Raw genomic sequence first — 57,671 nt, 5'->3', positions numbered from 1 at the left:
CCCCGAAACGGTCGGCGATGTCCTCCAAGCTATGCGCCGACTGGCAGGCCGGGGCATGACGATGGTCGTTGTCACCCACGAAATGAACTTCGCCCGCGAAGTCGCGGACAAGATCGTCTTCATGGACGGCGGAGTCGTCGTCGAAATGGGCCCACCGAATGACGTCATCGGCAATCCGCAGCACAAGCGCACGCAGAGCTTCCTGAAACGTGTGCTCGACCCTGACCACATGGAACACGAAATTGAATAGGAACCGAGTCAACGTAGTATCGAGGCATGCGCCTTGATCTGAGAATTGACAATGCCCACCTGCTGACAATGGAGTCCGCAGGCGAAGCCGACCCCTACGGCACCCGCGCGAAGCTGGGCTCCATCGGCATCATCGGCGATCGGATTGTGACCGTGGGCGATGAAGCCCGCGAAACCGCAGCCGATCGTGTTCTCGACGCCGACGGACGCTTTCTCACCCCCGGCTTCAACGACGTCCACTGCCACACCGCCTGGTACGGCATGACGCTGCTGGACGTCAGCGTTGAAAAGCTCGGCAGCATGGACGCCGTGTACGCAGCACTCGAAGCTGCCGTGAAGGAAAAAGCCCCCGGAGAATGGGTGACCGCCACCGGGTTCAGCCAAAACGACTACGACGGCCAGTACCCCGACATCCGGGTGCTCGACCGGATTGCCGACGGCCGTCCCTTGTTCATTCGCCAAGTGTCCGGCCACGCGGCGATCGCCAACACGGAAGCACTCGAACGCGCCGGGGTTTTCCGCAACGACTTCGAAACACCCGAGGGCGGCAAGATCGTTCGCGACGAAAACGGTCAGCCCACCGGGCTCATTGAAGAAACAGCCCAGGCGCTCGTACAGGACCTCATCCGCCCCTATTCGCGGTCGCTGCTGGTCGACGCTATTGATGCCGCCACCTCGTCCTACGCCCAGCAGGGCCTGACCAGCTTCGGCGATGCGGGCATTGCCGCCGGGTGGATCGGACATTCGCCCACGGAACTCGGCGCCTACCAGGAGGCCCGCCAGAACGGACGCCTGCACGCGCGCGGCCAGCTCATGCCGATGGCCGATGCTCTGCGACCAGTCCACGCCCACGACGACGACCACAACGGACTGGGACTCGACCTCGGCGTCGTCAGCGGATTCGGCGATGCCATGCTGCGCCTGGGACCAATCAAGATCTTCATGGACGGCGCGATGAGCTCCGAAACCGCCGCCATGTACGACAACTACGAAGGCTCGGATTCCCCCGGCTACTTCCAGGACGACCTCGAAGTGCTGCGCAGGCAGATTCTCGACACCTACCGGGCCGGGTGGTCTCTGGCGGTGCACGCTATCGGCGACAAGGCCGTGGCAAAGGCCATCGAGTTCATCTGCGAAGCCCAGGACACGTACGGTTTCCCCGCCCAGCGCCAGCCGGGACACACCATCCCCAACCGCATTGAACACGCCGCCATGGTCAGCGACCCCCAGCTTAGAACCCTGCGCGAATACGGCATTGCGGTCACCCCGCAGGCAGCCTTTGCCGATGCAATCGGCGATGCCCAGAACGCTTCTCTGGGCGAGGCTCGACGCCCCCTGCTCTATCGGGCCAGGGCATTTTTCGACAGCGGAGTTCTCCTGCCTGGCTCATCCGACCGTCCGTGTGCCGACGGCACACCCCTGCGCGGTATCCAGGCTTTTGTCGACCGGCGCACCCGCTCCGGCGACATCATGGGCTCTGCCGATGAATGCCTCACTCCCCAGCAGGCGCTTGCCGCATACACCTCGATCGCGGCGGAGGCCTCCGGCGATCTTGCCGACAAGGGAACCCTCAGCCGCGGCAAGCTGGCCGACATCGTCTTCCTCGATGACAACCCGACCGCGGTTGATCCCACCACAATCAAGGACATCAACGTCGCGGCCACCATGCTGGGCGGCCGCTTCACGCACGGAAGTCTCAACTGACCATCCCGCCCACAGCAGAAAGGAGCTGACGGTGTCCGCAGACGCCCAGGCCCAAGAATTTCTCAACGACTTTGCCACCATGAGCGGCTTCGGGCAGACCGCCCGCGGCGGTGTGGACCGGGAAGCAATGACCCAAGCGGATGTCGACCAGCGCAACTGGTTCGGCGACTGGCTCAAAGAGCGCGGCTTCAGCGTCGAAGTCGACAGGGTCGGCAACCAGTTCGGACTGTACCGCTTCCACCCCGATGCCCCGTTCGTTTTGTTCGGTTCGCACATGGACTCACAGCCGACCGCCGGCCGCTTCGACGGCGCCTACGGTGTGCTCGCCGCAGCACACGCCGCCCACCGTGTGATCGAAGCCCACCGGGAAGCGGGAACCACCCCGAAGCACAACATCGGCGTGGTCAACTGGTTCAACGAAGAGGGCTCTCGCTTCGAACCTTCGATGATGGGTTCGGGTGTGTACACCGGCAAACTCGACGCCGACACCGTGCTCAAAACCGAAGACCTCGACGGCACGTCCGTTGAAGACGCCCTGCGCGCCGGAGGATACCTCGGAACCGGCGACGGACCAGAGGCCGCGGCCTACGGTGAAATCCACGTGGAACAGGGCCGCCTCATGGAAGACGCGGGCAAGCAGATCGGGCTTGTCGAAGCCACCTGGGCTGCGCACAAATACCACCTGATCGTCCACGGCGAACAGGCCCACACGGGATCCACCGTCATCGCCGATCGCCACGACGCTCTGCTCGGCGCATCCCACCTGGTCATTGCGGCACGCGAAATCGCCGACCAATTCGGCATCCACTCCTCGGTCGGGCAGATGGTCGTCCTGCCCAACTCCCCCGTCGTTGTGCCAAGCGAAGTCCGCATGCACATGGACTTCCGCTCCCCCAGCCAGGAAAAGGTCGAACAGGCCGATGCGAAGCTGAAGGAGCGCATCAAGCAGATCGAAAGCATCGCCTCGGTCCGCATCGAAGAGGGCACCGCCCACGCGTGGGACAAACAGGCCTACCACGACGCCGGGGTAGAACTCAGCCGACAGGCGGCCGAAGATCTGGGGCTGTCGCATATGAACATCATGACCGTCGCCGGACACGATTCGACGAACATGAAGGACGTTGTGCCGACCGTCATGCTGTTTGTGCCGTCAGTTGAGGGTGTGAGCCACAACGAAGAAGAGTTCACCACCGATGACGACATGCTTGCCGGTGTCACGCACCTGACCGAAGTCGTCCGCCGCATGGCCGACGGAGCACTCGACTGAACGTGAGGCTCGAAGACTCTGCCGAGCAGCTGCGAGCGGCTCTCGCACAATTCCCCGTGGAGAGCTTCCGCAGCGTGGCCGGTGTCGGTTCGGCGACCCTGGAGATCAAAAAATCCGAGTTCATCGGCCTTGTTGCGCCTGCATCGACTGAAGAAGAAGCGCGGCGGATCATCGACGAGCAGAAACAGCTGCACCCCAAAGCCCGTCACTGGTGCACCGCCTACATTCTGGGTCCAGACGCACGCACACAGCGGTCCAATGACGACGGCGAGCCAGCAGGAACAGCAGGCGCTCCGATCCTCGATGTTCTGAACGGCAGCGGACTGACAGACACTGTTGCGGTTGTGACCCGCTACTTCGGCGGAGTTCTGCTGGGTGCCGGTGGGCTTGTCCGCGCCTACGGTTCGGCTGCTTCCGAAGCTCTTGCGCGGACGAAGATCATCACCCGCAGCCTCATCGTCCCCGTCAGTGCGCGTCTGGACTATTCGACGGCGGACACTGTTCGAGCACGCGCCGAACAGCGCGGCTGGAAGATCATCGATGCCGAGTACGCGGCGGATGTCACCGTGCACACGGGAGTTCCCGCTGACGATGTCGATGACTACGTGCGCATGCTGGCCGACCTCAGCGCCGGTGCTGCACAGCCGCTGATCGGCACACCCCGCTACGTATAGCTGTTCGCTGCGCGCAGGGGCCGTCAAGCTGCGGTCAGTCGAGGGTCGCTATTCGGCCGACTTTGGCCTGGGTGAGTGACACGATGTCCTCGGGCTGCATTTCCACCTGCAGGCCGCGCTTGCCGGCTGACACAAACACCGTCGGATAGTCTGCAATTGTCTTGTCAGCTATGACGGGGTGCTGACGCCGCTGCCCGAAGGGGCTCACTCCCCCTGTGATGAATCCGGTGCGGCGCTCGGTTTCGGCCACGCCCGCCAGCTGGGCTTTGCGGCCGCCGACGGCAGTCGCAGCGGCTTTGAGGTCCAGCTGCCCCGATACGGGCACCAGCGCGATCGTCGGCTGTCCGTCGACGAGGATCATCAGGGTTTTGAACACCCTCCCGTATTCGACTCCCAGTTTGTCAGCCGCTTCCGTTCCATAGCGGCGAGCCGCCGGATCGTGCACGTATTCGTGCAGAGAGTAGGAAACTCCCTTGACGTTGAGCACTTTGAGTGCGGTTGTCGATGCGGTCTGGGTCTTCACGAGGCTTCCTCCTGCACGGCTGCGCGTGCGGGCACAATTCCGTTTGGTCTGCCGTTAACCATATGAAAACCCGTTCGATGGCACCAAATACGGGCGAGTCTCGGTGTTTCGCCTTCAGGTAGATAAACCCTTGCGTGAACGCGAAAGCACCCCGCCGACAAGCGACGGGGTGCTTCCTTTAAGGCAGTACCGCTATATTGCGATGCTCATCTGGCCTATCATCCCTGGCCGGTGAGGATGGCGATGAGCTTCTGGATCAGGTTCATCCGCTCGTTGCCGTCTTCGGAGCCCTTTTCATTGGATTCTTCAGTGTTCTCAGTCGGCTTTTCAGGCTGAGTGGTCTCCGGTGCCTTCGTGCTGTCGGACTTCTTCGGGTCCTTCGACTTGTTCGAGTCGTTGGTGTTCTTGGAGTCCTTGGACTTCTCCGACTTCTTGTCGGACTTGGACTTGTCCTCAGGCTTTGTGCTCGGTTCAGTGGTGCTCTTGTCCGACTTCTTTTCGGTCTTGCGCTTTTCACCCGCAGGGGTGAACGTCGCGTCGTCGAAGGTGATCTTGTCACCTTCAGCCTTCGGGTAGAGCGACTTGTTCGCCTTCGTCGTCCACAGGTTCACCCGAAGCTGCTGGGTTCCGTTGTCCCTCGGGACACGCTTGGTCTGAGTGTCATCCGAAAGGACAGTGCCATCTGCAAGCGATGTGATAACCCGCAGGTAGTTCTTATCCCAGACGGCTTTTGTCTTGATTGTCTGAACGCCCTTGGGGATATCAAAGCGCTTGTGGGGAACCCGGTCGCCGAAGCCCTTAAGGTCATCAGGGTAAACAGTTACCATACCGAAGGTTTTGGGACGGTCCGCGCTGCCCCAACGGGAAATCTCAATGAAGTCGATTTCCGAGCTGCCCTTCATATTGGTGTGCTTTTCCATTCCGGGCGTACGGTCAATGGCAACTTCTGCAGTGTCGTACGTAAAGATTCCAAGAACGTTGCTCGGATCCATTCCGTCGAAATCTCCGGTGTAGCTGAATTCGTATGTGCCATAACCGGTTGATTCCGTAGCAATCAGCTCAACGCCGCCGTCAATGCCCTTATTCTGAACAACAAGCTCGTCTTTGCCGTTCACATGGGCACCCTGCACCCACTTACCTTCGCCATCGCTGGGGTGCGGAGCCTGCGGACCACCCCAGCCCATGACATCATTAGTGGAGCGAATAGCCCAGTCCTGACCTGAGAATTCGATCGTCTTGAACTTGTAGTCGGTTTCAAACCGACCGCTCTCATAGGAGATCTTCGGAGGAGCGGCCTTTGCCTCTACCGCAATAGAAGCAGGAAGGACGAGCCCCATCGCCAACGGAACAATTGCATACTTTGCAAGATTCTTTTTGGTGAACACCTGCGGTCTACCCCTTCGGCTTAAATGTTTATTCAGCATCAAAGTAACATCTGGATAACATCTTTGAGCGAGTCCAAAGCGTAGCACAGCGAATTCGGCGTCCGCGATGGCAAAACCGGCTGGAAAATCGCCGAAAACAGGCATTTAGACCTATTGATTTTGGGCCCCTGGCCCCACCCTTTTTGACAGCTGCTTGAACGGCTTCCGCGTGTACTCTGGCAAAGCTCAACTCAGGAGACTTTCCGAGGCTTTTCGAAAATCACTCAAACTTTGGGTACAACGCAGGCTCGACTCGATACGGCCTAGGACTCAGCGTCAACCGAGCTCAAACGAAGCTAGGCCCAGCCCAGTTCATGCAGGCGTTGGTCATCGATCCCGAAGTGATGCGCGATTTCGTGGATGACGGTGATGTAGATCTGATCGCGCAGATCGTCGTCATCTATGGCGAAGGCGACCAGGTTGTTCTTATACAGACTGATGGTGTCCGGCGGAACGAAGCCATATGAGGAGTCGCGCTCAGTAAGCGCCACACCCTCATAGAGTCCCAGAAGATCAGGCTCTTCCAGCGGAGCGTCGTCCTCGATGAGGATGGCGACATTGTTCATGGCCTCGCGCAGCTCGACCGGAAGGTCGCTCAGTGCAAGCTCAACGACCGCAGTGAACTCGTCGTCCGAAATGCCCTTCTCCACACATCCTCCACTCTCCGTCTGACTTGGCAGTTTAGGCCGGCTCAGCGCATCAGCCGAGCCCGAATCCCCTCCGCCCAAAGTGCCGCCGCAGCCCGCGTGGCCAAGGTCACGCCGGGGCACCGCCCTCGATTTTGCATTCTCTCAAAGCGGCCTATATAGTTATCTCTGTTGCTCACCGCGGAAGCGGTCAGAAACACCAGGCCCCCATCGTCTAGCGGCCTAGGATTCCGCCCTTTCACGGCGGCGACACGGGTTCGAATCCCGTTGGGGGTACTCGAAACTTCGGTTTCAATTTAAAAGAATAAGGCCCTGTGGCGCAGTTGGTCAGCGCGCCGCCCTGTCACGGCGGAGGTCGCGGGTTCAAGTCCCGTCAGGGTCGCGGAGCACAGGGCTCTTCTGCTTCAGAAGAGCCTTCGTTCTATCGACTGAACAGCCAGTCGATGGCTCTGTAGCTCAGTTGGTAGAGCGTTCGACTGAAAATCGAAAGGTCACCGGATCGACGCCGGTCGGAGCCACCAAGCAAAACCCCTGCTTCGGCGGGGGTTTTCGCGTATTCGGACATCGTTCTCACTCCCCCTTGAATACATAGTTTGAGAGGGCCCGCTGCAGCTCCCACCCACGCGCCGCACAGCACAGCAGACCGGACAGCGCGCACAGGCTGCGCTTCCGATCTGCACAGCATGCAGGCTTTGTTAAGACCCGTTAAGATTCCTGAGAACACTCTGTGTCGCCAATCACTGCTCTGACTCCTGTTGCAGATCGCAAAGCCGCGGCAAAGCGGAGCCGGAAGGAACCACATGTCTGAATTCACTCCCTGGACTCTTCTCACTGACGCGGGAATGATCGGGGCCCTGTTGGCTGTCGGCGTGCTTCTGCGCGCGATCATGAAAACGCTCCAGTCACTGCTCATCCCGGCATCGTTCATCGCAGGCTTCCTCGGCCTGGCGCTGGGACCCAACGGCTTCGGCCTGCTGCCGTTCTCCGACGAGCTCGGCACCTACGCTTCCGTTCTGATCGTGGTTGTGTTCGCGTGTCTGGCCATGTCAGATGACTTCGACTTCCGCAAAATCAAGGGCCCCATCGTGAGCTTTTCCGCATACGGGGTGCTCATCTACACCGCCCAGATTGCGATCGGCATTCTCGCCGTCATGCTGCTTTTGGGCCCCGTGTTCGGCGCGGACCTCACAATCGGCACACTGCTGTTCGCGGGCTGGGCCGGCGGTTTCGGCACTGCAGCGGCTATCGGAGATGTCTACGCCGGTGCAGGGCACGAAGATCTGCGCTCCCTCGCTTTCACATCAGCAACCGTCGGCTTGCTCGCAGGCATTGTGGGCGGCATCATCCAGGCGAAGATCGGCGCTATGCGGGGCCACGTCAAAGAGTTCGCCGGCATGGAGTCCATTCCGAAGGACATGCGCACAGGCGTGCTCACCGGAGAAGACCGTCGCACACCCATCGGGCAGCACCGTTTCTCCGGTTCCAGCATTGAGTCCCTGGGCTTCCAGGTGGGCATAGTTCTTGCTATCGCAGGTGCTGCCTACGGCGTGACTACGCTGTTGGGCAGCTGGTTCCCCGCTGTCAGCTTCCCCACCTTCTCGGCTGCCTTCCTCGTCGGCCTGGTGGTCCGCGGTCTGTTCAAAGCAACCCGCACCACTAAATTCGTCGACCGTGACAGCCTCACCTCGATTTCCGGTTCCGCAACCGACATTCTCGTGGTCTGCGGTATTGCGTCCATTCAGATGCAGGCTGTCGCCGACAACCTCCTGGTGATGTCAATCCTGTTCGTCGTCGGTCTTGTGTTCTGCCTGGTTCTCGGTCTGCTGGTGGCGCCCCGCACCCTGCAGGACGGCTGGTTCGAAAAGCAGATCTTCACGTGGGGTTGGGCAACAGGTGCTGTCAACACCGCGATCGCCCTGCTGCGCATTGTCGACCCCAAGCTGAAATCCGGAACACTGGAAGACTTCGCCATCGCCTACATTCCGGTTGTGCCGGCCGAAGTCACCGCGGTGACGTTCGTTCCGGCGCTCGCCATGGCAGGCTTGGCCTGGCCGATCCTTGGCATTTGGGGCGGTATCGCCGCTGCTGCCGCGGTCATCTTGGCGATCGTCGCGGTCCGCAACCGCTCCGCCGTACCGACCGCCGCGTAGCCGCCCGCATCCCGCATAGATCCTGAAACGCGCCCGTCACCGATGGTGGCGGGCGCGTTCTATGACAACAGCTGCCGAGGTGCGGCTTCCGTGCACCTCTCTCCTACCCCATGACGAGGCGGAGGACGGCTGCCCGAGCTTCTTCGGCTGTTCCTGCCACTGCGGTGCGGAACTGTGCACCGGCGGCAATCAGCGCCGCTGTTGCTGCTCGCGGGTCATTGCCCAGATCGAGCACCGCTTTGGCTTCGCCGCAGGCATCGGCCTGTTCGGCGGTCTCAACGAGAACTGCTTCAACCGCTGTGCCCTGCGGGGCTCCCACGGCGAAGATGCGCGGCCGGGCAACATCCGCCTCGAGCACGGCAATGTTCTCCCACACCCTGCGACCAAGCTGGTCAGCACCGCTGACCGGTGAATCGACCTCGCCTAACGCTGGCTGACGCTCATCAATCTGCACCCACACGGTCCCGTCAGCGGCCATAAGTCGCAGGACCTCGGAATAGGCGTTGGTGAGCACATCGACCCACGCCTGCCCCGCGGCATCATCGGCCAGTCCCCCGGCAAAAGCCCGAAGAACAGATGCTGGACCGGCGAGAACCGGCCGGATTTCGACCCCTTCCTCATCGAATGCTTCGGCCCGCAGATCGAAAAGCCGTCCCGGACGCACTGGCCCGGCACTCGGGGCCGCAGCACCGGTCAGACCCGCGGGTGGTTCAAGATCGAGCTCAGCACGCAGACTCACGTGAGAGCTCGAACCGCCGATGAGCCCCAGCACAATCGCGGTCGAAACCAGCAGCGAACCGTGCGCAAAGTCGGCCGGAATCGCATGCGGTTCATACAGCCCATCATCAGCCAGCTGGCGGTACGCTGACAGTCGGGCGGCACGCATATCGGATTCATATTCGGCCTCGTCAATTTCGCCCGCGAGAAGCCGCGCAATTCCTGCATCCCGAACGTCGGCAAGGAGCTCCCGCGGAACCGACAGAGTCGTCGCGGCGGGAAAAGCACGGGAAAAGTCCACTTACATCCAGCCCTTTTTCTTGAACACCACGTACAGAACCACGGCGAGCGCGACCATCGCACCAATCGCCATCGGGTAGCCGAAGGACCAGCTGAGCTCCGGCATGTCCGTGAAGTTCATACCGTAGATCGCGCCGATGAGCGTTGGGGCAAAGAGAATGGCCGCCCAGCCGGAGATCTTCTTCATGTCGTCGTTCTGGCGCTGCGAAACGAGGGTCGAATTGACCTGCAGAATCTGATTGAGCGCATCCCGCAGCTCAGAGATGTCAGGAATAACGGTCGCCAGGTTGTCAGACACATCTTCCAGATATGTCTGCAGCTCTTCGTCTTTTCCATAGCCGTGCCGGGTGATGCCGAGCAGCAGACGGCGAATCACGCCCATCATCGACGACGAGGCCTGCTGCAGTTCGATGACCTCACGCGACAGGCGGTAAATGCGCTCGGCAACCGCGGGATCACCCGAAAACACCTGTCGTTCAATCTGCTCTTTGTCGAGTTCAAGCCCCCGCAGAACCGGAGGATAGTCATCGACGAGGGAATCCAACAGACCGTGAATGACGGCCTCCGGGCCGTGTTCCAAGAGGCTGTCGTGTTCAGACCAACGTTGAATGAAATCGGCCGAACGGCTGTGCCACGCTTCTGCGGCCGCAGCGTTCTGACACAGAATAGCCACTTGGTTGTCGCGCATGAGCACGTGAATTTCGCCGACGTCGATATCTTCTTTTGAGTCCCGGTAGACAACCGAGTTGACCACCACGAAAAGAACATCGCCATAGCGTTCGACCTTGGCGCGCTGCTCTTTGGCCTCAAGGTCCTCCACCAGCAGCGGGTGAAGATCCCACACGTCCTCAAGTTCACTCAGCTGTGCTGCAGTCGGCCGGTCAACAGCAAATGCGACCACACGGTCCTCGTGCTTGCGCGCAAGCGTGTCAATTGCCGTGATCTCGTGTTCCATGTCGATCGAACGCAGACCGAACTTGTCAAAGGACACACCCCGAATGTTGTGCCGCACGGGGGCCGGCGCAGCCGTCTTCTCACGACTTCGGCTGGCAACGCGAGGAAAGCGGAGCCGACGACTGGAACTGGAGTTGTGAGCACGAACCATGCCCTCATTCTCACACGTCCCAGCCGTCAATCCGCGTCCACTCAGAAGGCTGAGAGCAGCGGACCCTCAGACATGAGCGGCCGCAGCGACGCCAGCTCCCTGCCTAATGCCCAGCAAAGCGGCACGAGCGTGCACCAGATTGCGCAGCGACGCCTCGGTCTCCCGGTAGCCGCGCGTCTTCAGACCGCAGTCCGGGTTGACCCACAGGCGGTCTGGGCCGATCGACTTCAATGCCGCTCCCAGCAGATCCTCCAATTCGGCCGTTGACGGCACGCGCGGCGAATGGATGTCCCACACACCCGGGCCGATCTCAGCGTGGAAGCCGTCATCGAGAGCATCCAGCAGCTCCATACGCGAACGCGCCGCCTCGATCGAGGTGACATCGGCATCGAGTGCTTGAATTGCCGTGATGACCTGACCGAACTCGGAGTAGCACAAGTGGGTGTGGATCTGCGTGTCCACACGAGCTCCCACAGCGCACAGTCGGAAAGCGCGCACAGCCCACTGAAGGTATTCAGCACGGCGTTCTTCGCGCAGAGGCAGCAGTTCGCGCAGAGCAGGTTCGTCGATCTGGATAATCGGGATACCTGCGTCTTCAAGGTCGCTGACCTCGTCTGCCAGGGCGAGCGCAATCTGGTCGGCGGGCACGCTGAGCGGTTCGTCGTCGCGCACGAACGACCACGCAAGAATCGTCACCGGTCCGGTGAGCATGCCCTTGACAGGTTTGTCGGTGAGGCTGGCCGCATAGGACGACCACGGGACGGTAATCGGCTCGGCACGGCTGACATCGCCGAACAGGATCGGCGGGCGCGTACAGCGGCTGCCGTAGGACTGGACCCAGCCGTTGGCTGTCGTAACGAAGCCGTCGAGGTTCTCTGCGAAGTACTGGACCATGTCGTTGCGTTCGGGTTCACCGTGGACGATGACGTCTAGCCCGATGTCCTCCTGCAGGTCGACAACGCGTTTGATTTCGGCCCGCATGGTGTCGGTGTATTCGGCCTCGTCGATCCTGCCGGCGCGGAAAGCCGCACGAGCCTTGCGGACGTCATCGGTCTGCGGGAAGGAGCCGATTGTGGTTGTGGGCAGATCAGGCAGACCCAGGCGGGCTTTCTGCGCGGCACGGCGCTCATTGACATCGCCGCGGCTGACTTCGGCTGGCAGGGCTGCCGTGCGCTGTCGCACCGCATCATTGTGGGTGCGGGCGGATTCGGTGCGGGTGCGCTGTGCTCGTGCGGCACGCGCGAAGGCAACCTCACGGCTCTGCGTGGTTCCGGTGGCGAGTGCTTCTGCGAGTGCTTCGATTTCCGTGACCTTCTCTTCTGCAAAGGAGAGCCATCCGGCGACGTCAACGGGGAGGTTCACTTCGCCTTCAAGGGTGTAGGGCACGTGCAGCAGCGATGTCGAGGTACTCACGGATACCGGCCGGTCGAAACCGCGCAGTGTTTCCAGTTGGGTTTCGAGGTCTGCCGCCCAGATGTTGCGGCCGTCGATGATGCCGGCCACCAGGTGCGTCAGCTGGGGTACGGCCGCCGTGATCCGTTGTATGTAGTCCGGGTCGGCTTGCAGAGTAGGTTTGGAGATGTCGACTGTGAGAGCTTCGGGAGCGACTGAGGCAAGCGCATCGAGGCCTGCCCGCAGTGAACCGTAGGAGGCGGTGACTGCGATCTGCGGGCGCTCATCGCCGACCGCGGCACTCAGCAGAGTGCTGTAGGCCGATTGTGCAAGACCGGCCAGTTGGTCATCATCAGCGGCGTCGAAGTCGGCGACAAGGGCCGGTTCGTCCAGCTGCACCCATTCGACTCCCGCTTCTGCCAGGGCAGCAAGAACCACCGCGTAGTTCTTCACCAGATCGTCAAGCCGGTCCAGGGGCCGGAAGTTCGGGTAGTCTTCCGCAGCCTTTGACAGTGCCAGTAGAGTCACCGGCCCCACCAGTACGGGACGGACAGTGTGGCCTGCCGAAGCGGCTTCTTCCACGAGCGCCGTCACTCGCTGTGGGCGGGGAGTGAAAACGGTGTCGGGACCGATTTCAGGAACGAGGTAGTGGTAGTTCGTGTCAAACCACTTGGTCATTTCAAGGGCCGGGCGGTCATCGGTGCCGCGAGCAAGGGCAAAGTACTCTTCCCAATCGAGGTCTCCAGCCGCACCGCCGAGAACTCCGACGGCCGCGGCGGTTTCAAGAACCTGGTCGTAGGCGGCGAAGTCGGCAGGCACAGCGTATGGCTGATTCAGGCCCAGTTCTGTCAGTCGGCCGTAGGTTTCCAGCCGCACGGAGCGTGCCGCTGTTTCAAATTCAGCAGGCGAGATCTTGCCTGACCACAGAGCTTCGAGGGCTCTCTTGAGTTCGCGGTTCGGTCCGATCCGCGGGTAGCCGGTGACGGTCGCAGTGGGGTAAGCGGCCCAGGTGCGTTCAGTGTGAGACATGTGCGTCCTCTCATAGCTGTACCGGAAGCCGCAGTCTGACTTCCTTCGCTTGCGACACTAAAGACGATGGGCCGGTGGGCTCCCCTCTGCTGTCATCTGGCGGTCACGGAAGATCACAGTCCGTCACACGGGTTCACACAGCTTCACGACCGACCGCACCGACAGTCCTCGCGGCGATGCCCAGTCGGTTGAGCACTTCGAGCGTTGTCCGCGGGTCATTGAAGGTGTAGAAGTGCAGGCCGGGAGCTCCCGCGTCGAGAACCCGCTGGGCGAGTTCCACGGTGGCGGCCAAGCCGATGTCGCGGGCGTGTGCGGGGCTGCGGGCTCCTTCCAGCTGCTCGGTCAGCCGCTGGGGCGGCACCAGACCGGACAGGTGGGCCATTCTGTTCAGCCGGGCGGACGAGGTGATCGGTAAGATCCCGGGAATGATCGGCATGGTGACGCCGGCCAGGTGGGCTGAGCGCAGCAGGCGACTGTACGCCGAGGTGTCGAAGAACAGCTGAGTGATGGCGAAGTCCGCACCAGCCCGCTGTTTCGCGGCGAGGACGTCGAGGTCTTCGTCCGGACCGCTCGATTCGGGGTGGCCCGACGGATACGCGGCAACCCCCAGGGACAGCCTGCCACCGCAGAAGCGGGCAGCGCTGCGTTTTTCCAGCTGCCGCACACGAGTGACGAGAGCATCCGCGTGCGGCAGGTGGTTCTCCGGTGGACGGGTCTGTCCGGCGGCCAGGTCCCCGCGAACTGCGAGGAAACCGCGCACCCCGGCGTCAATGAACTGCTCCACCCATTCCAGCAGCTCGACCGTGGGAGCGGCCGTACACGCCAGGTGCGCCAAAGGCCGAAGCCGGGTGGTTGCGGAAAGCTCGCGAACAAAATCTGCCGTCCCCTGTACCCAACCGGATTTCGCTGAAGATGTGATCGCCACGTAGTCGGGCCCGTACGCTTCTAGAGCGCTGATCAGCTCCGGCAGAACCTCACGCGCCTGAGGTGTGCGCGCAGGCATGACCTCGAAAGACAGTGCGGGGCGCACGGGCCTCGGGAACCGCAGCTCGGCTGCAAAGTCTTCGGCCAGTGCGGGCGCAGATGCGGATTGTCTGCTTTGGTGTGCGTGTTCCATACGGTCACACTAGAAATCCGGCCGCGACGGCGTTCATCAATCGTCACGAAGCCGCCGCGAACAGTCAGAAAGCGTCACACGTCCCAGCCGACACGCCTCAGCGAACGTGCGGTCCTTCAGCTGGAACGGGAAAACAGGCCCAGCTTCTCCCAGCTTTCCGTGTACAGGTTGAAGGCTGCGACAGCGCTGTCAAAGTCATCGGAGTCAAGCGCATCCACCCACGAGTCAACGTAGTCCTGCGCCTGCTCAGGATCGAGCACACCCGTCATGCCGCCCAGGTCGAGCTCAAGAACCGCGTTCGGATCAAAAGTCTCCAGCCACTTGCCGAACTGCGCCGCGGATTCGACAACAGCGCGCAGCCGGGACTTCTCCCGAACCACAGACAGAGCCCAGCCCACACGAGCAGAGGCAGCCACAATGTCCGTCCTGATGAAGGTGCGCTGGGAGCCGTCCTCCGCCTCGTCAGTGCGGACCCTGTCAGCGTCGAGGTCAAAGGCGAGCCACCACACGGGTGAAACCTCCCAAGCGGCGGTGCGGGTGAACACACGGTCATCGGGGTCGTCCTGCAGCCACTCCACACGCCGGGCAGCGGCACGCCTGCGCGCGGACTTCGGCACAAGGGTGTCGAGTTCATCGCGTGAAACGTTCTCCGCCAAAGCGTCAACAGCGTGCCACGAGCGAATATCGTCCTGTACCGGGCAGACCCGCGTAATGCCATCGCCCCACTCTTCTGCCGTGAGGAAAATCGGAGTGCCGCGATAAGAATCGGCAATAGGGTCCGGTGGGAAGCTGATCAGCCGGGCGTCAGCATCGGCTGCAACAAGCTCCTCGATCATCGCGCGGTTGTCCGACACCGGATAGTCGCCGAGTTCCGGATGTGCGTCCAGCGGTTCGAAAACCCTCAGACAAACCTGATACCTGCGCTCATAAGCCATACCGTCCAGCCTAGCCGCACGGCTGAGCAAACGGCGTCTTATGGCCCGTCTCAAATGGCAAAGTGCATAGGGGTCCGATAGAATGACGCCGAACTGAAGCACACAAACGCAAACCGGGGCCTATCTTGGGTGCCCTGGATCGACGAAGAGGGGGTCGACGCCTGTGGGTCGCGGCCGCGCTAAGGCAAAGCAGATCAAGGTAGCCCGGAAACTCAAGTACTACAGCCCCGAAACCGACCTTTCCGCCCTTCAGCGGGAGCTTTCCGGCAAATCAGGATCGAACGACTACGATCAGTACGACGACGATCCCGACTACTCCGAGTACGCAGAAAAATACGCAGACTACGATTCCGACGAAGACTGACGGGCCTTAGTCTGCACGGACAGTGGGGGCAGCCAGCTTGGTCTGGCTGCCCCCACTGCTTGTTTTAGCTGGCCTGTTTTGGTCGGCGCACCGCCGGGCGCTGGTGAACTGCCGAGGTGCCGCCCCAGTCAGGCGGCACCGCTGCGGGACAGTCTCAGTCCAGCAGGATGGCCGCACCGCCGTCGACGCCCTTGGCGCCGGTGACGTAGAAGCTGTCGGATGAGTGTTTGCCGGTGTCTTCGGCAACCTCGCCTAGAATCCACGAACCGCGGAAAGAGCCCAGCACATCGTCCACGCGGTCGGCGTCGACGACGAGCACCATGCCCACACCCATGTTCCACGTGCGCTCACGGTCAGCCTGCGGAACACCTCCCAGGTCGCCCAGCACGCTGAACACCGGGGGAACCTCCCACGTGCTGCGGCGCATAATGCCGATCGAACCGGCCGGCAGGACGCGAGCCATATTTGCCGATAGGCCGCCGCCGGTCACGTGCGACATGGCGTGCACCGCTCCGGGCTGGTTTTCCAGAAGTTCGAGCAGCTGGCCGGTGTAGACCCGGGTAGGCACCAGGAGCTCTTCGCCCAGGGTGCGGCCGAATTCATCAACGCGCGCGTGCAGGTCCCAGTCGGCATCCGCGATGATGCGCCGCACCAGCGAATACCCGTTTGAATGCAGACCGGAAGCGGGAAGTCCGATGAGGACATCGCCCGTCTGCACTTTCTGCGCACCGAGCATATCGGCGGCCTCAACGACTCCCGTGGCAGCACCGGCAACATCGTATTCGTCTTCGCCCAGCAGGCCGGGGTGTTCCGCGGTTTCACCACCGACCAGCGCAACATCGGCTTCGCGGCACGCTTCGGCAATACCGCGGACGATGTCGGCGATCCGTTCGGGAACGAGCTTGCCGCAGGCAATGTAGTCGGTCATGAACATCGGCTTGGCCCCACCGACGATGATGTCGTCAACCACCATGCCCACGAGGTCCCAGCCGATAGTGTCGTGAATGTTCATCTGCTGGGCAATTGCAACCTTTGTGCCCACACCGTCAGTGGAGGACGCCAGAAGCGGGCGGTCGTAGTCCTTGAGGAAAGAAACGTCGAACATGCCGGCGAAACCGCCCACACCGCCGACGACGTTCGCGTTGTGGGTTGCCGCCACAGCGGACTTCATAAGTTCAACGGCACGGTCACCGGCTTCGACGTCGACACCCGCCGACGCATAGGTGGTTTCGGGCCTGTCGGTCAGACGGTGGCCGTCTTCATCCGCTTGGCCTGTAGAAGCAGCCGGTCCGTGCAGGGGGCCAGTCGCGGAATTCGGCGGAGTCATGTCAGCTGTCCTTTGTTCCAGATGTTCCAGAGAGTTCTGAGTCAGTCAGATCGGCTTGCGGTGGAATCGGAATCCTGTAGTCACCGGAGAAGCAGGCCGTGCACAGCTCACTGCTGTTCTGCGTTGTTGCCTCGATCATGCCGTCCAGGCTGATGTAGCCGAGCGAATCAGCCCCCAGAGAACGGCAGATCTCCTGGGTGTCGAGGCCGTTGGCAATGAGTTCGGCGCGGGTGGCGAAGTCAATGCCGAAGAAACACGGCCACTTGACCGGCGGTGCGGAGATCCGCACATGGATTTCCTTGGCGCCGGCTTCGCGGAGCATGCGGATGAGCGCGCGCTGCGTGTTGCCGCGGACAATCGAATCGTCCACAACCACCAGGCGCTTGCCCTCGATGTTCTCTTTCACCGGGTTGAGCTTGAGCCGAATGCCCAGCTGGCGGATGGTCTGCGAGGGCTGGATGAATGTGCGGCCGACGTAGGCGTTCTTCATCAGCCCCTGCCCAAACGGGATGCCGGATTCTTCTGCGTAGCCGACCGCGGCGGGCGTACCGGAGTCCGGGGTGGCGATCACGAGATCGGCATCGACTGGGTGCTCACGGGCCAGACGGCGGCCCATTTCGACCCGCGAACTGTGCACCGTTTTGCCGTTGATGACGCTGTCGGGCCGAGCCAGGTAGACGTATTCAAAAACGCAGCGGGCAGCCTGCTCCTGGGCAAAGCGGTGGCTGCGCAGACCGTCTTCGTCAATTGCTATGAGTTCGCCGGGCTGGATTTCGCGCACGAACGACGCTCCGACGATGTCAAGAGCGGCGGTTTCTGATGCCACAACCCAACCGCGGTCGATCTTGCCCAGCGCCAGCGGTCGCACACCGTGGCGGTCACGCGCGGCGTACAGGGTGTTCTCGTCCATGAACACGAGGCTGAAAGCTCCCTTGATCTGCGGCAGGAGGCCCAGTGCGGCGTCAGTCAGATTGTCGGCATCGGATGATGCGAGCAGCTCCGTGATGAGCGATGTGTCAGACGATGAGTCGCGGTGGGCGCGTGTGCGCCGCGGTTTCTGCTTGTGGGCGGCAACGATTTCGCGGTGCTTGTCCAGGCGCTCATCGGCCAGGCTTTGGAGTTCGTCGAAGTTCGTGAGGTTGCCGTTGTGGCACAGCGCAACAGATCCGTAGCCTGTTGGGCCCAGGGTGGGCTGGGCGTTTTCCCAGGCGTGCGCGCCGGTTGTGGAATAGCGGGTGTGGCCGATGGCCATGTGGCCCGGCAGGGTTTCGAGGTCGTTTTCGTCAAACACCTGGGAGACGAGCCCCATGTCGCGGAAAACGAGGATCTGCTCACCGGTCGAGGCGGCAATGCCAGCCGATTGAGTGCCGCGGTGCTGCAGGGCGTAGAGGCCGAAGTAGCTGAGCTTGGCGACTTCCTCACCCGGTGCCCACACACCGAAAACGCCACATTCGTCTTGGCCTTTGTCGGCGGAGTCAACAACAGCTGTCAGGTGTCCATCTGCACGTGCCACAGTCGCTATTGTTCCACACGCTCTGCCGGATTCAGCCCTCTCGGTCTGCGCGGGTCTGTTCGGCGGCTGTCTGGTCGCGCTGCTCTTCTGGGCTGGTTTCGAGCGAGGTGCCGTCGGCTTCCTCTTCTTCGGCTTGGGCTGCCCGGGAGCCTTCTGCTGCGTCAGCTTCTGGTCCGCCCTGCTCTTCGTAGTGGCCGGTGACTTCCACGGTGCGCGCCTTGCGCCGCAGAACCGCATCCAGAATCAGTGCGACCCCGGCACCCAGCACGGCTCCGGTCAGCGCGAGCAGAACAACTCCCATGCCGACGACCGCGCCGCGGCTGTACTCCTGGCTCAGCTCGCCCATGTCGAAGGGAAGAAAAGCCAGCACACCGGCGATGAGAACTCCAACAAGCGCCCCGACGGCAGCGAAGGACCCGTACTTCGGGGCTCGACGGACGGAGACGAGGGCGGTTTTCTTCATCGGGTTCTCCAGACGACTGGGCTTGAGGCAGTTTGCGGACCGGCAGACGATTCTAGAGCACGCCGCGAAGAGGCAGATGCTCGCTCAGGTCTGAGCGGGTGCCGGAGGCTTCCACCCGGCCAGCCTTCACCTCGTCAGCGAAGTCAGCCTGCCCCGTGACCAGCAGGAGCCAGGTCTCCGGCTGGACCTCGACGACATTCGGGGGTGTTCCGCGGGAGTGCTTGGGACCCTCGATGGCCTGGGCGGCGGCAAACGGCGGGATGCGGATTTCGACCGCACCACCGGGGTTGCGCTCAGCGAATTCCTCCACGGCGTAGCGCACGGCGGTGGCGAGGGTCGCTCGGTCGACGTCACCGCTTTGGTGGTTGCGCCACTCCTGCCAAACCTCGAGTGCTCGACGCCCTTCTTCGGGATCAATGCGACGGCGGATGCTCATGCTGCTCCTCAGTGCTGTTCGGTGCGGTTCAGTTCGGGTCTCAGACCGGGAGGTCTTCGCGGTCGGCGGCTGTGCCGGTCGGGGCGTCCGGCCTGGATGCGGCGAGTTTGGATTCCGCGGCCAGCAGGCCCGCGCCGGGCAGAACTTCACCAGCATCGAGCGCGCGTCCGTGTTCGTCTGCCCCGCCCGTAACGCGCGGGGCAATATCGGACAGAACCCCCAGCGCGGCCTCCATGTTCACCGCACCTGCGGATGCAAGCAGGCGCAGGGCGACAAGTGAGGCCGGGCGCGAAGAACCGTCGAGCACTTTGACCGCAGCCGCCCAGCCATCGGGTGTAGCCATGACACACACGCCCTCGGCGCCTTTTTTGGCGAGGATGCCCAGCCGTTCGATGACGACCGAGTTCTCTTTGCCGCGGCCTTCGATTGCCCACGGGCTGCCCAAAACGGCAGACATCAGCTGATGAGCGCTCTCGGTTCTTCCAGCGGCCGCGCCGGAGATTCCGCGGGCCAGACCGGGCAGGCTCAGCGCATACACGGGGGCTCCGCACCCGTCGATTCCAGCAGCGCTGACAGCTTCACCGCAGAAGTCCTCCACTGTCTGCCGGACCTGCTTCTGCACGATCGAATCGGGGCGCAGATAGTCTTCCGGCCGTGAACCTGCGATCTTCTGTGCCATGAGGAAGGCGGCGTGTTTGCCGGAGCAGTTGAAGAACAGCCGCGATTCAGCCCGGCCGCTCATGCGCATAGCCGCCCTGTTGTCAGCATCAGCCGGTGCGCAGGATGGGCACTGGAGGTCGTCTTCGCCGAGGTTGACCGACGACAGCATGCTCGTAACAACCGACACGTGTTCGGCTTCTGCACGGTGGCTGGCGCTTGCCAGAACCGCGGCCTCCCCGGAAAGCGGCACGCCCAGCTGCATGCACGCAATCGCCTGCAGCGGTTTGAGGCACGACCGGGCGAACACCGGCTCCGCAGGGGCCCCTATCGCTGCGACGACAGCACCGCTGGGGTCTACGAGAGCCGCCGAGCCGATGTGCCGCGATTCGACGAAGTCAGAGCGGGATACGACGGCGAGCTCTTCGGAGCTGTCTGCGGTGAAGGTCTGCATGCCGTACACCCTAAGCGCACGCCGCCACGAGGTCACGTCAGAGCCCGTGCGATGTTGACGGCTAAACTTTTCGGTGTGAAGGTCTTGGTTTTGGGTTCGGGCGCCCGCGAACACGCCCTTGTCACCGGTTTGGCCGCCGATCCCGGAGTTCACGCGCTCTTCGCAGCGCCCGGCAATCCGGGTATGGCACAGGAATGTGAGATCCGCGGCGTAGAACTGACCGACCCTCAGGCGGTTGTCGCACTTGCCCACGAGCTTGCGGCAGACCTCGTGGTGATCGGCCCCGAGGCTCCCCTGGTTGCCGGTGTCGGCGATGCGCTGCGGGAAGCGGGGATCGCAGTCTTCGGCCCGGATGCCGCTGCGGCAGAGCTTGAAGGCTCGAAGGCCTTTGCCAAGGAGATCATGGAAGCTGCGGGAGTTCCCACATCGCAGTCGGTTGCCGCGGCCTCACTTACCGAATGCGAAGAAGCATTTGACCGATTCGGTGCCCCTCACGTGGTCAAAGCCGACGGTCTGGCCGCCGGCAAGGGTGTTGTCGTCACATCTGACAGGGACGAAGCTCTGGCCCACGCCCGCGCGTGTCTTGCCGAAGCGGACCGCGTTGTCATCGAGGACTTCCTCGACGGGCCCGAGGTGTCGCTGTTCGTGCTGTGCGACGGCACCACCACGGCTCCGCTGGCCCCGGCGCAGGACTTCAAGCGGGCACTGGACGACGATGAGGGCCCCAACACCGGCGGCATGGGCGCCTACACTCCCCTGCCGTGGGCTCCCGCGGGGCTGGTCGACGACGTCATTGCGCAGGTCGCACAGCCGGTTGTCGATGAAATGGCCCGCCGCGGAATGCCCTTTGTGGGCCTGCTGTACTGCGGGCTGGCGCTGACGAAGAACGGCATTGAGGTCATCGAGTTCAACGCCCGGTTCGGCGATCCGGAAACCCAGGCTGTTCTGCAGCGGCTGACAAGCCCTCTGGGCACTGTGCTGCACGCCGCGGCAACCGGTCGGCTGGCACAGCTGCCGCCGCTTGAATGGGCCGACAAGGCGGCCGTCACGGTTGTCATGGCCGCGCAGAACTACCCGGCCAGCCCCGCCAAGGGCGATGTCATCACCGGCATCGACCAGGCCAACGCACTGGAAGACGTGCACGTGTTCCACGCTGGAACGTCAACGACTGAAAGCGGCGAGCTTGCAACCAGCGGCGGACGCGTTCTGTCGGTGACCGCACTCGGTGCCGATCTTGCCGACGCGCGCAGCCGCGCCTACGAGGCCGTTGACCTTATTGAGTGGCGCGGCGAGCACCATCGCACCGACATTGCCCAGGCCGCGGCAGAAAACCGCATCACGATCCCGCAGGGAGGAAGCCGATGACAGGCCACCAGGTTGAGGCAGTCGCCGTTCCGGGCTGGAAGCACGTCTACTCCGGCAAGGTCCGCGACCTCTACGTGCCCGAAAGCGCCGAGTCGATTGAGGTCGCCCCGTCACTGCTCATGGTCGCATCCGATCGCATCTCCGCCTACGACTTCGTACTGGAATCGGAGATCCCCCACAAGGGCGCCGTCCTCACCGGGCTGTCCGCCTGGTGGTTCGACCAGCTGGGGGACATCGTCGGCAACCACGTGGTGAGCGCCGATGTGCCCGCTGAGGTTGCCGGGCGCGGACTCATCTGCGAACCGCTCACCATGTTCCCCATCGAGTGCGTGGCACGGGGCTACCTGACCGGATCGGGGCTGGCCGACTACCAGCGAACCGGAGCTGTCTGCGGAGTGGCGCTGCCCGAAGGGCTCGGCGAATCCGATCGTCTTGCCGATCCGATCTACACGCCCGCGGCAAAAGCCGAGGTCGGCCAACACGACGAAAACATCACCTTCGAGAAGTCAGCCGACATGCTCGGCGAAGCTGATGCACAGGCTCTCCGGGAGCTCACGCTCAAGGTGTATGCGCGGGCTGAGGAAATCGCCCGCGAGCGCGGCATCATCCTGGCTGACACGAAGTTCGAGTTCGGCCGCAACGGTGCCGGTGACATTGTGCTGGGAGACGAGGTGCTCACCCCGGACTCCTCGCGCTTCTGGGACGCACACGACTATCAGCCGGGCAGATCGCAGGCGAGTTTCGACAAGCAATTCGTCCGCGACTGGCTGACCAGCCCCGCATCGGGCTGGGACAAGAACAGCGGACAGCAGCCCCCACAGCTGCCCCAGGACATCATCGAAAAGACCTCGGCACGCTACATCGAGGCCTTCGAAAGGATCACGGGCGACCCCTTCCCAGAGCGCTCGACCACCGTGTGACCGCACCGGCCGGAAAGTGGGCCTGACGGCCTACGGGGCCCGGGTCCAACACCTGGTGAGGCGGCTGCGCGGCTCATCGTAAGTGCCTTCGTACGTTGTTAAGATGATGGCGCCGTCATCACCGGAGCGAACGAAGGAGCGCAGGTGGCACGTTACATCGTCGAGGTCATGCCGAAACCCGAGATCCTCGATCCCCAGGGCAAAGCCATCGGGGCGGGACTCGATCGTCTGGGATTCTCCGGTTTCGCGGTTCGCCAGGGCAAGCGCTTTGAGCTTGAGCACGACGGCGAACCCACGGACGAAGTCCTCGAACAGGTGAAGAAGGCAGCCGAAACGCTGCTGGCCAACACCATCATCGAAGACGTTGTCGGCGTCTACCCCGCTGAGGACGGCAACAAGTGACCGCCACCCGCACCGCCTACACCGACGGCGGACCACTTATCGGAGCCCAGCGCTCAACCACGGTGCTCGAGGGGGCCCAGAACGTGCGCATCGGCATTGTCACGTTCCCCGGCACCCTCGACGACCGCGACGCCGCTCGGGCCGTCACGCTCTCGGGAGCACAGGCCGTGAGCCTGTGGCACGCGGATGCAGACCTCAAGAGCGTCGACGCTGTGATTCTGCCGGGCGGCTTCAGCTACGGCGATTACCTGCGCTGCGGCGCTATCGCCCGCTTTGCTCCCGTCATGGAGTCCGTGACCGCCGCAGCCGAGGACGGCATGCCCGTCCTGGGCATCTGCAACGGCTTCCAGGTTCTGTGCGAAGCCGGACTGCTGCCCGGAGCTCTCGTGCGCAACTCCGCCCAGCAGTTCATCTGCAAGGACCAGGAACTCGAAATCGTCAACGCCGACACCGCCTGGACCCGCGACTACGAAGCCGGCGAAAAGATCATCATCCCGCTGAAGAACGGCGAAGGCTCCTTCCAGGCTCCCGCTGAAACCCTCCGGGAGCTCGAAGCGGACGGCCAGGTGCTCGCCCGCTACGTGGGCGCCAACCCCAACGGATCAATCGACCTCATCGCGGGTGTGACCAACAAGCGCGGCAACGTCGCAGGACTCATGCCCCACCCCGAACACGCTGTCGAAGCCGGCTTCGGCCCCGATTCCGCTTCCGGCATGCGCCAGGGCGTCGACGGTCAGGGGTTCTTCACGTCCGTGCTGCGCACAGTTTTGGAGAAATGAGTTCATGAGCGAAATGGATACCCTGCTGCGACAGGCTGCTTTCGGATCGGTCGAAGCCCAAAGGACCTTTGAATCTCTTCTGGCCCAGACCAATGGCGAATGGGAAGTCGACCTGCAGCGCGGGCACATTGTGTTCGGCGATCAGCTGCACGCCGACGTCCATCTTCTGGGTTCCACCGACACTGTGTCCGGAACCTGGCGGTGGGCGTGGTCGGAGCTCAGCGACTTCTCCGGTCCCGTTGTCGAACTGGCCAACGCAGTGCGCGACTACGGTCAGAGCGAGGGGATCAACGACCTCACGCTCGATGAGTTCAAAGCAGGTGATGACGACGCCCTCGGCCTGGTGATCGCCGCCAAGCGGATCACGGGCCACTGGGTGCACTACCCGCTGAAAACCGGCACGATGACCGTCTGGACTCTGCTGGACGTGCACGGACTGGGCGAGCTCGGACCGACCATCCGCTCCGTCGTCAAAGCGCTGGCTGCCGGTGTGAAGTCAGGAAGCATCACCGGTCACAGGCAGGCGCTGCTTGACTATGCGGCGCTGCGCGGCTTTGCTGTCGCTCCCCTGGAGGGCACCAGCCTGCGGATCCTGCTGACCGACGGTTCAGCTGACATCGACTTCGACAAACACTCCCGCCTGACCAGCTGCCAAGTTCACGCACCGCTGGCTGGCGAAGCTGAGGCGCAGTTCACCGCCGCGCAGCCGGTTGCACCGCAGTCGGTGCCGATCGAAGTCGACTTCAGCGTGCTTGAACAAGTCGATGAAGAACCGCGTGCCGAAGAGGCCACCCCCGCCCCGGGCGAACACTACTCGGGCGTCGGCGAAGTCAGCGAACCAACACCTGCACCCACGGAACCCGAAGAGGCCGAGGCGCCGCAGGCTCCCGATTCAACCGAGGCTCCTGAAGCCGCAGAGGCTCCCGAAAAGCAGGAAGCGCCTTCGGAGTCGGCAGAGGAAGACACATCGGAACCCGAGCCCAAAACCGAGAGCCCGGCACCGGTCGAAGACCAGCCCAAGAAGAAAAAGGGATTCTTCGAAAGGCTGTTCGGCCGATGACGAGGACGGAAGCGGCCTTACCGGCTGCTGCTATTGCGGCTCTGCTGCGCTGACGGGTCGCACCCGCGAGCCCCCTTTGTGTCTGGGGTCACTTTGCGCCGGTAGGGTGTCGGCATGACCGAAGAAGCTCACTCCCCCGCATACATCCCCACCCTCACGTCACTTCTCGATGCGCCGCGCACCACTGGTCTGAGCTGTCGCCGTGACGGCGGTCCCCTGTTGGCCTCCGTACAATCGCTGGACGGCACGGGGCGCTCCTACGCCACGCATCTGGCTGAGCTCGCCGGTGATAAGAACACCGATTACGCGACCCCACGGCGTTTGACCCGCGGAGCAGCTTCGATCGGTGCGACAGATATCGCCGACGACGGCTCGGTGTTCTTCACCGCCAAGCGTGCCGGTGATGACGGCGAAGAACCCGGCGACGCCGCACTGTTTCTGCTTCCGGCCCGCGGTGAGGCGCGTCGCATTGCCACACGCCCCGGCGGTTTCGGCCAGGTCGTCTGTCGCCCCGGTGTGCTTGTGGCACAGCTGGCAGTGCACTCGCAGGCGAACAGCGAAGAAGAACACGCTGAGCTTGCCAAGAAGCGCTCAGACGCGAAAGTCTCCGGCATCCTGCACGCTGAGTTCCCCACCCGCCGCTGGGATTCCGACCTCGGGCCGAGTGTGAACCGACTGGCGGTGGCACAGCTGCCGCAGGATTTGGGGAAGCTGAGCTCCACCTCGGACGATTTTGCGCTCAAGCGCGACGGCGACGGCCTTCCGCCGCTTCTGGACTTCACATACCCGCAGATGCCGGACGGCACTCTCATCGCGTGGGAGGTTTCCGCCGACGGCGCGTGGGCGCTGGTGACAGTGCGGCGGACACTCATAGACCACATCGACCAGGTGAGCATCCACCGGGTCGACCTGACCGGCGAACACGCGCCCCAGCAGCTGCTGACGTCCCAGCCCACGGACGCGCGCTGGCTGGGTGCGCTCAGCCCGGATGATTCGCGCGTAGTCATTGAACACGTCGCCGAATGGATGCCCAATCAGGATTTGGACCCTCAGACCTACGTCCACTCCGTTGACAGGGCTGGCGGGTTGACCGGTGAGCAGCGCCTGTGGCCGGAGTTCGACCAGTGGTTTGACACTGTGTGGCTCGATGACAGCACGCTTGTGGCCGCATCCGATGACCACGGCCGCGGTTCCGTGTGGATCGGTGGTCTGAACGATTCGGCCCCGCGCAGGCTGGCTGGCGGTCCGGGGCAGAAGTACACCTACTCCGGGCTTGCCGTACACGACGGCCGCGTGGTGGCTCTGCGCTCTGCCATTGACTGCCCACCGCAGCCGGTGGCAATCGACCCGACCAGCGGTGAGGTCACCGAACTTGCCAATCCGACCGGAGCGGTCAAGGTGCCGGGTCGGCTTGACGAGGTCACTGCGACTGCTGAGGACAGCACCGAGATTCGCGCCTGGCTGTCGCTGCCGGAAGGCGACGGCCCACACCCGCTTGTTGTGTTTGCACACGGTGGTCCGTGGGGATCGTGGAATGCGTGGACCTACAGGTGGAACCCGGCACCGTTTGTGGCTGCCGGCTTTGCGGTGCTCCTGCCGGATCCCGCGATTTCCACCGGCTACGGCCAGAACATGATTGCCCGCGGTCAGCAGCAGCTGGGCGGCACACCTTTCACCGACATCATGGCTTTGACCGACGCGACCGAAAAGCGCGCTGACATCGACTCTGTGCGCACGGCTTTTGCCGGTGGGTCCTACGGCGGCTATATGACCAACTGGGTTGCTGGGCACACGGGTTCGCGCTTTAAGTGCGCTGTCACCCACGCGTCCCTGTGGAACACGGAATCCATGGGCCGGACAACCGACAATTCTTCGTGGAACGACGCGATGGCCGGTCAGTCGCGGGAGTACTCACCGCACCTGTACGCTGCCGACATCGAAATCCCCATGCTCGTCATCCACGGCGACAAGGACTACCGGGTGCCCATCGGCCAGGGTCAGGAACTGTGGTTTGACCTGCTGCGCAAGACGAAGACCCCAGCTGGGCCGGACGGGCTGACGCAGCATCGCTTCCTGTACTTCCCCGACGAGGGCCACTGGATTTTGGGCCGCGGCAATGCGGAGGTCTGGTACCGCACATTCATCGACTTCCTGCGCCACCACGTGCTGGGCGAAGAAACCCAGACGGCAGCGGAACTTGGCTAGGACAGACTCGCCGGGTCATGGCCGACTGCTGCGGCCGGGTGTGCTGTTCACGTACACCTGGCCGCCGCTGCTCGCGGCAATCGGCAGCGTCGTCTTAGGAGTAACCGACTCGCTGTTGATAGCGCACTATTCGACATCGGCACTGGCCGGTGTGGCTCTGGGTGCGGCACTGTATGAACTGCCCATCAACGCGCTGCTCGGCGCACTCATGGCCTACCGTATTTTGGCCCCTCGTCAGCCACAGGGTGACGATGGCGGCCTGGAAACAGGTGGTTTGGCAATCGCCCTGAAGCGAGTTCTGCCGTTTGCCGCCCTGCTCTCATGCGCTGGCGTGGCCGCGTCCGCCTGGGGCTTTTTCACGCTCAGCGACGCCACATGGTCGGCGGCTCTGTCATACAGTGCGGGCCGCGCACCGTCCCTCGTCACAGAAATCGCCGGGGCAACCATGGCGATTGCTCTTGTGGCTTGGGGTCGGACGAGCGTCCCACTGATCGCCTTTTTGATTTCCGGTCCTGCAAACCTTCTGCTGGACGCAGTGCTCATCTACGGTCTCGGCCCTGCACCGGAGCTCGGGGCCTTCGGAGCTGGTATTGGGAGCACCATCAGCACAATCCTGCCGCTGTTTTTCCTCGCGGGCCTCATCGCAAGACACCGCACACAGAACAAACCGAGCGCCGAAGTCCGCAGGAGCTATGCCGAGTGGCCAAAGCTCGCCTGGCCTGCAGTGGGCTCCGCGGTCGTGGACTACGGCGGAAATGTTGTCTTCACGCTGATTCTCGCCGCCTCGGGCACAGCCGCACTGGCGGGAATGCGCTTTGGCGTGCAGGCCCATCTGCTCGCATTCATCTTTGTATCCAGTGTGTCGTCCGCAGCCCTGTACATCCTCGGCAAGGTCTATGCGGAAGACCCGAACACCATCCGAGGCGGAGCGAGGGAAGTGCGCAGAACGTTCTTCTTGATCGGAGCTGCTGTCGGCTTTCTCGTGCTGCTGGGTGGATTTGCTGCCGCACCGTTTTCGTCACCTGATTCCGATGTCGTCTCCGCCGTCCGTCTCTCGACTGCTGTCGTCGCGCTGCTGTGCCCCATCGCGGGATTGACGTACGGCAATGTCACTCTGCTGCGGCTGTTCGGGATGACGAACCGCGAGTTCGTCAGCAATGCGCTGGGTGTGTGGTGCGCGCAGATTCCCCTGGCCCTGCTTTTCGTTCTGCTGGCAGACGGAGTGCTTCCCTTTTTCGGCCTTTTAGCCTACTGGGCCCTTCGCTGTGCGGTGAGCCACCGCCAGGTGACACGGCATGTACTCGCGCGCAGCCTGTAAGGCAGCCAACCCGCTTGTTACTGTGAAAACGATGACAACCGCTATCGAAGGAGCATCGTGAAAACTGCACGCCTACTCACCGCTCTCAGCGTTTCCGCTGTCATGCTGTTCACCGGCTGCAGCGGAGGAAGCGGGGGCACCACTGAAGCGAACAAGGATCGCGACTGGGGCGACTGCACGCCCGCGGAAAACTCCAAACCGCTCGACGGCGTTGAAAGCGCAGAAGACGAAGACAAATCCGTGACCGTCGCCGCGTTCAACGGTTGGGATGAAACGATCGCGACCGCGCACCTGGCCAAATATCTTCTGGAGAAGAACTACGACTACTCGGTCGAAGTCAAGATGTTCGATCTGGCCCCCGGCTTTGTCGCCACCGCCAACGGTGATGTCGACTGGATGTCATCGTCAATGCTGCCGGTCACCCACGCAAAGTACATCGAGGAATACCAGGACAAACTCGAAGACCAAGGATGCTGGTACGACCAGGCCCAGAACGTCGTGGCCGTCAACGAAGATGCCCCGATCACCAAACTCAGCGAGCTGAAGGACCACAAGGACGACTTCAGCGGCGAGATCGTCGGCATCGAAAAGGGCTCAGGCCTCATGGGCGCAATGGAAAAAGACGTCATCCCAGAATACGGCCTGGAAAACTTCAAGCTCATCTCATCGTCGACCCCGGCAATGCTCGCAGCTTTGAGCAAGGCTGAGAACAGCGGCGACAACATCGCCGTCACTCTGTGGCACCCGCACTGGGCGTACGACGAGTTCAACATCCGCGACCTCGAAGACGACCTCGGTGCCTTCGGCGACCCAGACTTCCTCTACTCGTTCTCACGTGTCGGCTTTACGGATGAACACCCGCAGGCAGCGCAGGCCCTGAAGAATCTGGCGCTGACCCCAGAACGTCTGGAGGGCCTGGAGAAGGTCATGGCCAAAGACTACGACGGCAAAGAACCGCAGAAAGCCGTCGATGAATGGGCTCAGGACAACCAGGACTTCTTCGACGAATGGCAGGGCGGCGGCCTCAGCGCAGACAGCTGATTTCCGCCGCATAACGTCATCTTCACTTCACGGCCCGTCATACACCCGTCATGTATGACGGGCCGTGAAACTGTGTGACCTCTTAAGCTCCCCACGAGGCAGGGCTCTGGAAGCCTCACAGCTATGACTGGACTGCACACACCCCTTTCGCCGCTGAGCTTCCTTGAGCGCAGCGCCCGCGTCTACCCCAACCGCACAGCCGTCATCGACGGCGAAACCGCACGCACATTCGCCGAGTTCGCCGCCGATGCCCAACACCGCGCACAGCTGCTGGCCGACCTCGGCATCCGCCCTGGCGACCGCGTGGCCTACATGGCGCCGAACACCCTCGAAATGGCAACCGCTCAGTTCGCGGTGCCGCTGGCCGGTGCTGTCCTCGTCCCGCTGAACATCCGCCTGACCAGCGCAGAAATCCACTTCATCCTCGAACACTCCGGCGCAAGGGTCTTCGTCATTGACGCCGAATACATCCCGGTTGTCCAACCGCTGATCGGCCAGCTCACAACCGTCGCGACCATCGCCGTCGACCGCACTGCCGACCCCGCCGCACACCTGCCTGAAGGCTTCGTCGACCTTGCGGACCTCCTAGCCCAGACCCAGCAGCCGGGAGCAGACCAGACCGGGCAGGCACCTCGTGAGTTTCAGTGGGCGCCCCACAGCGAACTCGACCCGCTGGGCATCAACTACACATCCGGCACAACAGGCAATCCCAAGGGCGTCATCGTCACCCACCGTCAGGCGTACACAAACGCCATCAACCAGGTGATCCACTCCCGCTTCGACACCGACAGCGTCTACCTGTGGACCCTGCCGATCTTCCACTGCAACGGCTGGTGCGGCGTGTGGGCGCTCATCGCAGCCGGCAGCACCCAGGTGTGCCTGCGGGCAGTGCGCGGACCGAAGATCTGGGAGCTCATCGACCGCCACCGGGTCACACATTTCAACGGCGCACCGACCGTCGTGCGCACTGTGCTGGCCACCGACGAAGCCCACCGGCTGAACTACACACTGCGCGTCACCTGCGGCGGAGCGCCTCTGGACCCGCGCACGCTGGCCGATGTCGAAGCCCTCGGATTCTCCGTCACCCACTCCTTCGGCATGACCGAAACAGCCGGTCCTTACACGATCGCCTACGAACAGGACGAGTGGAAGGACCTCCCTGCTGAGACCCGGGCGGCTCTGCTGGCCAGGCAGGGTGTGGGGCAGATCGGCTCCAGCGAACTGCGCGTTGTTCAGCGCGAACCCGACAGCGATGGCCTTCTTGTCGATGTGCCCGCCGACGGAGCGACAATCGGCGAGGTCGTGGTGCGCGGCAACACCGTCATGGCCGGCTACTACCGCAACCCCGAAGCCACCGCGAAGGCCTTTGCAGGTGGCTGGCTGCACACCGGGGACCTCGGCGTTATGCACGCAGACGGCTACGTCGAACTGAAGGACCGCGCAAAGGACATCATCATCTCCGGCGGCGAGAACATTTCGACCATCGAAGTCGAGCACGCCCTGGGCGCGCACCCGCTGGTGGCCGAAGCCGCCGTTGTCGGAGTGCCCGACCCCAAGTGGGGCGAACGCCCGCGCGCCTACGTCGTCACCCGCGAAGGCGCAGAGCTTGAGGACGATGTGCTCACAGCACACCTGCGAGCCCGCCTTGCCGGTTTCAAAGTTCCGCGCGAATACCGCTACGTGGCTGAACTGCCCAAAACATCAACGGGCAAAATCAGCAAGGTCCAGCTGCGGGAGGGCTGAAACGCCGCGCCCAACAGCGCCGCCGACTACACGGCAAGCTCAGCAGCCGCACGGCAGGCTCAGCCGCCCCGCCCTCACATGCCGACTGACACGCAGCTGCCGCACGTGGGGTGCAGGCCCGCGCGGGTGCACGCTTCGCAGCGCAGGAACTGCTGGCGGCAGCTTTCATTGGCGCAGTTGACGAATTCCGGGGTGCGTTTGCCGCACTCCAAGCACGAGCCCAGAGACTCCGCACCGGAGCCGAACTCCATGTGCATGCGCTTGTCGAACACGTACAGCGAACCGTCCCACAGGCCTGAATTGCCGTAGGTTTCGCCGTAGCGGACAATCCCGCCGTCCAGCTGGTAGACCTCGTTGAAGCCGCGGTTCTTCATGAGCACCGACAGCACTTCGCAGCGGATGCCGCCGGTGCAGTAGGTCACCACCGGGCGGTCCTTATATTCGTCATATTTGCCGGATTCGATTTCGTCAATGAAGTCCCGCGTGGTCTCGACATCCGGCACGATCGCACCGCGGAAGCGCCCGATTTCGGCTTCCATTGCGTTGCGTCCGTCAAAGAACACGACGTCGTCACCGCGTTCGTCCATGAGCTTGTGCAGGGCACCCGGTTTGAGGTGCTCTCCCCCGCCGATCACACCGTCGGCATCGACCTTGATTTCATCCGGCGCAGTGAAGGTGACAAGCTCGGGCCGGACTTTGACCGACAGGCGCGGGAAGTCGTCACCGTGGCCGGTTGACCATTTGATGTCGGCCTTTTTGAACGGTTCGTAGCTCTTGGTGATGCGCACGTACTTTTTGACGTCGTCGATGTCCCCGCCGAGCGTTGCGTTGATCCCGTCTTTGGAGATGATGACGCGGCCTTTCAGCCCGCACCCTTCGGCGAGCGCGTGCTGCCACAGGCGCACGGCTTCCGGGTCAGCAAGAGGGGTGAATACGTAGAAGAGGACGATTTTCTGCACCGACATAGTCTCAATTGTATTGAGCACCCCAACTGCCGAAGCGCCGGTCACTGCCCGCGGCCCCGCTCTCCAGAGGCTGGACGCACCGGTTCCCGTCAGCTGTTTCGTCGCATGAGAGCCGTATGAGACCTGTGCCACAATGCGCGTATGGACGTTTTCTTCAAGCGAGGCGGCGCGCACAGCTTCACGGCCACACAGCACACCTCGGGAGCGTGGAACCCGAAAGAGCAGCACATTTCCCCTGCTCTGGGGCTCATCACCCACATCATCGAATCTGACGCGCAGGCTCGCGGGCAGGAGCACCTGCAGATTTCGCGGATCAGCTTCGACATCTACGGCGTGGTGCCGATTGCAGCCTTTGACTACAGCGTCGAGGTGCTGCGGCCGGGCCGGACCATCGAACTGGTCGAGGTGCTGCTCACCTATGACGGGCGGGTCATTGTGCGGGCTCGTGCCTGGCTGACTCTCGAGGCGGAGACCGCTCCTCTTGCCGCCTCGCCTTTTCCGGAGCTCACCCCGCTTGCGGACATGGAGTGCTTTTCCGGTTCGAGCGTGTGGCCGGGTGACTACATTGCCACTCTGCGGGCTTACCGGCACCAGTTCGAGCCGGGGCGTGCGCACTTCTGGCTGGCTTCCACGGCCGATCTCGCCGATGAGCCCACCTCGCAGTTCGCCAAGTCTGCTGCCCTGTTCGATACCGCCAACGGAATGTCAGTCCGCGAAGATCCGCGGAAGGTCGCATATCCCAATGTCGAGCTGACCGTCACGTACATTCGCAAACCCCACGCCCCCGTACCGGGAATCACGCCGCAGCCGGTCCCCCAAGACCCTGTCGGTCTGCCCTGGCAGGCCGGGGATGTCAGCGTCAGCTTCGGACCCAGCGGCATCGGCTTAACCCACACTGTGTGGCATGACGCCTACGGCCCGTTTGCCGTCGTCACACAGTCCCTGACAGTCCGGCCGATCAGCTGAGCGGCACCTCGTCATCTTCGGACAGCAACCCGGTTCAGCCCCCTCGGCCACATGCCCCACGAAGGCACCCGCGCGGTAGGATGACCACGTCAATCCCCGTCATCCCGCGCACCCGGATCCGCGCAAGCAGCGCACCAACGAGAGGACGTCGACAGGCATGTCATCCACGAACCCCTCCGCCGACAAAAAGGTCAAGGAGACCGTCGAATACGCGGCCGCCAACCCGGATGTCGAACAGGACTGGGCGTCACTCGGTCTGAAGGAAAACGAGTACGACGCGATCCGCGAAGTCCTCGGGCGCCGTCCCACCTCGGCAGAGCTGGCCATGTACTCCGTCATGTGGTCCGAGCACTGCTCCTATAAGTCCTCCAAGGTGCACCTGCGCAAGTTCGGCGAATACCTCACCGAAGACATGAAGAAGCACATGCTCGTGCCGATCGGCGAAAACGCCGGTGTTGTCGACATCGGGCAGGACTGGGCTGTCACGTTCAAAGTCGAATCCCACAATTCGCCGACCATGGTCGAGCCCTACCAGGGTGCCGCCACGGGTGTCGGCGGCATTGTCCGCGACATCATCTCCATGGGTGCGCGCCCGGTTGCCGTCATGGACCAGCTGCGCTTCGGCGCGATCGACCACCCGGACACCGCCCGCGTGTGCCACGGAGCCGTGGCCGGCATCGGCGGCTACGCCAATTCGCTCGGCCTGCCGAACATCGGCGGCGAAACCGTCTTCGACCCCGCCTACCAGGGCAATCCGCTGGTCAACGCGCTGGCCGTCGGAATCATGAAGCACGATGACATCCACCTGGCGAATGCCTCCGGTGCAGGCAACAAGGTTGTTCTGTTCGGTGCGCGCACCGGCGGCGACGGCATCGGCGGTGCCTCCATCCTGTCTTCCGAAAGCTTCGAAGAGGGCTCTGAATCCAAGCGCCCCGCCGTGCAGGTGGGCGACCCGTTCAGCGAAAAGGTGCTCATCGAGTGCTGCTTGGAGCTGTTTGCAGCCGACACCGTGGAGGGCATCCAGGACCTCGGCGCGGCCGGTATTTCCTGCGCGACCTCGGAACTGGCCTCCAACGGCGACGGCGGCATGCACATCGCACTGGACGACGTCCTGCTGCGCGACCCCACGCTGACCCCCGAAGAGATCCTCATGTCGGAATCTCAGGAGCGCATGATGGCAGTTGTGCGGCCTGAAAAGCTCGACGAGTTCATGGAGATCGTGGGCAAGTGGGAAGTCGAAACTTCGGTTCTCGGCGAAGTCACCGACACCGGCCGCCTGGTCATCGAATGGCACGGCGATGTCATTGTCGACGTTCCCCCGCGCTCCGTCGCCCACGACGGCCCGGTCTACGAACGCCCCTACAGCGAACCGTCCTGGCAGGCTGAAACGCAGGCCAACACGGTCGACGCCGCAGGACTGGCCCGCCCCGAAGGCGGCGATGAACTGCGCCAGACCCTGCTGGACCTCGTGGCCTCACCCAACCTGTGCTCGAAGGAATGGGTCACCAACCAGTACGACCGCTACGTGCAGGGCAACACCGCTCTGGCCTTCCCCGACGACGCCGGTGTTATCCGCGTCGACGAGGAAACGGGCCTGGGCATTGCACTGGCGACCGACGCCAACGGCCGCTACACCTACCTGGACCCGGCAACCGGCGCCCAGCTGGCGCTGGCCGAGGCCTACCGCAACGTCGCCACCACCGGTGCGCGGCCAATGGCGGTGACCGACTGCCTCAACTTCGGTTCGCCGGAAGACCCCGCAATCATGTGGCAGCTGGCCACCGCAATCGAAGGTCTCGCCCAGGGCTGCCAGGCTCTCGGCGTTCCCGTCACCGGCGGCAATGTGTCGCTGTACAACCAGACCGGCGACACCGCGATTCTGCCCACCCCGGTTGTCGGAGTCATGGGCGTTTTCGACGATGTCACCCGCGCCACCCCGTCGGGCTTCACGGGTGCTGGCCACGCCATCTACCTGCTGGGCGAAACAGAAGAGGACTTCGGCGGTTCGGCGTGGGCGGATGTCGCGCACGGCCACCTGGGCGGTCTGCCGCCTAAGTTCAAGCCCGAAGCTGAACGCGAACTCGGCGAAATCCTCATCAACGCCAGCCGTGACGGCATGATCGACACCGCGCACGACCTCTCCGAGGGCGGCCTGGCGATCGCCGTGGCCGAAGCGGTCATGCGCTTCGGCATGGGTGCGCGCATCTGGCTGGACGAAGTCATCAAGCGCGACGGCGTGGACCTGTTCACCGCGCTGTTCTCCGAAACCGCAGCGCGTGCAATCGTCGCCGTGCCGCGTTCGGAAGAAGTGCGCTTCACCGATATGTGCACCGCCCGGAACTTCCCGCACGTGCGCATCGGCATGACTGATGCTGGAGAAGACAACCGGGCGAGCCTCGAAGTGGTCGACCAGTTCACCATCGGCCTGCAGGAGCTCCTGGAAACCTCCAAGGGCACCATGCTGAAGCACTTCGGCTGACCGTAAGCCAACTTACGAGGTGCCGCTCACCTGACAGGTGAGCGGCACCTCGTTGTCTGTGCGCCGGGAAGGGCGGTGGGCGCGGCTGGGGTTCGGCGGGGAGGCCGGATGGAATGTCCGAGGGTGCCGATAGTGTTGACCATGAGAGAACTCAGACGACTAAGGAGGGTCCATGAGCTCGAACTACGCGGTGACAAACCCGGCCGACGGCCAGGTCACAGCCGAATACGACACCATCTCCGACGCCCAGCTGAGCCAGGCGCTCGACACAGCGGTCGAAGCCCAAAGGCAGTGGGCTGCGCGTCCCATAGAAGAACGCGCAGCCATTGTGAAGAAAGCCGCCCAGCTGTTCGACGAACGCGCTGACGAACTCGGCCACATCATCGGAAGGGAAATGGGCAAGCGCCACTCAGAAGGCGCAGAAGAAGCCCAGTTCTCCGCTGAAATCCTCAACTACTACGCGGACAACGGCGCAGAGTTCTCAGCGGACAAGAAGCTCGACACCCCCGGCGGCACCGCTGTGCTGCAGAGTCGGCCCATTGGGGTTCTGCTGGGCATTATGCCGTGGAACTTCCCGTACTACCAGGTGGCCCGCTTCGCTGCACCGAACCTGGTGCTGGGCAACGGCATTGTGCTCAAGCACGCCGAGATCTGCCCCGAATCCGCGCAGGTCATCGAAGACATCTTCCGCGAGGCCGGTCTGCCCGAGGGCGTGTACACCAACGTCCGGGCATCTCACGACCAGATTGCCGAAGTCATTGCCGATAGCCGCATTGCCGGTGTATCGCTGACCGGTTCGGAACGCGCCGGCGCCATTGTGTCGGAGCAGGCGGGCAAGGCTCTGAAGAAGGCCGTGCTCGAACTCGGCGGTTCCGACCCGTACGTCATCCTCGACACCGAGGACGTCAAGAAGGCAGCGCAGGACGCCTTCGCCACCCGTATGTACAACACGGGCCAGGCGTGTGACTCCAATAAGCGCCTGATCGTCATGGACGACGTCTACGAAGAATTCGTCGACGAACTGGTCCGCCTGGCCGCAGACATGAAGCCCGGCGACTACACGAGCGACGATCCCACGGTCTACCAACCGCTGTCCTCGCGCCGCGCGGCCGAAAACCTCGCAAAGCAGATGGAGCAGCTGAAGGAGGCCGGAGCCACCATCCGCACCGGCGGCGAACTCGCCGACGGCCCCGGCGCCCACTTCAGCCCCGCCGTCGTAACGGACGTTCCGGTGGGCTCAGATGTCTACTACGAAGAGCTGTTCGGCCCGGTGCTCGTTGTGTACCGCGTCAGCTCTGACGAAGAGGCCCTGGAACTTGCCAATGATTCTCGCTTCGGGCTCGGCGGCACCGTGTTCAGCACCGACACCGCGCGGGCCGAAGCGCTGGGCAGCCGCCTGCACGTGGGCATGGCCAAGGTCAACTCCTACGACACCGATTCGGCCGCTCTGCCCTTCGGCGGTGTGAAGAACTCCGGCTACGGACGTGAGCTCGGCCCCGTGGGCATGGACGAATTCGTCAACAAGCGCCTGTTCTACACCAAGGAGGACTGAATGAGCATGGACTACAAGGTCGTCAACCCCGCTACGGGCGCGACCGTCGAAACGTTCCCCGCCATCACCGACGACGAACTCGAAGCGGTTCTCGCCAAAGCAGAAAAAGCCCAGCGCGCATGGGCTGAGCTCGACATGAGCGAACGGTCGAAGATCGTCAGCCGGGTTGCCGACCTCTACGATGAGCGCGCCGAAGAACTCGCCGACATCATCGGCGTCGAAATGGGCAAGCGCCGTTCGGAGGCCGTTGGCGAAGCCCAGTTCTGCAGCCGCATCTACCGCTACTACGCCGACAACGCTGCAGAATTCACCAAGGATGTCCCACTGGATGCACCCGGCGGCAAGGCTGTTATGCAGCACCGGCCGGTCGGCACCATTCTGGGCATCATGCCGTGGAACTTCCCGTACTACCAGGTGGCCCGCTTCGCAGCGCCTAACCTCATGCTCGGCAACGCGATTGTGCTCAAGCACGCCGAAATCTGCGCAAAGTCTGCCGGTGTGATGGAAGAGATCATGCTGGAAGCAGGCGTGCCCGAAGGCGTATTCCAGAACATCTACGCCAAGCACGACCAGATTTCGAAGGTCATTGCCGACGACCGCATCGCCGGTGTATCGCTGACCGGCTCCGAACGCGCCGGTGCCGCAATTTCGGCGCAGGCGGGCAAGGCCCTGAAGAAGGCCGTGCTCGAACTCGGCGGTTCTGACCCGTACATCGTGCTGGACTCCTCCGACGTCAAGGCCTCGGCTCAGCTTGCCTACAAGACTCGCCTGTTCAACACCGGCCAGGCGTGCAACTCCAACAAGCGGATCATCGTCATGGACGACATGTACGAAGAGTTCGTCGACGAACTGGTCCGCCTGGCATCTGAGGCCACCCCCGGCGACTACACGAGCGAAGACCCGAGCGTCTACATGCCGCTGTCTTCGCGTGCGGCAGCGGAGAACCTCTACGACCAGATTCTCCGGGCCAAAGACGCAGGCGCCACCATCCGCACCGGCGGGCAGATCTCCGACGAGGGCGCCTATGTGTCGCCCACTGTCATCACCGACATCCCGGTGGGTTCGGACATCTACTACGAAGAGTTCTTCGGTCCGGTGCTCGTGGCCTACCCGGTTTCATCTGACGAAGAGGCCCTGGAACTTGCTAACAACACCCAGTTCGGCCTGGGCGGCACAGTATTCAGCGAAGACGTCGAACGCGCCCAGAAGGTCTCTGACCGGCTGGAAGTCGGCATGGCTTCGGTCAACATCCCCAAGGCCGGTGGAGAACACCTGCCGTTCGGCGGTGTGAAGCGCTCCGGCTACGGCCGTGAACTCGGACCGGTCGGCATGGACGAATTCGTCAACAAGCGCCTGTACTACGTGGCTGACTGACACAAGCCGTGCTCAGCTGAGCACAGCCAATCCAGCCAAGCGGCGCCTCGTCATTTTCTGGCGGGGCGCCGCTTGTGTTACGCGAATGTTCCAAAATGCGTCAACGCCCCAGCACGCATGTTCGCCCGTTCATATGATGAAAAAAATTTCTTCAAGGAAGGAGCACCATGACCATTCGCGTTTCCCACGCCGGCTCGCTGCCGCGCACCGACAAGCTCATTGCCGCCAACGCCGCACGCTTTGACGACTCCATCGACAAGGAAGAATTCGGCCAGCTGCTGACCGATTCCGTGGTTGACATCGTCAAGCGCCAAAACGACATCGGCATCACCGAAGTCAACGACGGCGAATACGGCCACGCAATGGCCGCCGAAAGGGACTACGGCGCCTGGTGGCACTACTCCTTTGAACGCACTTCGGGCTTGGAGCTGCAGGAAGTGCACTTCCACAACGCTCCCCCGGTGCGTTCCGAACCGGGCAAGGTCGTGCTGACCAGCTTCCCCGACCGCCGTGACCGCCACCTGTTCCCCGGCGTGTACGGCGACGCGGAAGCTTCTGGCGCTGACACCGGCCAGCAGCAGCAGTTCCCAGTGGCCGTAGAGCCGGTGCGCTACGTCGGCCAGGAGCTCATCCAGCGTGACATCCAGAACCTCAAACAGGCCTGCGAGGCAGCCGGAATCGACCCGTCGACCGCCTACATCAACTCACTGGGCCCGAGTTCCGCAGCACGCATCCAGAACGGCTACTACGACAGCGACGAAGAGTTCATCTGGGCCATGGCCGATGTCTTCCGCGAAGAGTACCTGGCGATTGCCGAAGCCGGTTTCATCATCCAGATCGACGACCCTTCCATCGCTGAGAATCGACGACCCTTCCATCGCTGAGAACTGGGACCAGATCAACCCCGCACCCAGCTTCGAAGAGTACCGCGAGTTCACGCGCCCGCGCATCGAAGCGCTCAACCACGCTCTGCGCGGCATCGACCCGCAGCAGGTGCGCTTCCACACCTGTTGGGGCTCTTGGCACGGCCCCCACGTGACCGACCTTCCGTTTGAGGAAATCGTCGACGACGTGCTGAGCATCAACGCCGCAGGCATTACCTTCGAGGCTGCGAACGTCCGCCACGAACACGAATGGCGCATCTGGGAAGACACTAAACTGCCCGACGGCAAGTACATCATTCCCGGCATCGTGTCGCACTCGACGAACATCGTGGAACACCCGCAGCTGGTCGCAGACCGCATTGAGCGCTTTGCCCGCCTGGTAGGCCCGGAGAACGTCGTCGCATCCACCGACTGCGGTCTGGGTGGGCGCATCCACCCCGAGATCGCCTGGGCGAAACTCGAAAGCCTCGCACAGGGCGCTGAAATCGCCTCCAAGCGCCTGGGCAGCTGACCCAAATCAGCTGCGCTCACCAAACATCGGCACGCAGCCAAGCGGCGCCTCGTCATTCATCTGACGAGGCGCCGCTTGCCTTTTCCCTAACCGCCCCTCACCCGCGGGCACCGGTTCTTCGAACCGGCGGCCTACCGTTTGTCGCGGGAGGCGATGACGGCGAAGACCGTGCCGAAGATGCCGATGAAGATCTGCCCGCACAGGCCCAGCAGAGACATCATGATTGCCCCGCCTTCGCCGACCCACACGGCCAGGACAATCGTGCCCAGCAGCGCAATCCCGGCGATCCAGGGGGCTGCGGCAATGTAGATGAACGCAGCCCGGTGGGCGCGCTGCCATACTTCTGGTGACCGGCGGGTGGCGCCCATGCGAATGCCCCAGCGGTCATTGGGGCCCAGGCGGCCGGCGGCCGCCGCACGTGTCGGCACCCACAGAACCGCGGCCAGGCCGATGCCCAGCAGTGTGAAAACCGCCGCTGTGATCAGCCCCGGGCTCATTGTTCACCGCTTTCAGCCAGGCCCAGGCGGTCGAGCATCCAGGCGGTCCAGAACGCTGCTTCGCGCCACGCGTCATAGCGTCCGGAGGCCCCGCCGTGACCGGAGGTCATATCGGTTTTGAGGATGACGTCCGCGCCGACTTCACGCAGACGGGCAGTCCACTTAGCCGGTTCGACGTACAGAACCCGGGTGTCGTTGAGTGATGTGATCGCGAGAATCGGCGGGTACTGCTGCTGCGTGACGTTCTCGTACGGCGCGTAGCTGCGCATGTACTCGTAGAACTCCTTCGAGTGCAGCGGGTCGCCCCACTCTTCCCATTCGATGACGGTCAGCGGCAGTTCCGGCATGAGCATCGAGGTAAGCGAATCGACGAAGGGAACATCCGCGATGATCCCGGCGAAGCGATCCGGGGCCATGTTTGCCACAGCACCCATGAGCAGTCCTCCGGCAGAACCGCCGCGGGCAACCATGCGCTCCGGTGATGTCCAGCCGGTGCTGATCAGGTGGTCGGCCACGTCAATGAAGTCGGTGAAGGTGTTCTTCTTGAACTCCATGCGGCCCTGCTCGTACCAGTGGCGGCCCATTTCACCGCCGCCGCGAATGTGGGCGATTGCAAATACGACGCCGCGATCCAGCAGGCTCAGGCGGACCGCTGAGAACGCCGGGTCCATGGAAGCCTCATAGCTGCCGTAGCCGTACAGGTTCAGCGGTGCCGGGCTGCTGCGGTCAACCGCGTCGGTGCGCCATACGAGACTCACCGGAATCTGTGTGCCGTCGGCAGCCGTCGCCCATTCCAAGGTCTGCGAATATGCGGCGAGGTCAACACCGGGAACCTCGGTCACCTTGCGAATCTGCTTGCTGTCCGGGGTGCAGTCGGCAACCGCGTGCGGGCGCACGAGCGAACCCATGGTGACCCGCACGTGCGGCTGGTCAAAGGAGTGATTGTCCGCTGCTATGAAACGGTAGCCCGCGTCTTCACCCGAATCAACTTCCGTCATGGGCCGAACACCGTCTTCGGCCGGTGCGCTCAGGTCAATGAGGCCGACCCGGGCGAAGCCCGCGCGCCGGTAGCCCACGGCAATAAGACCGCTGAACGCCTGGACTTCCTCAATGCGCATGCCGCCCACATCACGCAGCACTTGGGACGGCTGTGCTGTCGGATCAGCTGCCGGAACATCGGCGATGTCGAAATCGGCTCTGTCGCGGTTGTGGACGATGAGGAAGCGGTCCTCACCGTCAATCACAGCGTGTTCGACCGAATAATCCACGTCCTGTTCTCGCGGCCACACCGGCTGCGGTTCGGCTGTCGGGTCTGAGGTCGGAATGAACCAGGTGCCCGAGGTGGTCTTCGCTTCGGTTGAGATGAACAGGTAGTTACCGGTGCGGCTAAGCTCAGCGCCGACGAAGAACCTTTCGTCGTCTTCTCGGAACACAACTACGTCGGCGTCAGTTGAGTCTCCCAGGGTGTGCCGCCACACGGTGTCGGGGCGCCAGGAATCGTCAACGGTCGTGTAGTAGACGTGGGTGCCGGTGCCATCGAAGCAGGCGCCGTAGAAGATGCCGGGGATTTCGTCGGGCAGGTCTTCGCCGGTTTCCAGATTGCGGATGCGCAGGGTGAAGCGCTCATCGCCGACCCTGTCGACGGCGTAGACGAGCAGCCTGCCGTCGGGGGAAACGTCGAGGGAGCCGACTGCGAAGAAACTGCTGTCACCTGCTTCGACATTGAAGTCGATGAGCTGTTCTTCACCGGCCAGCGCCACTCCGGGTTCGATCTTCGGCGGAGTCCAGGCCTCGCCGCCGCCTGCCGCGCCAGGTTCACCGGCCCCAACATCACTGACCGGAACACGGCAGTACGCCGGGTAGTTCTTGCCCTCAGAGGTGCGGGTGAAGTACCAATAGCCGCCGCGGCGAGCCGGAACCGACAGGTCGGTTTCCTTTGTGCGAGAGCGAATCTCTTCGAAAATCTGCTCGCGCAGATCACTCAGATGCGCCGTACGGGCATCCGTGTAGGCGTTTTCGCGGTCCAGGTAGTCGCGAACCTGCGGACTGTCCTTTTCGCGCATCCACTCGTAGTTGTCGACAAAAGTGTCGTCGTGGAATGTGCGCTCGTGGGGAACCTTCTGGGCGGGTTCGGGTATCTGCGGGGTTGAGTGCATGGCACAAGGTTAGCCGTCTTCCATCCGCCAGAAGAACGGTCCGGCGGATCAGTCCAGCAGGTCGTGGCGGACGATCGACTGTTCGCGGTCGGGGCCGACACCGATGACCGAAATCCGGCAGCCGGACATCCGTTCGAGAGCCAGCACGTAGTCCTGCGCGTTCTTCGGCAGATCCTCAAAAGTCCGGCAACCGGAGATGTCTTCCTTCCAGCCGGGGAACGTTTCGTAGATCGGCTTTGCGTGGTGGAAGTCCGACTGCGACATCGGCATTTCGTCAAAACGCTCACCGTCGACCTCATAGGCCACGCACACCGGGATTTCGTACAGGTCATCGAGCACGTCGAGTTTGGTCAGCACGTAGTCGGTGAAGCCGTTGACGCGGCTTGCATAGCGGGCGATGACCGAGTCAAACCAGCCGCAGCGACGCGGCCTGCCGGTGTTCACGCCGAATTCCCCACCCTGCTTCTGCAGGTATTCGCCCATGTCGTCAAACAGCTCCGTAGGGAACGGACCTGCACCCACGCGGGTGGTGTAGGCCTTCACAATTCCGACCACGCGGTTGATGCGGGTGGGCCCGATGCCGGATCCAACACAGGCACCGCCGGCTGTGGGGTTCGAGGACGTGACGAACGGGTAGGTTCCGTGGTCAACATCGAGCATGGTCGCCTGGCCGCCCTCCATGACGACGACCTTGCCGTCATCGAGAGCCTTGTTCAGCAGCAGTTCGGTTTCGGTGACCATGGGCGCAATGCGGTCGCGGTACTGCGCGAAGTACTCCATGATTTCCTCAACCGTGACATCGCGGCGGTTGTACACCTTGACCAGAAGTTCGTTCTTCTGGCGCAGCGAGCCTTCGATCTTCTGCCTGAGAATCGATTCGTCGAACAGGTCCTGCACGCGGATGCCCAAGCGCGCCGTCTTATCCATGTAGGTGGGGCCGATGCCGCGACCGGTGGTGCCGATCGCGCGCTTGCCCAGGAACCGTTCGGTGACCTTGTCCAGCGTCTGGTGGAACGGGGCGACAAGGTGGGCGTTGGCCGAGATCTTAAGCTTCGACGTATCAGCACCGCGGGCTTCCAGACCGTCGATTTCGGAGAAGAGCGCTTCGAGGTTCACAACGACGCCGTTGCCGATCACGGGCACAACATTCGGCGACAGAATGCCAGCCGGCAGCAGCTTGAGTTCGTACTTTTCACCGCCGACAACCACCGTGTGCCCGGCGTTGTTGCCGCCGTTGGGCTTGACGACATAGTCGACCTGGGTTCCCAGGATGTCTGTTGTCTTGCCCTTGCCTTCGTCGCCCCACTGGGCACCGACGACCACGATTGCAGGCATTCGTCACCTCACGTTGACTTCTTCACGCGCTGACAGCGCATACAAAAAGGCGGATGACCGCCGTTGCGGCACCAGTTTAGCCGATGCGGCCGAATGTGATGCGGGGCACTGCGGTGACGCAGCCTGCGCGTGAGCCGCCCGGCGCCTCGTCAGCTGCCGGAGCCGATGCGGTCTATGGCCTCCGGGTCAGAGTCGCGGAGGAACTTCTCGATCCGGTGGGCTTCTTCGGCTTCGCCGATGCCGGCGGCAGCGCGCCCCAGGTTGTACAGGGCCCGCAGGAAGCCGCGGTTGACCTCGTGGGAGTACGGGATCGGGCCCACGCCGCGCCATCCGGCCTGGCGCAGCGCGTCGAGACCGCGGTGGTAGCCCACGCGGGCATAGGCGTAGGAGTCCACTAGGCGGCCCTCGGAGAAGGCTTCGTCGGCCAGTTCGGCCCAGGCCAGGCAGGAGGCCGGAAGGTCGTGGGCGACGTCAATGGGCTCTTCGCCTGCGTCCAGGCGACGGCGCGCTTCGACATCCGGGTGGTCATCGGGCAGGTAAGTGGGCTGTGGGCCCAGCTGCGATGCGTCGAGGTTGCCGATGTGTGCGGGTTTGCCGAGCGGCTGACTCATGTCTCTCCTTCAGCGGGGTGCGAAACGCGGGACGCGCTTCACTCGTTGCTTTTGACAGCGGGCGGCTGGACGGCAAAGGGATCAGTGGTCAGAGCACCGAAGACGCCGTCCTTTTCAAGCTCTTTGAGCCGGTCTTGTGATTCAACGCCGGAAGCCCACACGCGAATTCCCGCGCTGTCGTAGGCGTCCGTGTCCAAACGGCCCTCGGCTGCTTCGAGCGCGACCATTGAAATCCCGGCCTCCCGCAGCTCACCGGCGGTGGTCGATGTGACCTCACCTGTGTACATACCGGTGGCACCGGCTTCCTCTGCCGCACTGAGGACTTCCAGCGATGTCGAACGCACAATGAGCGCATCCGGGTTTGAGCGCTTTTCGGTGATGTCCAGGACGTCGGTGAGCACTTCCTGCGATTCGACGCCAGGCGCGAACACCAGGTACTTGCCATAGCGCTTCATGGCGTCGTCGAATGTGATCGGGGTGCCTGGGCGCGTCTGCTCTTCACTGTCGTCTTTGCTCTTGGCCGGCGGAATCTTTGCCGACAGGAAGTTCGCTGTCGCGGTCTTGTCCAGCGGGCGAGACAGGTTGAGGTCGGCTTGTGCGGTGTCGGCGTTGGCCAGCACCAAATCACCGTCAGCGGTCTTCGCCAGATCGATCGCAGGGAGGTATCCGAACTTGGCGTTCTCTTCCAGAGCTTCGCGGGAATTGGCCGGCAGAGAATCCGAACCGCCGCCGAGTGCCGCCACCGCGGGCGTGTTGAGGCCGTCGATCGTCAGCCGGTCCTTGGGCGAGAAGACGAAGACCGCCACGGCCACCAGAATGCCCACAAGCACGAGCGCTCCGGCAATGAGCGGCGCATTGAAACCCTGTCCCGGCTTTTTGCCGAACTCGAACTTCTTGCCCATCAGCGGTCCTGCTCTTCTGCCCGGGTGCCGCCTGTGTCTGTTCTGGAGCGGTCGGCATCCCCGTGGTCGGCTCCCGTGACGATGCCTTTGATGAAGCCGGTTCCCCACGCAATGTGCATTGTCGGCACAGCCGCGACAAAGGCTGCTTTTTCCCGGCGGTCGGCGTCGGGGGCTGAAACGGCCAGTGCCGAAACAGCGGCGGCATAGGTGGCAGCCCCCATCTGTGCTGCGCCTATTCCCCAGCGCACCGGTGTCGGCAGGCGGCGGGCAGCACCGGCAGCCTGCAGCGCTGTGCCCACCGCGGCGGCGGCAAGACCGCCGACCAGCACGGGTGGGGCGAAATAGCGCAGACTGTTGCGCGTGCTGTGGCGGCGCACGATTTCGGCCCGCCACTTGCCCGTCGCATAGAACTGCTGGGCAACGCTGCGGATATCAGCGCGCGGCCAGTAGGTCACGGTGAGTTCGGGGTTGAACCACACCAGCCCGCCGGCAGCGCGAATGCGCAGGTTGAGTTCCCAGTCCTGGCCGCGGCGCAGGGTGGGGTCAAAACCGCCCAGCAGCTCAAAGACTTCACGCCGGAAGATGCCCAGGTAGGCGGATTCGCTGGGGCCGGCCTGCGCGCCGGAGTGATAGGCCGGGCCGCCCAGACCGATGGGCGACATGTAGGCGCGGGCAACGGCTTTTTGGAACGGGGTGTCCCCCACCGCGCGCATCAGCCCGCCGACATTGGCAGCACCGGTTTCGCGCAGCGTGTCAACTCCGAGTGCCGCGTAGTTTCGCGGCAGTTCGGAGTGCGCATCCACCCGGATGATCACCGGGTAGCGAGTTTCGGCAATTGCCAGGTTGAGGCTTGTAGGGGTGTCGCCCGCGGGGTTGTGGACCACCGTGACGCGCGCGTCTTCGCGGGCCATGCGCTCAGCGATTTCAGTCGTCCTGTCGGTCGACGGCCCCAAGCCGATGACGATTTCCTTCGGCCCCAGGTACTCCTGGTCCAGCACCGTCTGCACGGCGCGTTCAATCCGCTTCTCTTCGTTGAGCACCGGCATGATGAAAGACACGCCCGGACGCTCATCGAGTTCCCACAGCTGGGATAGGTCAATGCTCACGCAGCTCACCTGTGTGCTTCGTATTCTTTGACAACGTCATCAGTATCGCCGTCGGCCATGAGGACGCCCTTTTCAATCCAAATCGTCCTGTTGCACGTGTCGCGGATCGACCGCATTGAGTGCGAGACGAGGAAAACTGTACCGGCCGATTCCCGGATGCCGCGGATGCGGGCTTCCGACTTCTCCTGGAACTGGCGGTCACCGACCGCGAGCGCTTCGTCGACGATGAGGATTTCGTAGTCCTTTGCCGTGGCAATCGCGAACTTCAGCCGCGCGGTCATACCCGAGGAGTACGTGCGCATCGGCATGTCAATGAACTCCTGCAGACCGGTGAACTCGACGATTTCGTCGTACTTCTCTTCGATCTCTTCGCGCTTCATGCCCATAGCGAGGCCGCCGAGGATGATGTTCTGGCCTCCGGAGAGGTCGCGGATGAGCGCTGCGCCGACGCCCAGCAGGTTCGGTCGGGACCTCGCGTAGACGGCCCCCTCGGTGGGCGGGATGAGACCGGTGAGTGCGCGCATGAGGGTCGACTTGCCGGATCCGTTCGTGCCGATCACACCGATTGATTCATTAGCGTTGGCCGCAAAGGACACGCCTTTGAGAGCTTGGACTTCCTTATAGCTGCGCTTGCGCTGGAACAGCCCACCGGCCTGCCCGGGAGTCATCCGCTTGCCCGTGGCCAGTGTTTTGAACGTGATGTGAAGGTCGTCGACGACGACGACCGGTTCGCCTTCGCGGGGCTTGGATTCCATATCAGCTTTCTCGACCATAGCGCTCCTCTGCTCGCCAGAAGAAGATCGTGCCGATGATCAGCAGGCCAAACGCCCACACCGCCAGGTGCCACCAGTAGTTCCAGTGGATTTCATAGGCGTCCATGAGGATGCCGCGGCCCAGTGACAGCACCTCGAACAGGGGGTGCCAGTCGAAGATGGCCTTGAGCACCGGCTTGTCTTCAACAAGTGCAAGAGGGTTGAAGAAAACACCCGAGGTGTAGAAGATCATGCGCGAAATGAACGGCGTGAACTGGCTCAAGTCGCGAAAGTGGACCGTCAGGCGGGCGAAGATGAGCGCCACCCCGGTGTTGAGGATCGCAAACAGAGCCACCAGCGGGATCATGAGCAGCCACTGGAGGTTCGGCAGATCGCCGCCGATTATCACGAGCACTGCCATCAGCAGCAGGGTCGGAATGAAGTTGAAGAACTCTTCGAGCACCTTTGCCAGGGGCAGCACCATGCGCGGGAACGGCAGGGACTGCACGAGAGCCGTGTTCGAAATGATCGACTTCGCTCCGCCGTTCATCGACGAGTTGTAGAACTCGAGCATGAACACGCCGATGATGACATAGGGGGCGAAGTTCGGCGGTCGGCTGCCTGCGAGGATGAAGCCGAACACCAGGCCGTAGATGAGGGCGGAGAACGACGGGCGCAGAAGCACCCACAGCTGACCCAGGCGGTTGCGCTCATTGGCGCTGCGCATGCGATAGCGGGCCAGAGTCACTGTGAAGTCGCGCCGCCGCCAGACTTCGCGCAGGTAGGCGAGGAACGGCGCCCTGGCGCCCACCCGCTCGAGTGAGTGCTCAGCGGCGAAATCACTCATAGACATGAACGCGCGACTCTTCCTTTGACGTTGATGAACACAAAGATTCTACCGAGTGGCCAGATGAACTTTGCTCATGTGGCTTTTAGGCGATTCGCCCCGCGGGCTGGCGCACGCGTCTGCGCATGTCGAAGTCCGGTGCTTCGGCTTCTTTCCTCGTCACCGCACCCGGCATCTGATGGCCTTCTGCGATCGCGTCGAGTCCTTCTGCAAGGACCGGCCCGAGCAGGCGCTTTGCGGCATTGTGCGCCGGAGGCAGGCCGATTGTCTCCACCCGCAGCACGACGCTGTCGTCTTCGGGACCGCTGAAGAACAGCAGCTGTCCGCGACCTGCGCGGATATCGCCCAGCGCAACCGGGTTGGGGTCGCACGCACTGTATGAGGCCCCTGCCGTGAACACCCGGGTGGTGCCCTGGAAGCTCCAGCGGGAGGGCACCTCGTGCCACCTGGCATCGACATCCTCACCGGCAAGTACCCGGCCCAGCCACAGCCCTTGGGAAAGCGCTGTCGGCTCCGCACCGCCGTCGCCCAAACCTGCGTTCGGGCCCTCGACTGGTTCGGCGCAGTCGCCCACGGCCCACACGCCGGGCACCACCTGCAGGTCAGCGCCCACGGCCAGGCGACCGGAGAACGTCAGCGGCCACGAACACTCCGGGAGCACCGGGCGGGAACCGACCGCGGCAGCCCACACATCGGCAGATGCGACATCCGGGTTCGGGTCGTGGGGAACACAGCGCACGCCTGCAGCCTCATTGAGCGCAAGCACAGCCCGGCCCAGTTCCGGGCTGGTTCCAGGCAGGGGCAGGTCGCCGCGCAAGTGCAGCGACACCTCCACGCCCCTGTCGGCTGCCGACCGCGCGATCTCAAGGGCCAAGAAGCCCGAGCCCAGAACACCCAGCCGCGGGAGGGACCCAGTGGGCTTTGGGGCACCGCCTTCGACGCTGGCTTCTGGGGTCGGGTTGGCGGACTCGGTGCCAAGCACTGCAGCACGGAGTGCTTGCGCCTCGGGAAGGGAGCCCACGGTGTATCCGCCTGGAATCGGCGAGCGGCGCGGACTCAGTCCGGTGGCAATGACAATCGATTCGGCCTCCAGCACCCGGCCATCAGCCAGGTGCACGGCACCCTGTTCGACGCGCACGGCTTCTGCCGTGATGCGTGCTGTGCCCGGAGGAACGGGCAGCGGAGTGACGGTGAGCTCGTCACCAAAAAGCCCGTCGGTCAGGGGCGGCAGTTCAACAGGTTCGTCCCGTGGGTCAACAATCACGGCGGTCTTTCCAGCACGCGACAAGACCTGGGCGATCTGGCTGCCGGCAGCACCGCCGCCGATAATCACAATGTCCGACTTCTTCACGCCACCACTGTACTCACGGCAGCAGACCACGGCCGGGCGGTGCGCTTGACCTCTGCCAGGCCCGGACACCGCGCGCCCACCCCGCATGGCAGACTGACCGTATGCCCAACGAACAGCCCAAACCCAGCGATTTCCCGCTGAGTGCAATTGAAAAGATCCGCTACGGCGACACCGACAGGCAGGGTCATGTCAACAACGCCGTCTACGCGACCTACTTTGAGTGCGGCCGCGTGGAGATCATCCAGTCCATGGAGGATGTCTTCGGTGCCGACGACGCCTTTGTGCTTGCGACCATCACGATCGACTACCTGGCTGAAGTGCTGTGGCCCGGCGAAGTCGAAATCCGCACGCGCCTGACGAAAATCGGCAATTCGTCAATCGCCCTAGAGCAGCTGCTCATCAACGAAGGCGAAGTCCGCGCCAAGGCGACCTCCGTCATGGTCATGACGAACACCTCCACCCGCCGTTCAGCTCCGCTGCCCGAGGCGGCCAAAGAGCGCCTGCGCACCTTCATGTGACGTCTACACCCCGCTGCACCGCATAATCCGGCCGCCGGGTACTGTCCCCAGACCAAAGAACGAGGTGCCGCTCACCTTCCCCGGGTGAGCGGCACCTCGTTGAGTTCTCGGCTGTGGTCGGTGTTCTCAGCCCCGCAGGGAACGTGCCAGCTTGCGCCGGGTTTCCTGTTCCACGGGGTCTGGTACGGGCAGCGATGCGATGAGCCGCTGCGTGTACGTGTGCTGTGGTGCGCCGAGCACCTGTTCGCCGGTGCCTTCTTCGAGCAGCTCTCCGTGGAAGAGCACTCCCAGGCGGTCCGACAGCATGTCGACGACAGCGAGGTCGTGGCTGATGAACAGTGCGGCGAAGCCGAATTCATCCTGCAGCTGGGTGAACAGCTCAAGCACGCTGGCCTGGACTGATACGTCGAGGGCGGATGTGGGTTCGTCGGCTACCACCAGTTCGGGCTGCAAGGCCAGACCGCGGGCCAGCGAGCAGCGCTGACGCTGTCCGCCGGACAGTTCGTGCGGATAGCGGTCGGCGTAGTGGGCCGGCAGTTGGACGGCGTCGAGCAGGCGGATGACTTCGGCGCGGCGGTCGCGTTCGCTCATGCCCTGCCGGTGTACCCGGAAGGGTTCGGCAATGCAGTCCCCGATTGACAGGTGCGGGTTGAAGGATGCGGCGGGGTCCTGGAACACGAAGCCGATCTTCTGCCTCAGCGGCTTGAATTCCTTTTCCTTGAAGCCGACCATTTCCTGATCGAAAACCCGCAGGGAACCTCCGCTGGCACGGGTCAGACCGGCGATGGCACGGCCGATGGTGGTTTTGCCGGAACCGGATTCGCCCACCAGGCCGTAGACCTCGCCTTCGCGGATGTCGAAGTCCACTCCCGTGATGGCCTTGAAGTCCGGTTTGCCCAAGCCGCCGCGGTAGGTGATCTCCAGACCGCGAGCCTTGACGATGGTCTCAGCGTCGGCAAAGGGATCAGCGGTCTTCTCCCCTGCCGAGGCGCCTGCAGGCTCGGCATCTTCCTGCGCCTGAGCTTGCCCCACCTGGGTTTTCTGCACCTGAGCGCGCCCGGAGGCCGGGCCACCCCTAAGCGTGCGGATTTTGGGCACCGCAGCCAGCAGGGACTTGGTGTACGGGTGCTGAGGGTCTGCGAACAGTGAGCGGACCTCGGCAACTTCGACGAGCTCACCGCGGTACATGACGGCAACCCGGTCTGCGAGGTCGGCGACGACTCCCATGTTGTGGGTGATGAGCACGATCCCGGTGGAGAAGTCGTCTTTCAGCGACCGCATGAGGTCGAGGATTTCCGACTGGACTGTGACATCCAGTGCGGTTGTCGGTTCGTCGGCAATGACCAAGTCCGCGCCGAGGGCCAGGGCCATGGCGATGACTATGCGCTGCTTCTGTCCGCCCGAGAACTGGTGTGGGTAGTAGTCGAAGCGCTCCTCGGCCTGCGGGATGCCGACCTTCTCCATGGCTTCGACGGCGCGCGCCCGAAGGTCTTTTCTGTTCGCCTTGGGGTCGTGCGCGCGCAGGCCTTCCGTGATCTGCCAGCCGACGGGGAAAACGGGGTTGAGCGCGGTGGACGGTTCCTGGAACACCATCGCTGCTTTGCGGCCCCGCATGCCGGTCAGCTGGGAGGGCGCCATTGTCAGGACGTTTTCACCGGAGACGACAACCGCGCCTTCTGCCACGGCAGTTTCCGGCAGCAGCCGCAGGATGGTCTTGGCGGTGACGGTTTTGCCGGAGCCGGATTCGCCGACCACGGCAAGCACTTCGCCGGGGTCGACGGTGAGGCTCACGCCCTTGACGGCGTTGACATCACCGGCGTCGGTGGTGAAGGTGACGCTGAGGTCCTCAACCGACAGCAGATGTTCAGACATTCTTGCTCTCCTTTGATTTCCGGCCGCGGCGGGATTTCTTGCGCAGACGCAGGCGCGGGTCGTTGAGGTCGTTCATGGATTCGCCGACCAGCGTGATGCCGATGACCGTGAACACGATCGCAAGGCCGGGGAACAGAGCAGTCCACCAGATGCCCGATGTGACATCCGAGAGCGACTTGTTGAGGTCGTAGCCCCATTCGGCGGCAGAGGTCGGCTCGATGCCGAAGCCCAGGAAGCCCAGCGCGGCGAGTGTGAGGATCGCCTCGGAGCTGTTGAGGGTGAAGATCAGCGGAATATTGCGGGTGGCATTCGGGTAGATGTGGCGGGCGATGATCCGCAGGTTGGAATCACCCAGAACCTGCGCTGACTCGACGAACGGTTCGGCCTTCAGCCGCACTGTTTCAGAGCGGACCACGCGGAAGTACTGCGGGACGAACACCACCGTGATCGAAATGCCCGCCGCGAGGACACCGCCGATGACGGTCGACTGTCCGCCGGAGATGACGATTGTCATGACGATTGCCAGCAGCAGCGACGGGAACGCGTAGATCGCATCGGCCACGACCACGAGCACACGGTCGAGCCATCCGCCGATGTAGCCGGACAGCAGACCGAGGATCACGCCGAGGAACACGGAGGCGAGGACTGCTACGACGATGACGAACACCGCTGTGCGAGCACCCCAGATGACGCGTGAGAAGACATCGAAGCCGGTGACGGTCGTTCCCCAGATGTGCTCCGCCGAAGGTGCCTGCTGCGGGACGAAGCGCCCGTTTTCATCACCGAGGTCGGCATAGCCGTACGGGGCGATGAGCGGAGCGAAAACAGCGCAGATGAGCACGACGCCGCAGATGATGAGACCTGTCACCAGCATTCCCCTCTGCAGTCCAGAGGACTGGAGGACGTGGCTGATGACGGGCAGCTTCTTCCACCAGGGCTTCTGCGCGTAGCTGCCGGAGGAGTCCTTATCAGCGGCCGCGGGTGCTGCCGGTGGGATTTCGGGAGTGTTGAGGGTGCTCATCAGTACCTCACTCGGGGGTCGATGAAGGCGACGATGATGTCGACAATGAAGTTGGTGACCGCGACGATGACCGCCAGCATGACCACGATGCCCTGCACGGCAACGAAGTCACGCGCCTGCAGGTACTGGAACAGCTGGAAGCCCAGCCCCTTCCATTCGAAGGTCGTTTCGGTCAGCACAGCGCCGGCCAGCATGAGGGCGATCTGCATGCCCATGACGGTGATGATCGGAATGAGAGCCGGGCGGAAAGCGTGGCGAGTGGTCAGGCGGAACTCGCTGACACCTCGGGAGCGGCCCGATTCAATGTACTGCGCACCCAGGGTGCCGATGAGGTTGGTGCGCACCAGGCGCAGGAATGTGCCCCCGGTGATCAGGCCCAGCGCGATCGCCGGCAGAACGGCGTGGGACAGAACATCGCTGACAGCAGCGAAGTCGCCGATCCGCAGCGCGTCGATCAGGTACAGGCGGGTGGGGGCGACAACCCCGTCCAGCAGCACCTCCGTGCTGCCGGATGCGCGACCGGACACTGGCAGCACCGGCCACAGGACACCGAAGACCAGCTTCAGCAGCAGACCGATGAAGAACACCGGGGTGGCGTAGGCCAGGATGCCGAAGATCCGAAGCACCGCGTCGGGCGTGCGGTCACGGTATTTCGCGGCGATCATGCCCAGCGGAATGCCCACGAGAAATGCGACAACCAGCGAAAACAGCACAAGCTCCAAAGTGGCGGTGCCGTACTGCGCGAGAACCTGCGTGACGGGGCGGTTGTCCGACACCGTGGTGCCGAAGTCACCGCGCAGCAGATTGCCCATGTACTCGAAGTACTGGATGAGCAGCGGGCGGTCGTAGCCGGCTTCGGAAACGCGCTGGGCCAGCTGCTCTTTTGTCAGCCGACCGCCGAGGCTGGCGGTGATGGGGTCACCGGTGATCCGCATGAGGAAGAAGACGAGCGTGGTGAGAATCCACACCGTCGGAATGATGAGGAGGAACCGGATCAGCAGATAGCGACCCAAACCGGAGCCGCGACTCTTCGCCGTTTTCTTCTTCTCCGGTCCGGCCGGACCGGATGCGAGATCCGGAATTTCGACACTGGCTGTCATAAGAGCTTCCGTACGTAGAGGGGATGTGCCGACCGAAATTCGTCGGCCGCCGCTTGCACACGCGGGCGGCCGACGAACCCAGGTCTGAGAATCAGGCGAGGCCGCCGCGTCCATCAGGTGTCAGCGGCGGCCTCACAGGGAGTGATTACTTGCTCAGCATCGACAGGCGGAACTGGAACGACGGGTCGAGCGTTTCGTCAATGCCCTTGACGTTCTTGTCCGCAACGGCGATCTGGTTGCCCTGCAGCAGCGGCAGCGTGGGCAGCTGCTTGGCCAGGTCGTCCTGGATGTCGCCGATGAGCTTTTCGCGCTTGCCTTCGTCCGGCTGCGAAACCTGTTCGAGCAGCTTCTTGTTGATGCTGTCGTCCTGGAAGTGGTTGGCGAGGAACGCCGGTTCTTCCTTGGTGTTGTAGAAGAACGGAACCAGGTAGTTGTCAGCGTCGGAGTAGTCCGGGAACCAGCCCAGCTGGTACATCGGGTAGACGTCGTTGGTGCGGTCCTTGGCGTACTGCACCCACTCGGTCGACTGGAGGTCCACCTTGAACAGCTGGGTGTCTTCCAGCTGCTTCTTCACAGCGGCGTATTCGTCACCGGAAGACGGCCCGTAGTGGTCCGGGTTGTACTGCAGCTTGATGTTGACCGGGGTTTCCACACCGGCGTCTTCGAGGAACTTCTTGGCGGCGTCTGTGTCCGCGCCGCCCTGCTTGTCGCCGTAGAGGCCCTTGAGTGATTCGTTTGCACCCTTCATGCCTTCGGGCACGTAGGAGTACAGCGGCTGGTAGGTGTCCTTGTAGACGTCCTTGGCGATTGCCGCGCGGTCAACGGCCGATGCCATGGCCTGGCGGACGGCCAGAGCCTTCTTTTCGTCCGGGTTGTCGGACTTCGCACCGTGGGGCATCGTGTCGAGGTTGTACACGATGTAGCGGATTTCGCCGCCGGGACCCTTGTGGACGGTGAGGTTGTCCTTGCCTTCGAGGTCTTCAATGTCGGTCGGCGACAGCGAACGGTAGGCGACGTCGATGCTGCCCTTTTCGACATCGAGCTTCATGTTGTTCGCGTCGGAGTAGTACTTCATCTGCACTTCGGCGCTCTTGGCGGCCTCGCCGCCGCCGGAGTAGCCGTCGTACTTCTTGTAGGTGACCAGTTCGTTGAACTTGTAGGTGTCGATTTCGTACGGGCCGGCAAAGGCCTTGCCCTTGACGATCTCGTCGTCCTTCGTGATGGCGTCGGCGGCGAAGACGTCTTCGTCGACAACCGGTCCGGCCGGGCCTGCAAGCACCAGCGGGAAGGTCTGGTCGTTTTCGCGGTTGAGCTTGAAGACGACCGTCTGATCGTCGGGGGTGTCAATCGAGTCGATTGCGGTCAGCAGCGAAGCCGGTCCGTTGGGGTCCTGGATCTTGGTCTGGCGCTCAAAGCTGAACTTGACGTCCGAAGAGGTCAGTTCATTGCCGTTGGCGAACTTGAGGTCCTTCTTGAGCTTGACTTCGTATTCGCCCGGCTTGACGAAGTCAGCAGATTCCGCGATGCCCTCGCGGATTTCCGAGGTCCCGGGCTTGTACTCCATGAGGAACGGGAACACCTGCTGCATGACGAAGAACGAACCGTTGTCATAGGAGCCCGCAGGGTCGAGCACAGTGATCTTGTCGGTCGTGCCGACGCTCAGGGCGCCGCCTTCACCGGAGTCGGAACCTCCGGTGGTCGAGGACGAGCATGCACTCAGTCCCAGTGCCAGGGCGGCAGCTGCAGCAGCCAGTCCCGCCGCACGCTTCTTTACGGCCATGAAGCCATCCTTTCGTTGCGAACCGCCAGACCGGCGGCCCAGACCATTGCCGCGACCGCATTCATTGAATATTCACAGGTCGCTCAGGGTGCGTTAAGGATACCAAGGTCTGAGCCTTGAGTGTGTCTCAGGTAACCCAAAGAACGAGGTGCCGCTCACCTTTTCGGTAAGCGGCACCTCGTTCTGTGTTCAGGCGGGAGCCCTTCAGCTCATCTTCGTCCCAGCGGAGCCGAGCTGCTGGCAGGCTTCGACAATGCGGGCGGCCATACCGGCTTCAGCTGCACGGCCCCACGCGCGGGGGTCGTACATCTTCTTGTTGCCGACCTCGCCGTCGACCTTGAGAACGCCTTCGTAGTTGGCGAACATGTGGTCGGCCACGGGGCGGGTGAACGCGTACTGCGTGTCGGTGTCGATGTTCATCTTGACCACGCCGTAGGACACCGCGTCGGCGATCTCCTGCGCGGTGGAACCGGAACCGCCGTGGAACACCAGGTCAAACGGCTTGTCCTTGCCGTACTTCGCACCGACCTCGTCCTGGATTTTCTTCAGCAGCTCAGGGCGCAGGCGGACGTGCTCGGGCTTGTAGACGCCGTGGACATTGCCGAAGACCAGCGCGGTGATGTAGCGGCCTCGCTCACCCAGGCCGAGCTTTTCGACAATTGCGATCCCGTCTTCAACAGACGAGTACAGCTTTTCGTTTTCGCCGCCCTTCACACCGTCTTCTTCGCCGCCGACCGCGCCGACCTCGATTTCGAGGATCTGCTTGGCCCGGCTGGTCAGTTCCAGCAGCTCTTCGGCGATTTCGAGGTTTTCGCCGACCTCAATGGCCGAACCGTCCCACATGTGCGACTGAATGAGCGGGTCTTCTCCGCGGTCAACGCGCTCCTGGGATACCTGGATGAGCGGCTTCACCCAGTCTTCGACCTTGTCCTTCTGCGCGTGGTCAGTGTGCAGGGCGACCGTCACGCCGTAGTTCTTGGCAACCGTGTGAGCGTATTCGGCCAGCGCGATCGAACCGGTGACCCGGTCTTTGACAGTTGCACCCGAGGCGAACTCAGCACCGCCGAAGGAGAACTGGATGATGCCGTCGGATTCGGCTTCCGCAAAGCCGCGCAGCGCGGCGTTGATGGTCTGGGAGCTCGTGACGTTGATGGCCGGATAGGCGAAACCGCTCGCTTTGGCCCGGTCGAGCATTTCGGCGTACTGATCAGGGGTCGCAATTGCCATGAACACTCCTGCGCTTAGGGGATTGCTTCAGTCGCAATCATTCTACGCACCCGATTTTGACCGTAGTCTTAACAGCATGAGCCCAAGCACAGACTCTGCTGGCCCGGTCGACGGCCAGCCCACCGGCGCCTCGCCCGCGTTACCTGCAGGCCCTTCACTCGAACCCGCAGACCCCGCCGCACCCGCGCGCACCAATCTCCTGCAGGCGGCGGCCTGGGCGCTGTGGGACTGGGGCAGTTCGGCGTATTCGGCCGTGATCGTGACCTTTGTGTTTGCCCCGTACCTCGTAAAGGCGGTTGCCGACGACCCGGTTTCGGGCGCCGCCGCCCTCGGTTGGGCCTCCGGTCTGGCGGGCCTGGTTGTTGCGGTTGTCGCACCCGCCGCCGGTGCGCGTGCCGATGCGAAATCACGCCACAGGCTCCTGCTGACCACCTACACCGGCATTGTCGTCGCCTGTATTTTTGCGCTGGCGTTCATCAAGAGCGAACCGGTGTTCTTCTTGCCCGGACTGGTCTTCTTGGCCGCGGCGTCCGTTTTCTTCGAACTCGCCCAGGTCAGCTACAACGCAATGCTGGGACGGATTGC

49 protein-coding genes, 3 tRNA genes and 1 pseudogene (2 of these 53 cut by a window edge) are annotated in these 57,671 nt (G+C 63.0%); 25 read left to right on the top strand and 28 right to left on the bottom strand.

Annotated features, from left to right (window positions below):
- The 4 genes in view from GC119_RS06405 to GC119_RS06390 are tightly spaced (at most 31 nt apart) and all read left to right on the top strand, a layout consistent with a single transcriptional unit that may run on beyond the window.
- Positions 1-250, top strand: partial view of an amino acid ABC transporter ATP-binding protein gene (locus GC119_RS06405; RefSeq protein WP_070575039.1) — the 3' end only. Its footprint begins 536 nt before the window's first position; 250 of the gene's 786 nt are visible here — the last part of the coding sequence; its start codon lies beyond the left edge, outside the window; the stop codon is at positions 248-250.
- A 26-nt stretch (positions 251-276) separates the two neighbouring features.
- On the top strand, positions 277-1,953 hold the full coding sequence (locus tag GC119_RS06400; RefSeq protein WP_070575051.1) for an amidohydrolase: 1,677 nt from the start codon (positions 277-279) through the stop codon (positions 1,951-1,953).
- 31 nt (positions 1,954-1,984) lie between these two features.
- Positions 1,985-3,220, top strand: coding sequence for a M20 family metallo-hydrolase (locus GC119_RS06395; protein WP_070575056.1), 1,236 nt, complete (start codon positions 1,985-1,987; stop codon positions 3,218-3,220).
- A gap of 2 nt (positions 3,221-3,222) precedes the next feature.
- A complete protein-coding gene (locus GC119_RS06390) occupies positions 3,223-3,894 on the top strand; it encodes a YigZ family protein (RefSeq protein ID WP_083304181.1) in 672 nt (223 codons plus the stop codon).
- A gap of 34 nt (positions 3,895-3,928) precedes the next feature.
- Here GC119_RS06390 and ybaK read toward each other — a convergent pair whose 3' ends face one another.
- The 3 genes from ybaK to GC119_RS06375 form a co-directional block, all read right to left on the bottom strand.
- Positions 3,929-4,417, bottom strand: a complete 489-nt coding sequence (gene ybaK, locus GC119_RS06385; RefSeq protein ID WP_070575060.1) for a Cys-tRNA(Pro) deacylase — start codon at positions 4,415-4,417, stop codon at positions 3,929-3,931.
- Positions 4,418-4,635: 218 nt separating this feature from the next.
- On the bottom strand, positions 4,636-5,802 hold the full coding sequence (locus GC119_RS06380) for a hypothetical protein (RefSeq protein ID WP_070575063.1): 1,167 nt from the start codon (positions 5,800-5,802) through the stop codon (positions 4,636-4,638).
- 335 nt (positions 5,803-6,137) lie between these two features.
- Entirely contained in the window at positions 6,138-6,491 is a 354-nt protein-coding gene (locus tag GC119_RS06375; RefSeq protein ID WP_070575066.1) for a metallopeptidase family protein, read from the bottom strand.
- 200 nt (positions 6,492-6,691) lie between these two features.
- Between GC119_RS06375 and GC119_RS06370 the strand changes: the two genes are divergently transcribed.
- The 4 genes from GC119_RS06370 (at position 6,692) to GC119_RS06355 (ending at position 8,638) form a co-directional block, all read left to right on the top strand.
- Positions 6,692-6,764 (top strand) — tRNA-Glu (locus tag GC119_RS06370).
- 32 nt (positions 6,765-6,796) lie between these two features.
- A tRNA-Asp gene (locus tag GC119_RS06365) sits at positions 6,797-6,870 on the top strand.
- Positions 6,871-6,933: 63 nt separating this feature from the next.
- A tRNA-Phe gene (locus GC119_RS06360) sits at positions 6,934-7,009 on the top strand.
- 279 nt (positions 7,010-7,288) lie between these two features.
- Positions 7,289-8,638 (top strand): sodium/glutamate symporter, encoded by a 1,350-nt coding sequence (locus GC119_RS06355; RefSeq protein ID WP_070575068.1) that lies wholly within the window; start codon positions 7,289-7,291, stop codon positions 8,636-8,638.
- Positions 8,639-8,741: 103 nt separating this feature from the next.
- Here the strand turns inward: GC119_RS06355 and GC119_RS06350 are convergent, their stop codons facing one another.
- From GC119_RS06350 to GC119_RS06330, 5 genes are all read right to left on the bottom strand, one after another.
- Complete coding sequence (locus GC119_RS06350; RefSeq protein WP_070575071.1) at positions 8,742-9,656, bottom strand: hypothetical protein; 915 nt, start codon at positions 9,654-9,656, stop codon at positions 8,742-8,744.
- A complete protein-coding gene (locus GC119_RS06345; RefSeq protein ID WP_226829320.1) occupies positions 9,657-10,646 on the bottom strand; it encodes a magnesium and cobalt transport protein CorA in 990 nt (329 codons plus the stop codon).
- Positions 10,647-10,826: 180 nt separating this feature from the next.
- Positions 10,827-13,181 (bottom strand): 5-methyltetrahydropteroyltriglutamate--homocysteine S-methyltransferase, encoded by a 2,355-nt coding sequence (metE, locus tag GC119_RS06340; RefSeq protein WP_151952753.1) that lies wholly within the window; start codon positions 13,179-13,181, stop codon positions 10,827-10,829.
- Between the two features lie 133 nt (positions 13,182-13,314).
- Positions 13,315-14,298 carry a methylenetetrahydrofolate reductase gene (locus GC119_RS06335; protein ID WP_070575081.1) on the bottom strand — a complete coding sequence of 328 codons (984 nt, stop codon included), beginning with the start codon at positions 14,296-14,298 and terminating at the stop codon, positions 13,315-13,317.
- A gap of 116 nt (positions 14,299-14,414) precedes the next feature.
- Positions 14,415-15,233 (bottom strand): hypothetical protein, encoded by an 819-nt coding sequence (locus GC119_RS06330; RefSeq protein WP_070575084.1) that lies wholly within the window; start codon positions 15,231-15,233, stop codon positions 14,415-14,417.
- Positions 15,234-15,396: 163 nt separating this feature from the next.
- Here GC119_RS06330 and GC119_RS06325 point away from each other — a divergent pair, with 163 nt between their 5' ends.
- Positions 15,397-15,597 carry a DUF3073 domain-containing protein gene (locus GC119_RS06325; RefSeq protein ID WP_070575086.1) on the top strand — a complete coding sequence of 67 codons (201 nt, stop codon included), beginning with the start codon at positions 15,397-15,399 and terminating at the stop codon, positions 15,595-15,597.
- A 154-nt stretch (positions 15,598-15,751) separates the two neighbouring features.
- Here GC119_RS06325 and purM read toward each other — a convergent pair whose 3' ends face one another.
- The 5 genes from purM to GC119_RS06300 are packed head-to-tail and all read right to left on the bottom strand — an operon-like array spanning position 15,752 to position 20,447.
- On the bottom strand, positions 15,752-16,924 hold the full coding sequence (purM, locus tag GC119_RS06320; RefSeq protein ID WP_226829318.1) for a phosphoribosylformylglycinamidine cyclo-ligase: 1,173 nt from the start codon (positions 16,922-16,924) through the stop codon (positions 15,752-15,754).
- Between the two features lies 1 nt (position 16,925).
- Positions 16,926-18,437 carry an amidophosphoribosyltransferase gene (gene purF, locus GC119_RS06315; protein ID WP_070575088.1) on the bottom strand — a complete coding sequence of 504 codons (1,512 nt, stop codon included), beginning with the start codon at positions 18,435-18,437 and terminating at the stop codon, positions 16,926-16,928.
- Positions 18,438-18,468: 31 nt separating this feature from the next.
- Positions 18,469-18,900 carry a hypothetical protein gene (locus tag GC119_RS10945; protein ID WP_070575091.1) on the bottom strand — a complete coding sequence of 144 codons (432 nt, stop codon included), beginning with the start codon at positions 18,898-18,900 and terminating at the stop codon, positions 18,469-18,471.
- 52 nt (positions 18,901-18,952) lie between these two features.
- The gene (locus GC119_RS06305) at positions 18,953-19,336 is read right to left on the bottom strand and encodes a sterol carrier family protein (RefSeq protein ID WP_070575094.1); all 384 of its coding nucleotides are present in this window, start codon (positions 19,334-19,336) and stop codon (positions 18,953-18,955) included.
- A 40-nt stretch (positions 19,337-19,376) separates the two neighbouring features.
- Entirely contained in the window at positions 19,377-20,447 is a 1,071-nt protein-coding gene (locus tag GC119_RS06300; RefSeq protein WP_070575357.1) for an asparaginase, read from the bottom strand.
- A gap of 75 nt (positions 20,448-20,522) precedes the next feature.
- On the opposite strand from GC119_RS06300, the gene purD reads away from it, so the two are divergent.
- The 9 genes from purD (at position 20,523) to GC119_RS06255 (ending at position 31,280) form a co-directional block, all read left to right on the top strand.
- Positions 20,523-21,812, top strand: a complete 1,290-nt coding sequence (gene purD, locus GC119_RS06295) for a phosphoribosylamine--glycine ligase (RefSeq protein WP_070575360.1) — start codon at positions 20,523-20,525, stop codon at positions 21,810-21,812.
- Positions 21,809-22,732, top strand: a complete 924-nt coding sequence (locus tag GC119_RS06290) for a phosphoribosylaminoimidazolesuccinocarboxamide synthase (protein ID WP_070575097.1) — start codon at positions 21,809-21,811, stop codon at positions 22,730-22,732. The genes purD and GC119_RS06290 overlap by 4 nt, the downstream gene beginning before the upstream one ends.
- Positions 22,733-22,876: 144 nt before the next feature.
- Positions 22,877-23,134, top strand: a complete 258-nt coding sequence (gene purS, locus GC119_RS06285; RefSeq protein ID WP_070575100.1) for a phosphoribosylformylglycinamidine synthase subunit PurS — start codon at positions 22,877-22,879, stop codon at positions 23,132-23,134.
- 38 nt (positions 23,135-23,172) lie between these two features.
- A complete protein-coding gene (purQ, locus tag GC119_RS06280) occupies positions 23,173-23,913 on the top strand; it encodes a phosphoribosylformylglycinamidine synthase subunit PurQ (RefSeq protein WP_070575363.1) in 741 nt (246 codons plus the stop codon).
- A gap of 4 nt (positions 23,914-23,917) precedes the next feature.
- Positions 23,918-24,973 (top strand): DUF6882 domain-containing protein, encoded by a 1,056-nt coding sequence (locus GC119_RS06275; protein ID WP_070575103.1) that lies wholly within the window; start codon positions 23,918-23,920, stop codon positions 24,971-24,973.
- Between the two features lie 114 nt (positions 24,974-25,087).
- Entirely contained in the window at positions 25,088-27,178 is a 2,091-nt protein-coding gene (locus GC119_RS06270; protein ID WP_070575106.1) for an alpha/beta hydrolase family protein, read from the top strand.
- Positions 27,171-28,496, top strand: coding sequence for a hypothetical protein (locus GC119_RS06265; RefSeq protein ID WP_141750225.1), 1,326 nt, complete (start codon positions 27,171-27,173; stop codon positions 28,494-28,496). Before GC119_RS06270 ends, GC119_RS06265 begins: the two co-directional genes overlap by 8 nt.
- 57 nt (positions 28,497-28,553) lie before the next feature.
- The gene (locus GC119_RS06260) at positions 28,554-29,537 is read left to right on the top strand and encodes a glycine betaine ABC transporter substrate-binding protein (protein WP_083304183.1); all 984 of its coding nucleotides are present in this window, start codon (positions 28,554-28,556) and stop codon (positions 29,535-29,537) included.
- A 123-nt stretch (positions 29,538-29,660) separates the two neighbouring features.
- Entirely contained in the window at positions 29,661-31,280 is a 1,620-nt protein-coding gene (locus GC119_RS06255) for a long-chain-fatty-acid--CoA ligase (RefSeq protein ID WP_070575113.1), read from the top strand.
- A 74-nt stretch (positions 31,281-31,354) separates the two neighbouring features.
- Here the strand turns inward: GC119_RS06255 and GC119_RS06250 are convergent, their stop codons facing one another.
- Positions 31,355-32,245, bottom strand: a complete 891-nt coding sequence (locus GC119_RS06250; RefSeq protein WP_070575366.1) for a rhodanese-related sulfurtransferase — start codon at positions 32,243-32,245, stop codon at positions 31,355-31,357.
- Between the two features lie 141 nt (positions 32,246-32,386).
- Between GC119_RS06250 and GC119_RS06245 the strand changes: the two genes are divergently transcribed.
- The 5 genes and pseudogenes from GC119_RS06245 to GC119_RS06225 all read left to right on the top strand — a co-directional run bounded on the left by GC119_RS06245 (position 32,387) and on the right by GC119_RS06225 (position 40,011).
- Positions 32,387-33,211: an acyl-CoA thioesterase domain-containing protein gene (locus GC119_RS06245; protein ID WP_070575115.1), complete on the top strand. Its 825-nt coding sequence runs from the start codon at positions 32,387-32,389 to the stop codon at positions 33,209-33,211.
- Between the two features lie 157 nt (positions 33,212-33,368).
- Entirely contained in the window at positions 33,369-35,690 is a 2,322-nt protein-coding gene (purL, locus tag GC119_RS06240) for a phosphoribosylformylglycinamidine synthase subunit PurL (protein WP_070575118.1), read from the top strand.
- A 172-nt stretch (positions 35,691-35,862) separates the two neighbouring features.
- Positions 35,863-37,242 (top strand): NAD-dependent succinate-semialdehyde dehydrogenase, encoded by a 1,380-nt coding sequence (locus GC119_RS06235; protein WP_151952752.1) that lies wholly within the window; start codon positions 35,863-35,865, stop codon positions 37,240-37,242.
- A complete protein-coding gene (locus tag GC119_RS06230) occupies positions 37,243-38,616 on the top strand; it encodes an NAD-dependent succinate-semialdehyde dehydrogenase (protein ID WP_070575124.1) in 1,374 nt (457 codons plus the stop codon). It begins immediately after the preceding gene.
- A gap of 167 nt (positions 38,617-38,783) precedes the next feature.
- Positions 38,784-40,011 (top strand): annotated as a pseudogene (locus tag GC119_RS06225) (cobalamin-independent methionine synthase II family protein).
- 131 nt (positions 40,012-40,142) lie between these two features.
- Here GC119_RS06225 and GC119_RS06220 read toward each other — a convergent pair.
- From GC119_RS06220 to GC119_RS06180, 9 genes are all read right to left on the bottom strand, one after another.
- Entirely contained in the window at positions 40,143-40,508 is a 366-nt protein-coding gene (locus GC119_RS06220; protein ID WP_151952751.1) for an SdpI family protein, read from the bottom strand.
- Complete coding sequence (locus GC119_RS06215; protein ID WP_151952750.1) at positions 40,505-42,664, bottom strand: S9 family peptidase; 2,160 nt, start codon at positions 42,662-42,664, stop codon at positions 40,505-40,507. The genes GC119_RS06220 and GC119_RS06215 overlap by 4 nt, the downstream gene beginning before the upstream one ends.
- A 48-nt stretch (positions 42,665-42,712) precedes the next feature.
- Entirely contained in the window at positions 42,713-43,999 is a 1,287-nt protein-coding gene (locus GC119_RS06210) for an adenylosuccinate synthase (protein WP_151952749.1), read from the bottom strand.
- Between the two features lie 149 nt (positions 44,000-44,148).
- Entirely contained in the window at positions 44,149-44,610 is a 462-nt protein-coding gene (locus tag GC119_RS06205) for a DUF3151 domain-containing protein (RefSeq protein WP_083304184.1), read from the bottom strand.
- A gap of 38 nt (positions 44,611-44,648) precedes the next feature.
- On the bottom strand, positions 44,649-45,512 hold the full coding sequence (locus tag GC119_RS06200; protein ID WP_151952748.1) for a hypothetical protein: 864 nt from the start codon (positions 45,510-45,512) through the stop codon (positions 44,649-44,651).
- Complete coding sequence (locus tag GC119_RS06195) at positions 45,512-46,618, bottom strand: glycosyltransferase family 2 protein (RefSeq protein ID WP_151952747.1); 1,107 nt, start codon at positions 46,616-46,618, stop codon at positions 45,512-45,514. Before GC119_RS06195 ends, GC119_RS06200 begins: the two co-directional genes overlap by 1 nt.
- 5 nt (positions 46,619-46,623) lie before the next feature.
- Positions 46,624-47,391, bottom strand: coding sequence for an ABC transporter ATP-binding protein (locus tag GC119_RS06190; protein WP_070575139.1), 768 nt, complete (start codon positions 47,389-47,391; stop codon positions 46,624-46,626).
- The gene (locus GC119_RS06185) at positions 47,375-48,223 is read right to left on the bottom strand and encodes an ABC transporter permease (RefSeq protein WP_070575141.1); all 849 of its coding nucleotides are present in this window, start codon (positions 48,221-48,223) and stop codon (positions 47,375-47,377) included. Before GC119_RS06185 ends, GC119_RS06190 begins: the two co-directional genes overlap by 17 nt.
- Positions 48,224-48,302: 79 nt before the next feature.
- Positions 48,303-49,568, bottom strand: coding sequence for an FAD-dependent oxidoreductase (locus GC119_RS06180; RefSeq protein ID WP_193215636.1), 1,266 nt, complete (start codon positions 49,566-49,568; stop codon positions 48,303-48,305).
- A gap of 101 nt (positions 49,569-49,669) precedes the next feature.
- Here GC119_RS06180 and GC119_RS06175 point away from each other — a divergent pair, with 101 nt between their 5' ends.
- Positions 49,670-50,086: an acyl-CoA thioesterase gene (locus GC119_RS06175; protein ID WP_151952745.1), complete on the top strand. Its 417-nt coding sequence runs from the start codon at positions 49,670-49,672 to the stop codon at positions 50,084-50,086.
- Positions 50,087-50,212: 126 nt separating this feature from the next.
- Here the strand turns inward: GC119_RS06175 and GC119_RS06170 are convergent, their stop codons facing one another.
- The 5 genes from GC119_RS06170 to fbaA form a co-directional block, all read right to left on the bottom strand.
- Positions 50,213-51,958 (bottom strand): dipeptide ABC transporter ATP-binding protein, encoded by a 1,746-nt coding sequence (locus GC119_RS06170; protein ID WP_151952744.1) that lies wholly within the window; start codon positions 51,956-51,958, stop codon positions 50,213-50,215.
- Positions 51,951-52,979 (bottom strand): ABC transporter permease, encoded by a 1,029-nt coding sequence (locus GC119_RS06165; RefSeq protein ID WP_151952743.1) that lies wholly within the window; start codon positions 52,977-52,979, stop codon positions 51,951-51,953. Before GC119_RS06165 ends, GC119_RS06170 begins: the two co-directional genes overlap by 8 nt.
- Entirely contained in the window at positions 52,979-54,079 is a 1,101-nt protein-coding gene (locus GC119_RS06160; protein WP_070575151.1) for an ABC transporter permease, read from the bottom strand. Before GC119_RS06160 ends, GC119_RS06165 begins: the two co-directional genes overlap by 1 nt.
- A gap of 145 nt (positions 54,080-54,224) precedes the next feature.
- On the bottom strand, positions 54,225-55,859 hold the full coding sequence (locus tag GC119_RS06155) for an ABC transporter substrate-binding protein (protein ID WP_070777516.1): 1,635 nt from the start codon (positions 55,857-55,859) through the stop codon (positions 54,225-54,227).
- 204 nt (positions 55,860-56,063) lie between these two features.
- Positions 56,064-57,086, bottom strand: a complete 1,023-nt coding sequence (gene fbaA / locus GC119_RS06150) for a class II fructose-bisphosphate aldolase (protein ID WP_070575157.1) — start codon at positions 57,084-57,086, stop codon at positions 56,064-56,066.
- 76 nt (positions 57,087-57,162) lie between these two features.
- Here fbaA and GC119_RS06145 point away from each other — a divergent pair, with 76 nt between their 5' ends.
- Positions 57,163-57,671, top strand: the beginning of a protein-coding gene (locus tag GC119_RS06145; RefSeq protein ID WP_226829316.1) for an MFS transporter. It continues 931 nt past the right edge of the window; the window shows 509 of its 1,440 coding nt (coding positions 1-509); the start codon lies at positions 57,163-57,165; the stop codon falls past the right edge of the window.

It is taken from the genome of Brevibacterium sp. Marseille-P9724 (genome assembly GCF_902500275.1).
Lineage (GTDB): Bacteria > Actinomycetota > Actinomycetes > Actinomycetales > Brevibacteriaceae > Brevibacterium.
Note: the sequence above shows the minus strand (reverse complement) of the source record. Positions and strands in the feature narration are given on the sequence as shown.

Bases quoted from the DNA above. Each gene is read 5' to 3' on its own strand.
- GC119_RS06300 (WP_070575357.1), bottom strand. From the start codon at position 20,447: ATGCAGACCTTCACCGCAGACAGCTCCGAAGAGCTCGCCGTCGTATCC.
- GC119_RS06215 (WP_151952750.1), bottom strand. From the start codon at position 42,664: ATGCACTCAACCCCGCAGATACCCGAACCCGCCCAGAAGGTTCCCCAC.
- GC119_RS06200 (WP_151952748.1), bottom strand. From the start codon at position 45,512: ATGGGCAAGAAGTTCGAGTTCGGCAAAAAGCCGGGACAGGGTTTCAAT.
- GC119_RS06165 (WP_151952743.1), bottom strand. From the start codon at position 52,979: ATGAGCACCCTCAACACTCCCGAAATCCCACCGGCAGCACCCGCGGCC.
- GC119_RS06290 (WP_070575097.1), top strand. From the start codon at position 21,809: ATGACAGGCCACCAGGTTGAGGCAGTCGCCGTTCCGGGCTGGAAGCAC.
- GC119_RS06255 (WP_070575113.1), top strand. From the start codon at position 29,661: ATGACTGGACTGCACACACCCCTTTCGCCGCTGAGCTTCCTTGAGCGC.
- GC119_RS06235 (WP_151952752.1), top strand. From the start codon at position 35,863: ATGAGCTCGAACTACGCGGTGACAAACCCGGCCGACGGCCAGGTCACA.
- GC119_RS06275 (WP_070575103.1), top strand. From the start codon at position 23,918: ATGAGCGAAATGGATACCCTGCTGCGACAGGCTGCTTTCGGATCGGTC.
- GC119_RS10945 (WP_070575091.1), bottom strand. From the start codon at position 18,900: ATGAAGAAAACCGCCCTCGTCTCCGTCCGTCGAGCCCCGAAGTACGGG.
- GC119_RS06270 (WP_070575106.1), top strand. From the start codon at position 25,088: ATGACCGAAGAAGCTCACTCCCCCGCATACATCCCCACCCTCACGTCA.
- GC119_RS06245 (WP_070575115.1), top strand. From the start codon at position 32,387: ATGGACGTTTTCTTCAAGCGAGGCGGCGCGCACAGCTTCACGGCCACA.
- purM (WP_226829318.1), bottom strand. From the start codon at position 16,924: ATGACTCCGCCGAATTCCGCGACTGGCCCCCTGCACGGACCGGCTGCT.
- GC119_RS06170 (WP_151952744.1), bottom strand. From the start codon at position 51,958: ATGTCTGAACATCTGCTGTCGGTTGAGGACCTCAGCGTCACCTTCACC.
- metE (WP_151952753.1), bottom strand. From the start codon at position 13,181: ATGTCTCACACTGAACGCACCTGGGCCGCTTACCCCACTGCGACCGTC.
- purL (WP_070575118.1), top strand. From the start codon at position 33,369: ATGTCATCCACGAACCCCTCCGCCGACAAAAAGGTCAAGGAGACCGTC.
- GC119_RS06355 (WP_070575068.1), top strand. From the start codon at position 7,289: ATGTCTGAATTCACTCCCTGGACTCTTCTCACTGACGCGGGAATGATC.
- GC119_RS06175 (WP_151952745.1), top strand. From the start codon at position 49,670: ATGCCCAACGAACAGCCCAAACCCAGCGATTTCCCGCTGAGTGCAATT.
- GC119_RS06335 (WP_070575081.1), bottom strand. From the start codon at position 14,298: ATGGAACACGCACACCAAAGCAGACAATCCGCATCTGCGCCCGCACTG.
- GC119_RS06160 (WP_070575151.1), bottom strand. From the start codon at position 54,079: ATGACAGCCAGTGTCGAAATTCCGGATCTCGCATCCGGTCCGGCCGGA.
- GC119_RS06210 (WP_151952749.1), bottom strand. From the start codon at position 43,999: ATGCCTGCAATCGTGGTCGTCGGTGCCCAGTGGGGCGACGAAGGCAAG.
- GC119_RS06190 (WP_070575139.1), bottom strand. From the start codon at position 47,391: ATGGTCGAGAAAGCTGATATGGAATCCAAGCCCCGCGAAGGCGAACCG.
- GC119_RS06205 (WP_083304184.1), bottom strand. From the start codon at position 44,610: ATGAGTCAGCCGCTCGGCAAACCCGCACACATCGGCAACCTCGACGCA.
- GC119_RS06230 (WP_070575124.1), top strand. From the start codon at position 37,243: ATGAGCATGGACTACAAGGTCGTCAACCCCGCTACGGGCGCGACCGTC.
- GC119_RS06400 (WP_070575051.1), top strand. From the start codon at position 277: ATGCGCCTTGATCTGAGAATTGACAATGCCCACCTGCTGACAATGGAG.
- GC119_RS06185 (WP_070575141.1), bottom strand. From the start codon at position 48,223: ATGTCTATGAGTGATTTCGCCGCTGAGCACTCACTCGAGCGGGTGGGC.
- GC119_RS06220 (WP_151952751.1), bottom strand. From the start codon at position 40,508: ATGAGCCCGGGGCTGATCACAGCGGCGGTTTTCACACTGCTGGGCATC.
- GC119_RS06305 (WP_070575094.1), bottom strand. From the start codon at position 19,336: ATGAGCATCCGCCGTCGCATTGATCCCGAAGAAGGGCGTCGAGCACTC.
- fbaA (WP_070575157.1), bottom strand. From the start codon at position 57,086: ATGGCAATTGCGACCCCTGATCAGTACGCCGAAATGCTCGACCGGGCC.
- GC119_RS06155 (WP_070777516.1), bottom strand. From the start codon at position 55,859: ATGGCCGTAAAGAAGCGTGCGGCGGGACTGGCTGCTGCAGCTGCCGCC.
- GC119_RS06330 (WP_070575084.1), bottom strand. From the start codon at position 15,233: ATGGCTTATGAGCGCAGGTATCAGGTTTGTCTGAGGGTTTTCGAACCG.
- GC119_RS06250 (WP_070575366.1), bottom strand. From the start codon at position 32,245: ATGTCGGTGCAGAAAATCGTCCTCTTCTACGTATTCACCCCTCTTGCT.